Genomic DNA, 57,671 nt, shown 5'->3' on the forward strand with positions numbered 1-57,671 from the left:
ATGAAGGTAAGCTAATTAGAAGGCTTTGCAGAATAAAAATATAACCTATAAGCCTTAATTTATCTGCATTTAATTAAATGTGGAAAAGTTGAGTTGCATTTTTAGTGAGTTACATAATATATTAGTATAGTATGAAAGGATGTATTTATGGATATAGATAGAATAACCCAAGAATTAACAAAGGAAATAAGGAAAGAAAATGTCATAAAAGACGAAAGAATGTCAAAACACACCACTTTCAAAGTGGGAGGGAAGGCTGATTTATTTGTTTGCCCAAGTAATGTAAATGAACTATCCCATGCTATAAAGACATGTAAAACTTTTAATATACCTTATTATGTAGTAGGTAACGGAAGTAATATAATTGTAAAAGATAATGGTTTTAGAGGTGCTATAATACAATTATATAAAAACCTCAATAATGTAACTATTGAAGATGATACAATTACTGCTGATGCTGGTATACTATTGGCCAAATTAGCCAAAATCATAGCAAATGAAAGTCTAGAAGGCTTTGAATTTGCAGCTGGTATTCCTGGTACATTGGGTGGTGCAGTATATATGAATGCTGGAGCCTATGGTGGTGATATGTCCCAAGTAATTGTTTCAGCAGATGTTATTGATGAAAAAGGAAATATCATAACGTTATCAAAGGAAGAGTTAAAATTAGGATATAGAACTAGTATAGTTCAACAAAAAAATTATATTGTACTAAGGGCAGTATTAAAATGTAAAAAAGGTAACAAAGAAAAAATAAAAGGTTTAATAGAAGAATTAAACAACAAGCGTAAAGAAAAACAACCATTGGAATATCCAAGTGCAGGCAGCACTTTCAAAAGACCAGAGGGGTACTATGCTGGAAAGCTTATCATGGATAGTGGATTAAGAGGTCATCAAATAGGTAATGCTCAAGTATCAGAGAAACACTGTGGATTTATTATCAATAGAGGTGATGCAACAGCTAATGATATCATTAATCTTATTAATCATGTAAGAAATACAGTTAGAGATAAATACCACGTCAATTTAGAAACAGAAGTAAGAATTATTGGAGAATAGAAACTAGAAAGGATGAAGCTCATGCGGTTTGTAATTGTTACAGGAATGTCTGGAGCAGGCAAAAGTATATCTTTAAAGATGTTAGAAGATATCGGTTTCTTTTGTGTTGACAATCTTCCACCGGTACTTATTAATAAGTTTGCTCAGATTTGTTTCAGTCCTGATTCAGGAATAGATAAAGTTGCTTTGGGAATAGATACTAGAGGTGGAAATTTATTTACTGAGCTTCTTAATGAGATAAAGAAATTAGAGAACGAAGGCTATGAATTAGAAGTTCTTTTTTTAGATGCTAACGATGAAACTCTAGTCAAGAGATTCAAAGAAACAAGACGAAAACATCCTCTTGTGTCTGAAGGCAGAATACAAAATGGTATTGATAAAGAGAGAAAAATACTAGAAAAGGCTAAAAAAAGAGCTAATTTTATTATTGATACCAGCAAATTACTAACAAGAGAATTGAAATCAGAATTAGCCAAGATATTTTTAGAAGGGAAGAAATACGAGAATTTAATTATTACTGTTCTATCCTTTGGATTTAAATATGGGATTCCTTCTGATGCTGATTTGGTTTTTGATGTAAGATTTATTCCTAATCCTTTCTATATACCAGAACTAAAAGAGAAATCAGGTAATGAGAGGGAGATTAAAGATTATGTACTAAAATGGGATGTATCAAACAAATTCATTGATAAATTGGATGATATGATAAATTTCTTGATTCCTAATTACATCCAAGAGGGCAAAAATCAATTAGTTATTGCTATAGGATGTACAGGTGGTAAACATCGATCTGTTACTTTGGCTAATGAGCTATATAATAGATTATTAAAACAAGATTACAGTACCAATATTTATCACAGAGATATAGAAAAAGACTCAAAATTGAAGAGTTAATTTTTTCGTAGCTTATTATTTTAGCATTGAGGAGTGAGTTATTAAATGATTCAAGATATGGACGATATAAAAATAGTAACTATGGGTGGAGGTACTGGATTATCTACTATGTTAAGGGGACTTAAAAAATATACTGAAAATCTTACAGCCATTGTTACCGTTTCAGATAATGGAGGCAGTTCAGGAATACTTAGAAGAGAATTGGATATGCTTCCTCCAGGGGATATTAGAAACTGTATATTAGCATTAGCTGAAACTGAACCTATTATGGAAAAGGTCTTTCAATATAGATTTACAGAAGGAAGTCTTAGTGGACAAAATTTCGGTAATCTCTTTTTAGCAGCTCTTAATGGAATATTTGGAAGCTTTGAACAAGCGATAGAAAAGACAAGTGAAGTTTTAGCGGTAAAAGGCAAGGTTCTTCCAGTGACCATACAAAACGTGGAATTATGTGCTCTATTTGATGATTCTGTTATAGTTGAAGGTGAAAGCGAAATTGTTCAAAGATGTAAAAACGATAGAAAAAATATTAAAGACGTATGGTTATATCCTAAGAATCCAAAACCATATGATAAAGTTATAGAAGATATTAATGAAGCCGATATATTGGTTCTTGGACCAGGCAGCCTGTATACTAGTATAATACCTAATTTATTGGTAAGAGATATTGCACAAGTAATAAAAGAATCTAAACCAACAGTTATTTATGTGAGTAATATAATGACTCAACCAGGTGAAACAGATGATTATAATTTAACAGATCATATTAATGTTGTTGAAAAATATCTAGGAAAAGGTATAATAGATTATATTATAGTTAATAACCAAGAAATACCTAGTGAAATTCTAGAACTCTACATAGAAGATGGAGCTATACCTGTTACATATAATAAAAAATTATTAAAAGATAAGGGAATAAAAGTATTAGAAGCTCCATTATTGAGGATACTAAGTGGGACCACATTAATTAGACATAACTCAGATAAACTAGCAGAAGTTATAATATCTATATTGAAACAACTTTAACCAATCCTGCATTTTGCCATCTATAGCCTAATAAATATACAAATAATGGGTAAAATAATTAGAATGATAGGGTGTGATTATATGTCTTTTTCTTCAAAAGTAAAAGAAGAATTATCAAGGCATATTGGCAGTGCAAGACATTGCAGAATCGCTGAAATAGCAGCTATTATTAACATTTGTGGTAAGATAAAAGTAGTAAATAATAATGAAATAACAATTAAAGTACAAACAGAAAATGCTGCTGTTGCAAGAAAGTACTTTACATTGTTGAAAAAAACATTTAATATTAATGTTGAAGTATTAATAAGGAAAAACACTCAATTAAAAAAGAGTAGAATATATGTAATGTATATTACTAATGCTAGGATAGCTCTTAAAATACTGAAGGCTATAGGTATTGCAGAGTTTGGAGAAGATGGAAGACTTCATATAGTTCATCGGATCAATCCTTTGATTGTACAAAGTACATGTTGTAAAAGAGCATATATAAGAGGAGCTTTTTTAGGGAGTGGTTCATTAAGTGATCCAGAAAAGACATATCATCTAGAATTTGTTAGCGGACATAAAAATCAAAGCGAAGAATTAAGAAGATTAATTAATTCATTCGGTATGGAATCCAAAACAATAATGAGAAAAAAATACTATATCACTTATCTAAAAGAAGGTTCTCAGATTGTTGATTTATTAAATATTATGGAAGCACATGTTGCGCTAATGGACTTAGAAAATGTAAGAATCTTAAAGGAAATGAGAAATAATGTTAATAGAATTGTTAACTGTGAGACAGCAAATCTTAAGAAAACAGTATCTGCTGCTGTTAGACAAGTAGAAGATATTAAATATATAGATCATACTGTTGGTCTTAATTCTTTACCAGAGCCTTTAGAAGAAATTGCTAGAATAAGGTTAGAATATACATCAGCTACTTTAAAGGAATTAGGTACATTGCTAGATCCACCAGTAGGCAAATCTGGAGTTAATCATCGATTACGAAAAATAAGTAATATTGCTGAAAAATTAAGAGACAAAAGGGAGGATAACTATGATAGAGAAAAAAATAACAGTTAAAATCGCTTCAGGACTTGAAGCTAGACCAGTAGCTTTATTTGTACAAGTTGCAAGTCAATTTGAAAGTAATATTTATGTAGAGATGCAGGATAAAAAGGTTAATGCTAAAAGCATAATGGGTATGATGTCACTAGGTGTATTAGAAGGTGAAGATATTACCATATCAGCAGATGGAACTGACGAGGAAAAAGCTATTAATGAGCTTGAAAAGTACTTAAGCGAAGATAAATAGTGTTATTAATAAAAATGAAAAGAGGCTGTCATAAAATTGACAGTCTCTTTTTGAGTGTATAAATACTAAAATTCTCTTATTCATGTATAAGTGATAATTCCCAAAACTAACCATAATATACAAAATTAATATGTGAAATACTAATAAGGCACAGCAAAAGTTGACAGTTAAGAGTGCAAAGTAGATTATCTGCTTTGATTAGACGAAGGGATGTATTTCATATGAAAAGATTATTAATTATTATACTATGTTTATTGCTGTTAGTTTCATGTACCAGAAGTGAAAAAGAAGATAAAGATATAAGTGAAGATGTGGATATAAGGATAGGATGTACCACTTATCCATCATCCTATGCTCAAGCCGTTTTACTTAATGAAATAGTTAATAGGAAAGGATATACTTCAAAAATTATAGTGAATGATACAGATACAATCTGGGATAATCTAGGTAAAGGTAAAATAGATGTTCTGTTAAGCGGTTGGGTACCTACTATTGATACAGGAAGAAAAGCAAAATTAGAATCTCTAATCAAAGATTTAGGAACTAATTGTAGAAATTTATCTAATGGGATTTACGTTCCTAGTTATACTCTTACAGGTTTTTTGTGTGAACTAGAAGATTATAAGGAAAAATTTTCAAATACAATATATGTTTGCAGAGAAAGCAATATAATCATTGAAGAAACCAAAAACATGTTACAAAAATATGGTATGGAATATAATATAAAAGAAGTAGACTACAAAGAATTAGATACATTAATAAAAAAATCTATTGATAACAAAGAATGGATTGCAGTAGCTTTGTGGACACCTAATGGTACTATAAATAAATTTGGCTTAAGGCAACTAAGAGACACTAAGAACATATTTACCAATAATATTGATACCCATACTATTGTCAGAAGTGAATATACCAATCCAGAATTATTGAATATACTAGATAATTATTTTCTAAGAACAGGAGAATTAAATGAATTGATAAATGTATTAGATGAAAATGACCAAGAAAAAAAGATTGTTAACACATGGTTAGATAACAATCTTCAGATATTAAATAGATTAATATATAAGCCTAATTAAATAATTGCTAAATCAATCCTCCATCTAATGTTATTATTTGTCCTGTAAGATAAGAAGAATCAGATGAAGATAAATAATAACATAGGTTGGCTACTTCTTCAGGTCTACCAATTCTATTTGAAGGAATCTCTTCAATAATAGTATCTAGGTCTTCTTTTGCAAGACATGAATTCATATTAGTATCTATTAAGCCACAAGCTATAGCATTAACACGTATATGACTTGGTGCAAGCTCTTTTGCAAGTGCTTTAGTAAAAGAATTTACTCCACCTTTTGAAGCGGAATAGGCAACTTCACAAGAGGCTCCAGTTATCCCCCACATAGATGTTATATTAACTATGTTACCACTTTGATTTTTAATCATTGCAGGGACGGCTTGATGACATACATTATACAATGATTTTAGATTAGTATTTATCATGTTATCCCACAGGTCTTCACTAGTATCTGTGAATAACTTTATACTGGATATACCTGCATTGTTGATAACTATATCAACATCTCCAAATACTAGTTTGATTTCTTCGAACATGTCTTTAACAGAATTATAATTCGATACGTCAGTCATGATAGGAAGACAAGATACACCATAACCTTTTATGATTTCAGAGGTATCAATCAGCTCATTAAAACTTGACGAGCAGTTGATTACAACGTTATATCCTTCTTTAGCATATTTTATGGCAATTGCTTTTCCTATGCCTCTGGAAGATCCTGTTACAAGAACAGTTTTCTTATCCATGAATTTTCATTTCCTTTCTATAAAACTTAATTATCATTAGTGTATTAGATACCTCTTAACATAGCAATTTCTTCTTTATATAGATTTGTTTTTTTATCTATCCACGGAGTTTCTAGAATAAGTGGTTTATTATCACATATTTGGCTGTGAACTATATTATAGAGAGACTGGGCTCCTATTTGATCAAGACCACGTTTATTAGTAGTATCAGCTCCTATGTTAGCATGTCTGTCTTTTCGTGAACCCTTACCATTAAGTGAACCATTGATATGAAAAACTTTTAATCTATCAAGTCCTATGACGCTATCAAATTCTTCCATAACCCCATCAAAATTATTAATAATATCATAGCCGCTATCATGAGTGTGGCAGGTATCAAAACATATACCTATCTTATCTTTTAGTTCAACTTTGTCAATTATTCTTCTAAGTTCTTCGAATGTCTTTCCTACTTCTGAACCTTTTCCAGCCATGGTTTCTAAGCATATATAAGGTTTAGTATCATTTGTTAGGACATTGTTTAGTCCTTCTGCGATCCTGTTTATCCCGTAGTCGGTATCTTTAACTGTATAGGAACCAGGATGAACTACAATATAATTAGAACCGATTACTTCTGTTCTTTTAATCTCTTCTTTCAAAAAAGATTGGGCTAAGCCGTAGATATCATCTTTTACTGAAGCTAGATTAATGATATAGGGAGCATGGACAACGATATCTCTTATTTCATGTTCTTTCATAAATTCTTTACCTTCTTCAATTCTCATGTCTTCTAAAGATTTTCTTCGTGTATTCTGGGGTGCACCAGTATATATCATAAAGGTATTAGCATTATATGAATGAGCTGTTTTTGCAGCCCCTATGAGACCTTTTGAAATAGATACATGAGATCCAATTAGTATTGACATATATATCACCTTCTTTAATTTATTTTTTTACAAGATAATAACCAAAATTTAACAAAAAACGCTAAATAAAAATAGTAAAAAATATATAAAAAGTAATTTTTTTACTGGGTTGGTGAAACAAAATTAATATAAATTTCGTCTAATGTGGGAAAACTAAATAAAGTATTCTATGTAATATATAAGTTGAAATAAATAATTTTTATAATGTCAGTAATTATTTAGTTCTTATATAACTTTTAAAATCAAGATAAATATATTGAACTTATTGAAATGGATGTTCAATATATATAGTTGTATATATAAATAATATACATTAATAAATATTACATAGCAACATTAATTTATAATAATCTCCTCCAAGTTTATTTTAGTGTTTTTTAATCCTTAACTAATTATACAAAAAACTAAATTACTATTTTTAACAATGAATATAACACTATATGTTTAGTGTATTGTAAATTAAGCTAAATAATAAATAGGTATAACTTATAGATTAGGTTAAATTATTAGAACTAAATTAAATTAAAAAAAATGTTAACTGTTTGTAATGTTTTTATGGTATGATATTAGATGATTAATAGGAGGTAGAAAGATGAACAATAAAAAAAGAACTAGTACATTGCTAATGTTAATTATAGTAGTAGCAGTAATTTTGACAACTTCATTAGTTATTGTACTAACGGCTAATGATAATAAATTAGTCAATGGACAAGATGACGTACCTGGTGGAGAAGAAATCAATGGCTCAAATAATACTGATGAGGAAGATAATAAAGAGGAAGAAGTTAAAAAACCAGAATCAGTAAATGCTTTATTAATAGGATTTGACAAGTCAAACGGACTATCTGATGTTGTTATGGTAGCCCATTTAGATACTGATACTAACCAATTAAAATTAATATCATTACCAAGAGATTTATTCATTGATTTCAGGGAAGATGGATTTGATAAGATAAAGAAAGAAAATAATATCAGGGTTAAATATTGTAAACTAACAGAAGTCTATTCCAATGCTGGTTGGGATGATGATGCTTTGTTAGTAATAAAAGATGTTGTAGAAGAAATTACACAATTAGATATTGATTATACAGCGGCAGTTACTATTGATAGTTTTAAAGATATAGTAGACGCTGTTGGTGGAGTAGAATTTTATGTGCCAGAAAAAATGGATTACGAAGACGAAGTACAAGGATTATACATTCATCTAAAAGAAGGATTACAGGTATTAGATGGAGATAAAGCTGAACAATTAGTTAGAAACAGACACTATAAAGGCGTTCCACCAGATCTTAAAAGAATTCAAATGCAACAAGATTTTTTAATAGCAATGAGTAATAAAATCCTCAAGATAAGGGATTTTGATAAGATAAAAGAGTTGGCAACGACAGTTTATGGTCATTTGAAAACTGATTTTGGATTGGTAACAGCTAATGAATATGTTAGTTATATATTTAATCTTAACCTAAAAGAAATTCTTACACCAGAGAATAAAGTTACAATACCATCAGATGGAGAGAAAATAAATGGTATATGGTACCAGACATGGAATAAGGATGTTGTACTTGAGTCTATAGATACACTTTTGAACAAACCAACAATGCCAGCAGAAACAACACCTGATGATAAAGAAGAAGATCAAGCTAGTAGTACTGATACAAAAGATGATAATGAACATGAAAAGACTACAGAAGCTATGAAAAATAAAAGTACTAAAAATGACGATAGTAAGATAGAATTTGTTTATTAATATTTGTCTATAATATTAAAATTTAACAGATTTGTAATATTTTCTAATATCATGTTAATTATTGTCAATTATACCTACTTTTGATATACTAGTTATAGTAATATTAATCCACAAAAAGTAAATTTTGATTGGATAATTATTGTAAAATACATTAGCATGTTCTAAATAATGGTAGTATGAAAATCTTAGATGATAATAAGTTTAAACAAGGTTATCTATTAGTAATAATGCTATTTAGATACCTTGTTTTATAAAATGCAAAAATAGATTTTATTTTATGGACATGCTTGAAATTATAGGAGGGTAAAATTGGATAATAATAAGAAAGCTACATTACTAACCAAATTTCTAAAAGTGTTTTTAATTTCAGTAGTCATATTTTCTTTGATAGCTGGTGTTGCTACTGGGGGTTATGTATTACTTAATAGAGGAAAAGATAAAGCAGATAATCCTAAAAAAACGGACACCGATACAGGTGAAAAAGATGACCTTGGTTCTACCGAAGAAGTAGATAAGGAAAAACAGATATCTACATTTGCAGTATTTGGTGTAGATAAAGATGGTTGGCGTACTGATGTAACAATGGTTATGACATTTAATCACATAACAAAAGGAATTAACATAGTCTCTATTCCGAGAGACACATTAGTGGAATTACCCACTGAAATACATAATGAATTATTAGAAGGAAGAAAAGATACACCTAAGAAATTAAAAATCAACGGTATTCCAGCATATGCACCAAAAGATAAAAGAAATGAATATTCTGTTAGAATGTTAGAATATTTGTTTGACATAAAAGTTGACTATTATTTTAATCTTAACATCAAAGCATTTAAAAAGATAGTTGATATAATAGGACCTATTGAATTTGAAATACCATTTGATATGTATTATCCAGACCCAGCACAAGATTTGTACATTAATCTTAAAAAAGGAGTACACCAATTAAACGGTGCTCAAGCAGAACAGCTTATCAGATACCGAAAAGGTTATGCTAATGGAGATATAGGACGTATCAATATGCAGCATGAATTCATGAAAGCTTTTGTGAATGAAGTACTGACTGAAAAAAATAAGCTTAATATTTTAACAATTGGAAGTACTATAATTAGTAATACAACTACTAATTTTGATGATTTATTAAATTACTATGAATATATTGATGATATTAATTTAGATAATCTAGAATTATATACATTGCCAACTGATAGACAAGGTGGTTCCGAATATTATTATTACGATAAGGAAGCATCAAAGGAATTATTTGAAAAGATTACACAAGTAAATGATACTAATGATAATGAAGATAATACAAAAGAAGGTAAAGATGCAGAAACTAAGCCAGAAGAACCAAAGATTATAAGTAGTAAAGGATTAAGAATAGAAGTACTTAATAGTTCAAAACTTACCGGTTTAGCTGGTAGAACCAAAGAAAAATTAGTAGGTGATGGTTTCACTATATCCAAGATAGGTAACTACAATACTGAAGTATTACAAAAGACTAAGATCATTATCCCAAATGAGGGTATGGGAGAAGACTTGAGCGAGTACTTCAAGGATGCAGTTATTGAGTTAAATGCAGAAGCTTTATCAGAAGGGGTAGATATTAGAATTATTATTGGTACTAATGATAGAGATGATAATTAGGAATTGATATTGGACATAGAGGAGTAGATATTGACTGATATTAGCATTCCTTACTGACAAGATTAGGGGTTGATATAATGAGAAAAATATTTAAGAAGTTATTTAGTGTTTTAGTTTTAGCAGCAATTATAGTTAACAACAAGATTTCATTTGCAGGTACAACTGATAATATTTTATATCAAAATACCGAAAAAGAAACTATCTCCAGTGGTATTACATATGAAAAAAATACCAGATTAACAGAAGCAGGATGGGTTGATGTACATATTATAGAAGCAGATTTAACTAATCCATTTGTCAAGTTGGATGTAATTAGAAATACAGATGGGTTTGGATTAAAAGATTCTCTTACATCCCTATCAGAAGAAAATAATGTTATAGCTTCTGTCAATGCAGACTTTTTCAATATGAAGAATAATCCTACTGATATTATAGGATTTGAATATGAAAAAGATGGAATCATCATAGGTAAACATAATTTCAATGCAGGTGGTAATTCATATGGTTCATTATTTCTTGATTCAAATAATATGCCTTTCATTGATTTTATGAATATGAGTTTGTTGATTACTAGTGAAGATGGTGAAAAAAAATTATACTTCAGTGGATTCAATCAGATAACTATGTTGCCTGAATCTGTAGTTTATTTTGATAAATACGCAATGAAGGATACAACAGAAATAGATGAAAAAAATCCTGGACTATGCAAGATGGTTATAGAAGATAATGTTGTTACTTACTTGTCTACACCAGGAGAGACTATAACAATGCCTGAAAATGGTTTTGTGATAGTTATGAATGAAGAAACAGCTCTTTATAGTTTCAAAAGTTTTACAGTTGGTACAAAGATAGTCCTTAACAAAAATACCAATATTGATATAGAGTCAATAAATCTGGCAATTAGTGGTGGAGGAAAAGTTGTATCACAAGGTGCAATCAGTAATGAAGGATATGTAGTCGATAGAAAAAGAAGACACCCTCGAACTGCTATAGGTTATAATCAAAGCAAAGATAAATTATACATGGTTGTAGTTGATGGTAGAGGTTCAAGTATTGGAGCTACTCATGATGAATTAGGTAAAATACTTCTTGATAATGGAATATATGATGCTATTCATCTTGACGGTGGTGGTTCAAGTACTTTAGTAGGAAGACATTTAGGGTATTCTAATGTTAATGTATTCAACAGACCATCTGGTGGAGTACAAAGAAGAATTCCTAATGGAATAGGTTTAACTTCTATAGCTCCAGCCAGTGAGTTATACGAATTAAAGATAGTAGCTGATAAAACTAGAACATTCAAAGATATGCCTATTACTTTTAATGTTCTTGGTTATGATAAATACTATAATCCAATAGAAATAAATAGTGACAGCCTAATTTGGGAGACAGTAGGAATCAACGGTAAATGGGAAGATAATAAATTCTATCCTCAAAGTGAAGGTAAAGGAACAGTGAAAGCACATGTGAATGGTATTTCTGCTGAGATTACTGTTCAATCTACCAATGAACCTATTTCCTTGGAAATAAATCATGAATTCAGTTTCTTAGAACCAGGAGAATCAACTAACCTCAAGATATTAGGAATTGATAAAGATGGTTATAGAGGTGAAGTCAACTCTAAAAATGTAACATGGGAAGTGGAGAACAAAAGTATTGGTGAATTCCAAAATGGACAATTTGTTGCAAGTAACAATCTTGGACAAAGCCTAATAAAAGGTACAATAGGTGATACAACTGTCTATGGATATGTTATCGTCAACAAGGAAACAGGACTTATTGATTCATTTGAAAATGATATAAAAATACATACTACAGCTCATCCAGAAACAGTTTCAGCTACGGCAGAAGTTATAAATGAAGCTCATGAAGGTAATAATTCTATTAAATTGAATTATAGTTTTAAAGAGTCAACTAATACTCAAGCAGCTTATTTAGAATTTGATGAACCATACACTTTTGATAAGAAAATTAATAAGGTTGGACTTTGGGTAGAAGGTAATGGTATCAATCACTGGTTGAGAGGAAGAGTTATAGATGCTGATGGAAATCAAAAACTATTGACTTTTTCGTATGCTGTTGATTGGACAGGCTGGAAATATGTAACTGCCGATGTACCACAAGATGTTAAATATCCAATTCAATTAGATAGAATATACGTAGCTAATTTGCATTGTCCACAAGACGACAGCTTCCAAATGAAATTTGATGAATTAACAGCCCACTATGCTTTTGATACATCGAACCTTTCTTTACCTAAAGAGCAGATTTATGATCCATTAGGTAAGAAAACAATTGAGAATCCACAGATGAAGATGTCTATATTTGGAAGTACTGGCTCTAAGAATACACTGTTAGATGGAATAGTACAACGTGAAGTATTAGAAAAAATGGAAGAAGTATCAGATGTAAGCTTATTTGTTGGAAATACTAACATACCAAGTGATGAATTAAAGAATGATATTGTGACTTGGAATAATCAATATAAAGTTACTGACTATGAAAATGTCAGGATTATTAATTTAGCTACATCAAATAATAGTATGAGATTAACAGACCCTAACCAATGGAAGAGATTTGTTAATGATCTTAATAATACTAAACAGAAACATATATTCATTACATTAGATAAGAACCCATTGAAGTTCAGTGATGAAAGAGAAGGGGAGTTATTCTGTGATATACTTAAAAAAGTTAAAGAAGAAAAAGATAAAAATATTTTTGTTATAAATGGTAGTGGCTATGACTTTAATGTAGAGTATGTAGAAGGTATCAGGTATATGGACATTAATGGATTATGGTATAAAGTCTATGGTGATAACAAAGTAGACTTGAATGATAAATTCTATATTATCAATTTCAATATTAATCCTGATGATATATCATACAACGTTACTAATGTTTATCCAAAATAATTAAAGAATAGGTGGTTTTTACATGGGCAAAAAAGGATATCGTATTATAATATGTTGTTTACTGCTTATTGTTACAGGGTTATTATATACATCAACGAAGGCTTCTAGTGTAGATCCAGGAACTATACAGGATCCATTGGTCACTAAGAGTTATGTTGACGAAAAGATAGCAGAAATTAGTAATAATCAAGGGAATTCCTCTGGTAATAATCAAAATACTAATACTGATATTGACTATGCAAAAATTTATTCAGAAGTTAGTAAGTATATTGATGGTAAGCTTGAAGGTGTAGGTAATAATACTGCAACAGCTAAGTTTGAGATTATTGAACTTGATGCAGGACAAAAACTTATTTGTAAGGATAGCTCGGAAGTTATTTTAAGAGCTGGTTCAGCTACTATAATTGGTAATGAAACAGGTGATGGAATTTCGGATATTACCATTGGTATAGATTTGGCTATGGGTGTTGTTGTGCCTAAGAATCATCTACTTATTGTTCCAAGGGATGATGGAAGAGGATTGCAGATTGTGACTAAAGCTTATGTTATGGTTAAGGGTGAGTATAGCGTAGAGGATGAGGTTGCTAGTGAAGAAGGGGTAGAACCAAATAGCGGTGAAAGTTAGAGTTGAATTTAGATAGGTTAACGGAAGTCCCGTGCCTAGGGATAGTAAAGGTGAATGTTTCGCCGGCAAGTTTTACGTCCATGTAAAAATTGCCGGGTTCGCCGTCCATGGCTCACTACTTCACATTCACCTTTACTATCCCTTTTTGGGATGGCTCGTGATATGTATTTCGGAGTTATGAGCTAAGTATGAACTACTAGTAGCTATAGCTTTTTAAGAGACTAGAATAATCAATAGCCAATCGGTTATGTAGCTTAGAAGAAAAAGTGTTTTGTGATTATATTGATGATTATTTCGTGGCAAAATAGTATATGTATATGTGGAGTAGTGAGGCAGGACGCCGAACCCAGCTTTTTGCTCAGGACGAGCAAGTAGCTGGCGTAACATATACATATACTGTTTTGCAAAAACCAAGTCAGAACAAAACATCTTTTCTGACTGACTTAAAATCAAAGCTAATTGGAAACTTAACAAAAAGCACAATAGTTTTTACCACTATTTTATGATATAATTCTATAAAGAAAATACAAGATTATTTATTAGTAAAGTAAAGTGAGGCCCCTATATGAAGGAGAATACATCAAAAAAAGTTATTTCAAAAGATATAATATTTTATCTTCCTGCAAAAATCTTGGAAGGTGTAGTAGGATTTATTACAATTGCAGTTTATGCACGATTATTTACACCAGAAATATATGGGGATTATGGTTTTATAAATCCAACTATTAATGTTATCTTTTTAATTATATTAGGTTGGTTGATGCATTCTTTATATAGATATATTAATGCATACAAAGATGAAAATAATGTAGAAGAGTTATGTTCCACTGCATTTGTCAGTTATATAACACTAGTAGGTATTGTTTTTTTTATATTGCTGGTATTTCAATTAATTGGTAGTGACATTATAGAAACCAAGTTGTTGTTTAGTTCTTTTTTTATGTTTGTGGCATATGGTTTGAATCAAATTTTAATGAATCTTTTGGTTGCAATAAAGAAAATTAAACTGAATTTGGTATTATCCTTATGTGGAGTTGTTTTAAAACTTATACTTACCATTTTATTAGCATTTAATTTCCCAAGGTCTGTAATTATTATATTAATTGCTAATGGAACTGTAGATTTGTTAAAAGCAATAATTGTGTTTATTAAATTAAAAGGATATAGATATATTAATTTAGGTAAAGCATCAAAGGGTACTTTTGATGTAATGATAAAATACGGTTTTCCGTTGATTGGTTTGAGTCTGACTTTGTTTGTGCTAAATATCTCTGATAGATATGTTATAATATATTTCTGTGGAAGGGGTATTTCAGGTATATATACAGCAAATTACTCATTGGCATCAGCAGTTTATACAATGATGATGATGGGAATAATGAGAGCAGTTTACCCTAATTTGTTAGAGGCTTGGGGTAAAAAAGATATGGTTAGGACTAAAGATATATTATCCAGTGGAGTAAGGTATTATCTATTGATATGTATACCGGCTACTGTTGGATTGGTTATGTTATCAAAACCTATCTCTAGGATATGTTTAGCTGGAGAATATCAAGGTGGTTATGCTATTATAGGTTGGGCTTCTGTAGGAATGCTGTTTTTTGGATTATCTGAGTACTGTAATAAGGCATGGGAACTTACTGCTAATACCAAGGTGATATTGATTAATAGTTTGATTAGTGGGTTGATTAATTTAGTGCTTAATATAATATTAGTTCCTGTTTATGGATATAAAGTTGCGGCTATAACTACGATGATATCGTTTGTATTATATTTTATTTTAAGTTTTACTGGAGCAAAAAAAGTATTAATCTGGAAATTAAAACCGATAATATATATACGTATACTAGGTAGTGCATTAGCTTTTGGTGTATTATTGATAATTACGGTGTCTTTCTTGGAATTTAGTGTGCCAACATTACTTTTATCAATAGTAGTATCTATAATTATATATGGTGTTCTATTATTAGTTACTGGAGAGTTGACAGAAGAATTAAAGATGATACGTAGATTATTTAGAAGATAAAAAAATGTATAGGATGTTATGATTATGGGAGTAAAGAAAAAGATTTGTTTAGGGTTTTACTACTTAATTGGGAAAAAAATGCCTGAATCTGATAGCTTGATAAGTTTTGGAGCAAAAAGATTTAGGAGATTTTTATGTAAAAATATATTTGAATATGCGTCAAAATCATGTAATATAGAAAAAGGAGTTTTCTTTGGCAATGGACAAGATATATCTATTGGTGATAACTCGGGAATAGGTTTATATGCTAGAATTCAGGGGCCCCTTAGTATTGGTGATAATGTTATGATGGGACCAGATGTCATTATATATACTAAAAATCATGAAACCAAAAGAACTGATATACCAATGATTGAACAAGGTGTAACTGCACCTGAGAAAGTAGTTATTAGTGATGATGTTTGGATTGGAGCTAGAGTGATAATACTTCCAGGGGTAACAATTGGTGAAGGAAGTGTTGTAGGAGCTGGTTCAGTGGTGACAAAAGATGTTGAACCATATTCCGTTGTGGGTGGAGTTCCAGCTAAGAGAATTAAGTCAAGAAAAAACCTGATTAATTGAGGATATGATATAAAGTGAAAGCGTTAAAAATAATCATTTTGATTACAATAGCTATAAGTCTATTATCTGCATGCAGTAGCAGAGATACTGATGAAGATGACATTAATAAAGATATATGGGTTATACAAGATAAGGATAAGATCAGTATTGGTTATAGATATAATGAGAAAGAGGATATATGGATTCAATTTGCTAAAAGAGGTATTAATGAGTTGATGCAGATTTCTAATATATCTACATCACCTATACAAGAGAATATGACAATTGATACTTTTAATAAGCTAGTCAAAGAAGAGTTAATTGATAGCTGTACTGACTGGGTAGGTCCATATATGGTTAGAAAAGGTCAGGAGAAATCAACCTATAAGCCTCAGTTTACAGGAGGATGGCATGGAGTTGATGATAAAGACGAAACTGCTAAGATGATTGACTATAGTGTTAAAATAGATGGTGATGTTAATAATAATAATGTCCAAAAGGCTTCGAATGTTACAATAACAGTTAAAAATAATATTCAAGGATATAATACTCTTGAAAGTAAAGAAGAGATTTTACAAGAAACTGTTATTTATAATATTAATAGTAAAGATATACAGGTTGAAGTTAGTATCAAAGCGTTAGATGATATCGTTATTGAGAGGTATTATGGTTTACAGACACAGAATTCTCTATATAAAGGTATTAGATATGAGGGTTTTGATGATACTAAATTTGATTCCTATGAAACCAGTGACTCTCCACCTAAGAATGTTGATTGTATTAATAAGTTTACTCTGGACTCAGAAGATGGGATGCATATTCTTGTAGCTTACCTAAATGATGAATATGGTTTAGGGAATGGTGAATATGTAGATGAATCTTCGCCATATGCTTTTACATTGAGTTATGGAAAAAGTTATTTTAATATAGTAAACGGTAAAGAGTTAGTTATAAAAAAGGGAGAGACAGCTGGCTGGAAAGGTAGATATATTTTTAGATATAATAATGATATCAATTAGAAAAGTTTTTAATACGCATATAGAAAGGATTGAACAGAGTGAAAGAAAAGATTTGTGTACTAGGTCTTGGTTATATTGGACTACCAACTGCTGCTATGTTTGCTAGCAATGGATTTGATATAATCGGTGTGGATGTTAATGAAAAAGTTGTTAATGCTTTAAATAAAGGCGAAATAATAATAGAAGAACCATATTTGGATGTAATGGTAAGAGATGTTGTTGTTTCAGGCAAATTGAAGGCTTCAGTTAAGCCAGAGGTTTCAGATGTTTATATTATCGCAGTACCAACTCCTATTAATGAAGATAAGACTGCTGATATGTCTTATGTAATCAGTGCAACAAGATCAATTGTTCCATTGGTTAAAAAAGGCGATATAATAATTCTTGAATCTACTTCACCACCAAAAACAGTAGAAGATATTATCGTTCCAATATTAAAAGAATCTTCACTTGATGTAGAAGAAGATTTATATATTGCACATTCACCTGAACGTGTTATACCTGGTAAGATTCTTTTTGAACTTGTGGAGAATAACAGAATCGTTGGTGGAATAGATGAAGAATCAGCATTAAAGGTTAAGAAATTATATCAATCCTTTGTAAAAGGAGAAATATATACAACTAACGCTACTACTGCAGAGATGTGTAAATTGACTGAAAATACTTTTAGAGATGTTAACATAGCACTTGCCAATGAGTTAGCCATGATCTGTGAGCAGATGAATATTAATGTATGGGATGTAATAAAATTCTCCAATAAACATCCTAGAGTTAATCTGCATCAACCTGGGCCAGGAGTTGGAGGGCATTGTATAGCAGTTGACCCTTGGTTTATTGTGGAAAAATTCCCAGAGACAGCTAAAATGATAACATTAAGCAGGAATATCAATGACAGTATGCCAGAATATGTATTCAATAAAAGCAGAAAGATTCTTGGTACTCTAAAAGACAAGAAGGTCACAATACTTGGTATAACATATAAACCAGATGTTGATGATATGAGAGAGAGCCCTATAATTGAACTCATCGAACTTTTAGAAGAAGTAAGTGGTATTGCTATTTCTATACATGATCCTTATGTACAGGATTTCAAATACCTTGAAAAAGACATCTATACTGCATGTAAAGATAGTGACCTAGTTATACTTGGAGTAAATCACAAATTATTTAGTGATGCTAATATGGACAGAATATATAAAGACATGAAACAAGCTAATATATTGGATACAAGAAATTTCTTTGATGAAAAAATACTAGAGGAAATAGGATTTAATTATAATTTATTAGGAAAAGGTAAGTAAAATGAAAAGAAAAGTTTTAATGGTAGCTAATCAATTTCCACCAATGGGTGGCTCAGGAGTTCAAAGAAGCGTAAAATTTGCTAAATATTTACCAGAATTTGAATGGGAACCCATTGTATTTACAAGAGAAAGTAATAAAGGCTTAATTGATGAATCATTACTTCAGGATATACCTAAAAATTTGAAAGTGATAAGAACTAAATCTTATGACTTAAATGAACTAGGGAAACCTTTTAATTTAGTTGGGAAATTTATATCTAGGAAGATATTGATACCTGATGGTGATAAAATATGGTACGAAAAGAATAAAGACATCCTCCTAGAATATATAAAGGGAAATGATATTGATGTTCTTTATACCACATCTTATCCATATAGTGACCATTTGTTAGGCTTATATGTGAAAAAACATATACCTGATCTAAAATGGGTAGTAGATTTTAGGGATGAGTGGTGTAATAATCCATATATTCTTGATATGGGATATTCCAAAAGCCGTATGGATAAGGAACGTAGAATGGAAAGGGAAGTAGTTGGTAATTGCGATTATTTTATTACTAATACGCCTCTTATGCTGAAGAATTTTTTGAAAGACTATAATATTGAAGATAAATCTTATGTAATACCTAATGGTTATGATGAAGAGGATTTCTGTAATTTCAGTAAGGAGTATATAAAAAGAGATAAACTAATCATAACTTACTCAGGTTCAATGTATGGAAGAAGAAAGCCAGATTATTTCTTACAAGCAGTGAATGAATTGATAAATGAGCAAAAAATTGAAAAAGATGATATATTAATAAGATTTATAGGCAATATTCCTAATAAGAAAATAAATGAGATAAATGATACTTATTCCTTAGATGGGGTAGTTAAATATTTACCTTACATGGAACATAAGAAGAGTATTGAAAAGCTTATAGAGTCTGATATTCTATTATTTATTATTGGTGAAGGTAAAGGTGCAGAGAATTTCTATTCAGGCAAAGTGTTCGAATATATGAATACCAATAGACCTATATTAGCATTGGTACCACCAAAAGGTGTTGCTGCTGATGTAATTAGAGAAACCAATACAGGATATATATCAGAGACAACTAATGTAAGTAATATAAAAGACTTGATGTTTAAGTTATATACAGATTGGAAGAACAATACTATCCAGATACAACCCAATTGGGACAGAATCAAAACTTTTGAGAGAAAAGAATTGACTAAACAACTTGTTACAATATTTAATAAGGCTTATGATAACAGGTAGAATAATAGCTGTGGAAGTTATGAGATATAACAGTAGGAAGGTTGAATGTTATGAAAATATTACATCTTATTAGTGGAGGAGATAATGGAGGGGCAAAGACTCATGTCATTACTCTATTAAAAGAATTAAGTAAGCATGCTGATATAACACTTGTATGCCTTTTAGAAGAAAATTTTGCAAAAGAAGCAAGAGAGCAAGGTATTAACGTTGTTGTTCTAAAACAAAGTAAAAGATATAAGTTAGACATTGTTAATCGTCTGGTTGAAATGCTGAAAAAAGATAAATATGATATACTCCATTGCCATGGAGCAAGAGCTAATTTTTTAGCCATGTTTATCAAAAAGAAATATTCTATACCTACTGTATCTACTATACATAGCGATTATAAATCAGATTTTGATAACAACTTATATAAAAAGATAGTATATACAACTTTAAATTATTTCAGTTTAAAGAGAATGGATTATTTTATAGCTATAACTAACCAGTTTAAACAAATGTTAGTAGATAGAGGATTCAAGGATAATAAGATTTTTGTAGCCTATAATGGTACTAGGATAATTGAAAAATGTTATTCTCTATCTAAACAAGAATTTTTGGATAGATATAATATTGAATATGATGAAAATAAAGTTTATGTAGGTATTGTCACAAGACTCCATCCAGTAAAGGGAATACCTGTATTTCTGAAAGCTGCTGCAAAAGTGTTGAAAACATCTAGTAACATCCTGTTTTTGATTGCTGGTAACGGTGATGAAAAGCATACTGAGAAATATAAGGAATTTGTTATCAATAATGATCTAGGAGATAAAATTAGATTTCTTGGCTTTGTTAAAGATATTGATAATTTTTATAATGCTATAGACATTAATACATTAACTTCTCATAGTGAGAGTTTTCCCTATGCATTATTGGAAGGTTCCCTTAACAAGAAAGCTACTATTAGTTCTGCAGTAGGTGGAATTCCAGAGATGATAATACATGGAGAATCAGGATTATTATTTGAAGATAATAATTATGAACAACTTGCAGAGTATATTATAAAGCTTGCTGGAGATAAGGAATTAAGGAACAGATATAGTGAAAATCTGCATAACAGGATAAAAAATAATTTTTCTGATGTAGATATGGCACAGTCACATATTGAAATATATAATAAAATACTAAAAAATTAAATTCACATATACAGAAAGGAAGGGTAAATATGAAAATAATTGATAAGAATGGTAAATTATTTGGTAAGATTAACATTATGGATATAATTATTATTCTTTTAGTAATAGCGATAGGTTTTGCTTTTTATAGTAAATTCATTAAAAAAGATAGTGGGACTGCAGTTTTATCCACTAAACAAGATATATATATTGTTGCAGAAGCTTATTCTCAAGCACCAGAAATAGCAGAGTCTATTGTAGAAGGAGAAACTCTGGTTGCTCAAAATAAATATCAGCCTGGAAATATTGATTATGTGGAGATAACAGATGATGATTATGTTGCAACAACAAAGGATGGAAAGTTTGTGGCAGCAAAAGATACAAGCAGAAAAACAATTGAAGTTGGAATTAAATGTAAAGCTAATATAAATGGACCATACATTGATAGTGCCGGACAAGAGATAAAGGTTGGACTGACATATTGGATTAAAACTAGTAGTGGTCAAATAAAAGGCGTTGTTAAAGAAATTAGATTAGAGCAATAATTCAACTTTCCCACTACAAAAATCCATGCAGGCATGCTAAATTAAAGGATTTGTAGAATAAAAATATAGGTGGTTTTTCTATCTTTTTATTATACAAAACTCTCCAATGACTTTAAAATGACTGCATTAAATTAAAGGTGGTAAAGTTAGGAGAACAATAATATAAGGGAGAGAAATAGATGAAGATTATAAATGAAAAAGGGAAACTATTTGGATTAATTAATATTATTGACTTGATAACCATTTTTCTTATTATTGCATTAGTTCTAGGAGCATTTTACAAATTCAAGGGCAATGATATTAGTGTGCTAGGTTCCAATAAAACAAAAGAGATGGAATATGTTGTTAGATTAATACCTAACTATGAATATTTCTTTGGACAATATAATATTGGAGATAAATTAGTTCAAGATAAAAGAGTTCTGGATGCAACTATAACTGATATAAAAATTGAAGATTATTATAAAGCTGTAGAAGATGAAAATGGTGTAGTATCCATTCAGAAACATCCATTATATAAGCAGGCATTCATAACTATAAAAGCAACTGTATCTGATAAAGACCCTATTTTAAAATTGGGTGAACAAGAAATCAGGGTTGGATGTAGTAATTTTGTAAGAACTAAATTATGTGAGATGCCAGGATTTATCTATGAAGTTAAAAAATAATAACTTGACTTAGGGATATATAAGAGAGGAAAGAAAGCTATGGATGTAATTAGAACTAGTTTATTTTATAGAATTATTAAGTATGTTGATAGAATACATGAGTATAGTTTTTTCTATAAAACAAGGAAAAAGAAAAAAATTCATAGATCTACTAAATTTGAACATTCAATCTATCATTATTCATTAGTATATAAACTATTGTGTGCTATAGGTAAACCTTTCAGTGCATTGTTTGGTTGTATCAATAAAGGTTGTAGAACCAGCTTTATAATAAATGCGATAGGTAAGTTGACTTATGATATGAAGAATAAAAAAATAAGAGTATTTAATCAATTCATGATAAGTTTTATTATTGGATATATAATAACTAATATTGCTTTTAATATGTTTGCTGGCTATAAGCTAAAATACGTACTAGTATTTGCTGTATTAACAATAGCTGTTAATTTTATGGCTTATTTGATATGTAAATATAAAGAAAATAGTTTGTTTATTTGTTTGTTTAACAAGATTATAGATTAAGATTAATATGAAAATAAAAACAAGTTAGTTGGTGAACAATGTGAAAAATAAAATAAATATATTGATTATAATAATTGGTTTAGCTATTGGTATGATAGGTGCAAAATTAGGCATTAGTATTGCTCTTGGTGCTACCATGATTGTAATATTAGCAGCTGCTATCATTCTAGATTATCAAAAAACGGTTATACTACTTGGAATATATGTTTTTATTGATTTTGCAGTAAGAAACGTAGCAGGTCTGGCTGTTTTTTCAAGTATATGGGATGAACTGATGTTTCTAGGTTTTATATGTATTTTTATCTATAAATTGATTCGTTATAGAAATAAAAGTGTTTATAAATCAACCCCTTTAGATTTTCCCATTGTTTTTTTTGTTTTAATTAGTATTCTCTTAGTATTTATCAACTCCCCTAATCTGGGAATTGCAATTGATGGATTAAGAGCGGTTGTACAGTATATGCTATGGTATTTCTTAGCTGTTCAATTACTTGATTCTACAAAAAGTATACTAAAAGTATATTGGGTATTAACTTCAGTAGGTACACTACTAGGGTTACATGGTATATATCAATACCTAACAGGTGCTGAAATGTTGGGTAACTGGGTAGATAGTGCAGAAAACATAACTACTAGAGCTTATTCTATTATAGGAAGTCCTAACATATTAGGTGCAGTATTTGTGCTATTTATTCCTATGAGTATAGCACTTTTAACTTCTGACTATAATAGATGGAGAAAATTTATTGCATTTTGTATGGCAGTAGTTATGGCTGGAGGATTATTTGCAACTATATCAAGAGGAGCATGGATATCTGCTGCTTTCGGTATTGGTATATTTATACTATATAAAAATAAAAAATTGATATTGCCATTTATATTATGTGGATGCATAGCTGTACTTATGATTCCTTCTGTGTCCAATAGATTAAGTTATATGTTTACAGATGAATATAGAGCGAAAGCAGCCAAAGGTGGTAGAATATATAGATGGGAAGAAGGAATTGAAGCTTGGAGTGAAGGTAATAAAGTTATTGGTTTAGGCTTAGGAAGATATGGAGGAGCTGTTGCAACTAATAATGATTTATCTCCGTTCTATATGGATAATTACTATCTTAAGACTTTAGCTGAGATGGGTATATTAGGTCTAGTATCATTTATTTTGCTCCTAATATGTGTGGTTAAATGGTGTACCACAGCAGTCATAGAAGAACCTAATAGAAGGAAAAAAGACCTGATGATGGGATTATTTGCAGGAGCGCTGGGTATATTAGCGCAGAATGCAGTAGAAAATATATTTGAAGTTCCTATGATGGTTACCTATTTTTGGCTTTGTATAGGAATGATAATGGCACTTAAGATGGATAAAAATGTATATAGCATAAGAGATAATTAATGAAATAAAAAGTTTCTAGCGTTTATTTCAAAGGAATGGGTGTTTACATGATTAATATTGTAATCTCTGGATATATTGGTTATAGTAATTGTGGTGATGATGCAATACTATCAGCTATATGTGAAGGAATTAGAGAATTAAATATTGAGGCTAACATTACAGCTTTGTCTAAGAATCCTGTAATTACTATGAAAGATAATAATATAAAATCAATATATAGGTTTGATTGGAAAGAAGTTAATAGAACTATAAAGAGTGCAGATATTATAATAAGTGGCGGGGGCAGCCTGCTGCAAGATACAACAAGTACAAGATCACTGCTGTATTATCTAGGAATAATAAAATTAGCTAAAATATATAACAAAAAAGTTATGCTTTATGCTAATGGAATTGGACCCATTTATAAAAAAATGAATAGAATGATGACAAAATACATAGTTAATAAGGTGGATATAATAACTCTTAGAGACGAATTGTCAAAGAAAGATCTAGAGAGTATGAAAGTAACAAAGCCTAGAATACATGTTACGGCAGATCCAGTATTTTCTATGAATGTAAAGAAAAATGGCTACAGGGAGCTTTTAGCAGATAATGGGATTCCACTTGATAAACCACTTGTTGGTATTTTGTTTCGAGAATGGAAGAATATTAGATATGAAAAGATAATTGCAGAAGTATGTGATAAACTTGTAGAAGAAAAAGACGTAAATATAGTTTTTGTTCCAATGGAATACAAAGAAGATATAGGTGTCAGTAAACACATTTCTAATAATATGAAGAACAAATCTTATGTACTTGATAAAGACTTGGACTCATCATCTATCATAGGAGTTATAGGTGAAATGCATATGATATTAAGTATGAGACTTCATGCTTTATTATTTGCTGCATTAAGCAGTATACCTATGGTTGGATTTGTATATGACCCAAAAGTAAGTTGTTATCTAGAACTAATGGATATGCCTTCAGCAGGTGATGTTAAGGAACTAGATATAACATCAATTAATAATATTGTTAATGATGTTTATAATAATTATGACAAGTATGTTGAAAAGCTAAATGAAATAAAGGTTGAGATGAAAAAGAAATCAGAGCTCAACAATAAATATCTTTTGGATTTGATAAATGAATAAAATAAAAAATGAAAGGATTAATATTAATAGATGAAAGTTGATATTTTAGGAGTTAAAATAGATGATTTAACTATGAACAAAGCCGTTAAAAAGGTTACCCAATATACCATGAGCGAGAAAAAATATAAAATCTATACTCCTAATCCTGAATTTGTTATGACAGCAAATGAAGATGAAGAGTTTAGAAGTATTCTTAATGAAGGTGATCTGGTGATTCCTGATGGAATAGGTATTGTTATTGCTTCTAAAATAATGAAAAAGAGTATAACAGAACGTGTTGCGGGATATGACCTTCTTCAAAACGTTTTTAATGAGATTAAAGGTACTGATAAAACTGTATATTTTTTTGGAGCAGCAAAAGGTGTAGCATTACAGGCTGCGGAGAAAATGAAAGAAGTACATGAAGGTTTGAATATCATAGGTATCCATGATGGATATTTTGATGAAGAAGAAGAGAAAAGAATCATAGAAGAAATTAATTCTCTCAAACCAGATATATTATTAGTAGGTCTAGGTGCTCCAAAACAAGAAAAATGGATAAACCAAAACATTGATAACTTAAATGTAAAAGTTGCCATAGGTGTTGGTGGTAGTTTTGATGGTATGGCAGGAATAGTAAAAAGAGCTCCTAAAATATATCAAAAATTAGGTATAGAATGGTTTTATAGACTTATAAAACAACCAACCAGAATTAAAAGGATGATAAAATTACCTATGTTTTTAATAAAAGTTATTATATACAGGAAACATCCATAAATACATACACAAGATATGATGATAATTATATTTGATGTTCATCATATCTGAAATTTATGTAACAAAAGGAGAAAAATTATGGAATTCACAAGTAAGCGAAAACCTATTATAGATTATTTTATAATAATTGTAGGAGTAACATTATTAGCAGCGGGATTAAATATGTTTTTTATCCCTTTGGATCTTGTAACAGGTGGAGTTACTGGTTTGGCTATAATTATTAAAAAGTTAACTGAGAATATAGTTCCAGGTGGGGTTGAACCTTGGATTACTAATATTGTCATAAATATTCCTTTATTTTTAACAGCGGTACTTATTAAAGGTAAAAATTTTGGTGGTAGAAGTTTGTTTTCTACTATGTTTTTATCATTAGCTTTAATCTATACATCTTACTTACCTCCAGCTACTAATGATATGCTGCTTGGAAGTGTGTTTGGGGGAGTTATTTCTGGAGCTGGTCTGGGATTGGTTTTTTCAGCTTATTCAACTACAGGCGGAACAGATTTGGCTGCTAGTATAATACAACACTATATAAAACATATATCAGTAGCTCAATTAATGCTTATGTTAGATGCAATCATTATTATATCAGGATATTTTATCTTTGGAATTGAAAAAGCTATGTACGCTTTAGTAGCAGTATTTATTTCTGCTAAGATTATTGATGCAATTTTGGAAGGTATTCATTTTTCAAAAGCGGCATTTATCATATCTGACCATAACGATGAGATATCAAAAGAAATAATGCAGAGACTAGATAGAGGGGCAACAGGTTTACAAGGGAGTGGTAAATTTTCTAAGAAGAGCAAAGAAGTACTTCTTTGCGTTGTTTCAAAAAAGGAAATTGTCAAATTAAAAGAGATTGTAAGAGAGTATGATAAATTTGCATTCGTTATTGTAACAGATGTAAAAGAAGTTGTAGGTGAAGGCTTCATAGAGTACAAGTAATTTAGTTTGCACCCTAGAGAATTACCGTGTTTCATGACTTTTATTATTAAAATTTTTAACTAAAAAAATATATAAAAAAAAGAAATAGTTTTATCTATATTTACTTATCACAATATCTGTATAGATAAGTTTACTAATAAATAAATTATATATAATGCAAAATTATTAAATCGGAACTAATAGGTTACAATAATTGTTAAGCTTATTTTTGCAAGTGTGACATAATTTATTCTTTTTTTTAGGTAAAACATACTAGAAACTGAGTAGTCTATCATTATTAGGTATTAAGAAATTAGTCATTATATATAGATTAATAACTTATAAAATAGATATTATAGATATAAGTATTAATTAGAATCAGCAATATACAAATTAAACAAAATGAAAACGGCTAATTTGTTTAATTAACCTATGGTATTAGCCCGTGAAATATAGTATATTATCATACGTAGATACATACAGAGCCGGAAAATTACAAAAATATCCTAAGGGGGCTAATTTATTATGGCAAGCTTATCATTAAAAAATATTAAAAAAGTATATGCTCAAGGAGTTACAGCTGTACAAGATTTTAATCTTGAAATCGCTGATAAAGAATTTATTATCTTTGTAGGACCATCAGGTTGTGGTAAATCAACTACACTTCGTATGATTGCTGGACTTGAAGAAATCACAGAAGGTGAATTATACATTGGTGATAAATTAGTAAATGATGTTGAACCAAAAGACAGAGATATCGCAATGGTATTCCAAAACTATGCGTTATATCCTCATATGACTGTTTATGATAACATGGCATTTGGTCTTAAGCTTAGAAAAACTCCTAAGGCAGAAATCCAAAAAAGAGTTACAGAAGCTGCTAGAATATTAGATATAGAGCATTTATTAGATCGTAAACCAAAAGCATTATCAGGTGGACAAAGACAACGTGTTGCTATGGGTCGTGCTATTGTTCGTGAGCCAAAAGTATTCTTAATGGACGAACCTCTTTCAAACTTAGATGCTAAACTTAGAGTTCAAATGAGACTTGAAATTTCTAAATTACATCAAAGATTACAAACAACAATTATCTATGTTACTCATGACCAGGTTGAGGCGATGACATTAGGTACTCGTATCGTTGTTATGAAAGATGGTATTGTACAACAAGTTGATACACCAACTAACTTATATGAAAGACCACAAAACTTATTCGTAGCTGGATTCATCGGTTCACCACAAATGAACTTTGTTGATTGTAAAGTAGCTAAGAATGGTAATGGTGTAGATTTAATTTTTGAATCAAATAAAATTACTTTACCAGAAGGTAAAGCTAAAATATTAGTTGATGGTGGATACATTGGAAAAGAAGTTGTTATGGGTATTCGTCCACAAGATATTCATGATAGCCAAATCTTCATTGAGTCATCACCTAAGAGCATAGTTATGGCTAATGTAAACGTAACAGAGATGTTAGGTTCTGAAACATTCTTATATGTTGTTGTTGATGGTTATGATATGACAGCACGTGTAGATCCAAGATCAAAAGCTAAACCAGGCGATAAAGTTGAATTAGCTATTGACCTAAATAGAATTCATGTTTTCGATAAAGAAACAGAAAAAACTATTACTAACTAAGAGTAGTAATTGATGATAAGATTATTAACATGAGTATATGTTAAATATATTAAAGGGAATGTAAAATGTTACATTCCCTTTTAATTAGCTTTTTAGAAGAAGATACCAGTTATTTTGGTTATAATTGTTACAAGGTTATTTAGTAATTGTTACTTATCGTTACCACAATATAACTAATAACATATCGTTAAAAATGAAAAAAATATAAAAAATTGTATATTCGTTATTAAAAATTAATAAGATTTATGAACTTTTTGTAAATGATTAAGAGGAAATACACAAAATTACGTATTCCCTCTTTTATTTTTGTAGATTTTGCTATAAAATATATAATAAGGGAAATAGTAAAGCCTAAAATTGGAAATAATTCTAATAACAAATATTTTATTCACTTATATAATATGCTTTTCAATACTAAATAATAAGGGAGAGAAATAAATGATATCAAACCAAATTATTCAAAACACCATTGAAGGACTTAAAACAATAACACGTATTGATATAAGTGTTATAGATCCAGATGGGAAGATACTAGCGACAACTGAAGAAGGTAGATTAGAAGAATACAATTTTGCAGTTCCAGATTTCGTAAGGTCACAAGCAGAAAGTCAATTAGTTCTAGGGTATCACTTTTTTAAAGTATATGACGATCATAATGTAGAATATGTAGTTTCTGCAAAAGGTGAAACTGATGATGTCTATAAAATAGGTAAGATAGCATCTTTCCAAATACAGAATCTATTAGTAGCTTATAAAGAAAGATTTGACAAAGATAATTTTATCAAGAACTTACTACTTGATAACCTATTACTTGTTGATATATATAATAGGGCTAAGAAACTTCATATTGAGACAGATGTCAGAAGAGTGACTTTTTTAGTAGAGACTAAATCTGAAAAAGATAGTAATGCACTTGAAATAGTAAGAAGTATATTCCCATTAAAAACTAAAGATTTTATTACTGCTGTTGATGAAAAAAATATTATTATTGTAAAAGAATTAGATGAAAACGATACTAATGAAGATATCAATAAAATTGCAAAAATGATTGTGGATACTCTTAATACAGAAGCTATGAGTAGTGTTTATGTAGCTATGGGTACAGTAGTAAATGACATTAAAGATGTTTCGCGTTCTTATAAAGAAGCTAAAATGGCTTTAGAAGTGGGTAAAATATTCTATGTGGACAAGTATATCATAGGCTACAATAATTTAGGGATCGGAAGAATCATATATCAATTACCATTACCTCTTTGCCAAATGTTCATAAAAGAAATATTCCATGGAAAATCACCTGATGATTTTGATAAGGAAACTATTACTACAATAAATAAATTCTTCGAAAATAGTTTGAATGTATCAGAAACATCAAGACAGTTATATATCCATAGGAATACTCTTGTGTATAGATTAGATAAACTACAAAAGAATACAGGTCTTGACTTACGTATTTTTGAAGATGCCATTACGTTCAAAATAGCATTGATGGTTGTTAAGTATATGAAATTTATAAGTGAATCTGAATATTAAACATAAATGTATACGTGTAAAAGATGATAAAGCAATTGTAGTTATCTACAATTGCCTAAGTTTTTTATCCTGTAGTAAAGTTTATTTACATATGAGTCGTAGTAAAATAATAATTTGTTTTTGTAGTTAGGAGGATAATAGTTGATACGTCTTGAAAACATTACAAAGATATATTCCAATGGAGTATGTGCTTTGAATAATGTATCATTGGGAATAGAAAAAGGAGAATTCGTTTTTATAGTAGGTAATAGTGGTTCTGGAAAAACTACATTAATAAAATTATTAATGAAGGAACTAGATTCTACTGAAGGCAAAATATTTGTTGATGACAAGGATATAACAAGATTAAAAAGACGTTATGTTTCAACATTAAGAAGAAATATTGGAGTTGTATTCCAAGATTTTAGATTACTTGATAAGATGACTGTATATGATAATGTTGCTTTTGCACTTAAGGTAACAGAGGCATCAAATAAAAAAATAAGAAGAAGTGTGCCTATGGTATTATCAATGGTGGGGCTTTCCAAGAAGGCAAAAATGTACCCAACAGAGATTTCAGGTGGGGAAAAACAAAGAACAGCGTTAGCTAGAGCAATTGTTAATAATCCCCCGATTCTAGTAGCAGATGAACCTACAGGAAATCTTGACCCAAATAATTCATGGGAAATAATGAAATTACTAACAGAAATTAATATGAGGGGTACCACAGTAGTTGTTGTAACTCACGATAAAGAGATGGTTAATGCAATGAAAAAACGAGTTGTTACCCTTAATAATGGCTGTATTGTAAGAGATGTGCAAAGGGGAGACTACGGGGATGAAGCTTAGAACAGTTGATTATTGTTTTAAACAAGGGGTAATTAATCTATTCAAAAATAGATTAATGTCCATTGCTTCTATTGGTACAATAGCGGCTTGTTTGTTCATTGTAGGCATTTTTTATATAACTGCTGCCAATATTGAATATACATTAAAAGAAGCGGAAAGTAACTTAGGAATAGCAGTTTTTCTAAAAGAAAATATAACAGAAGCAGATATAAAAGCTATTGAAACAATGATAAGCCAAAGAGAAGAAGTAAAATCAGTTGAATACATATCACCAGAACAAGCATGGGAAGACTTTAAAAAGACAATGTACGAAAATAATGAAGACTTGCTGATTGGATTTGATGGAGAAAATAATCCATTAAAGAACTCTGATAACTTTCAGGTATTGATAAAAGATATCAATAAGCAAGAATCATTAGTTAAGTATATTCAAACTTTGAGTGGAGTTAGAGAAATAAGACAGGAAAAGAATATCACTGAAATAATAAAAGGATTCAATAATTTCATTAACTATATGAGTATAGTACTTATTGTTATACTGATTTTTATATCTGTTTTCCTGATTTCTAATACAGTTAGAATTGCAATATCAGTTAGAAAAAATGAAATTAACATTATGAAATATCTGGGAGCCAAAGACTTTTTTATAAAATTTCCATTTATCATAGAAGGTATGCTTATAGGGGCAATAGGTGCAATAGTACCATTAGCAGTAATATACTTTGCATATGACTATGTAATAAATATAATTAATGAAAAATTTGTTGTGATTAATCAATTTTTATCGTTTATGAACGTAGGTCAGATATATAGTATTCTGATACCATTATCATTGATTATTGGAATAGGTATAGGTATCGTAGGAAGTAGAATTACTATAAGAAAACACTTAAGAGTATAATATTTAAAAATATATTATGTAAACAATAAGGAGGCTATATGAAAAGAGTAATTAAAAATTGTTTGGTTATATTACTTTTGTTCATGATTCCAACTACAATATTTGCTTCTTCCTATAAGCAGCAGTTAGATGATTTGGAGCAACAACAAAAAAATAGCCAAAGTTCAATCAAGGAAAATGAACAAATAATCAAAGAATTAGATGCTGATATTCAAGAGTTGGTAGGACGAATTGTACAGTTAGATAAGCAGATTGACGAATTTGATATTAAAATTAAAGATTTAGAGCAACAATTGAGTGATAAAGAAAAAGAGATTGAAGTTACTAAACAAGACTTAGCAAAAGCTAAGGAAAAAGAAGAAAAATATTTTAAACAAACTAGTGAACGTATGAAAGTAATGTATGAACAAGGAGATTCTGCTTATTTAGAGGTAGTATTAGAATCAAAAAACTTAAGTGATCTACTTAATAGAGTAGAGTACATAAATGCATTATTAAAATATGATACAAACATGATAAAAGAATTAGAAGATATAAGAGATGACATAGCTGCAACAGAAACTAAACTAGAAGAGGATAAGGAAAAAATTGTAGAATTAAAAGCAGAATGTGATCTTCAAAAATCAGCATTAGAAGACGTTCAAGCTACTAAAGAAAAAGAAATGGCTGTTTTGGAAAAGGATAAAAAAATTAATCAAGCAGAAATAGATGCTAAGAAAAAAGAAATGGAAGAGATAGCAAAAGCTATTGATAATATTAAGAGTAAGTTAGTTTATGCAGGTGGTAAGATGTCTTGGCCAACAAAATCACGTCGTATAACATGTCCTTTTGGTACGAGAAAGCATCCTATTACGCATGTTATTAAAAATCACACAGGAATTGATATTGGTATACCATCTGGAACATCTGTGAAAGCAGCTAGTAATGGAACTGTAGCATTTGCTGGTTATAGTAGCATATGGGGTAATTATATTTTGGTAGATCATGGAAGTGGATACGTTACTATCTATGCACATAACTCTAAATTACTAGTTAAAAAAGGACAAAAAGTAAAAATTGGACAAACTATTGCAAAATCCGGTAACACAGGATGGTCAACAGGTCCTCACTTACATTTTGGTATTAGAAAAAATGGTGAATGGATTAATCCAATTAACATGCTTAATTGATATAAATTTTTAATTGCAAAAAACTGCTAATGCAGTTTTTTTGCTATAATGGAATAATACTAACTCAAATACAATACAATATTATTAGTATAGTAAGGAGAATGTTAAATGGCTGAAAGAAAAAAATTTATTTATGGATTAGTTGTTGGTATGGCTATTATTCTTATAATAAATGTAATATATTTAGGAACATCTAGTTTGATGCATGAAGTGGAAGATAATAAAGGTGTTCAAGTTGTAAAAGAAGGATATAATACTCCAGAAGATAAAATGAAGGATATACTTAAGCTTGTAGAAGACAGATACTATCTAGAGAATTATAAAGAAGAAGAGCTATATGATAGCGCTTATGATGGATTATATAGTGGATTGCTGGATGGTTTGGATGATCCATATACTGTATATTATACAAAAAAAGAATATGAATCATTCATGGAAAGTACATCTGGGAGTTATGAAGGTATTGGTGCTGTTGTTACCTATAATGAGGAGACAAAAGAATTAATGATAGTATCACCATTCATAGGTTCACCTGCTGAAAAAGCTGGATTGCTTCCTGGAGATATAGTAAGAAAAGTTGATGACAAAAATATAAAAGGTCTTACTATGGAAGATGTAGTTGCCAACATGATTAGAGGTAAAAAAGGTACTAAGGTAACTCTAAGTATTTATAGAGAATCTGATAACTCAAATATGGATTTAGAAATAAAAAGAGATATAATCACAATGCCTACTGTATCTCATGAGATGTTAGATGACAAAATAGGGTATATTCGTATTACTGGATTTGAAGAAGTAACTTATGATCAATTTAAAGAGGCACTTTATGACCTAGAATCACAAGAACAAAAAGGGTTGATTATTGATGTTAGAAATAATCCTGGAGGACTTTTGAATATTGTTATTGATATGGCTGACGAACTATTGCCAAAAGGATTGATTGTTTATACAGAAGATAAAAATGGTTATAGAGAACAAGCATCTTCTGATGAAGAACATAAATTCACCAAACCTTTAGTTGTATTGGCTAATGAAAATAGTGCTAGTGCATCTGAAATTTTGACAGGTGCCATAAAAGATAGTGGTATTGGTACAGTTGTAGGAACAACCACTTTTGGTAAAGGATTGGTTCAAAGAATATTCCCATTAGAAGATGGTTCAGCAGTAAAAGTTACTATTTCAAAATATTATACTCCTAGTGGCAATTATATACATGGAAAAGGAATTGAACCTGATGTAAAGATTGAATTGCCAGAAGAGCTAAAAAAAGAATTGGTGATAAAGAGAGAAGAAGATACACAATTTGCAAAAGCTATTGAAGTAATGAAAGGTAAAATTGCTAAAGCAGATATGGTGAATAGTAAGTAAAAATCAAATATATAAGAAACTGGTAAAATGGTTAATGATGTTAAAATAGGGGAGCATATATGAATCCATTGTTAGAAATAATCCATATTACACTAGTGTCTATTTCAAGAGCATTGTTCAATTTTTCATTTATATTTGTAATATGGATTCTATATCTTTTGATTAAAAAATATAAAAGTGTTAATATATATAACTTTGATAATTCAAAGACAGTTATAAGTGCCCTTGTAGAGTCCATTCTGCAAGGGATAATCATTGGTATAATTGGCAGTTTGATAATAGCTATTATCGGGCTTCCAATTAATTTAACGTATTATTTAATATTTCTACTTCCCCTAGCTCTTATATTATCCCTTATTAATATTAGATATTTGTGTTTTTCATATGCTGCTTCTGTCATGGGCGTCTTATCATTAGTGTTTAGAGGTCAAACCATATTTGGAGTTAATTTACCTGATATTAATATTAATATCAGTGGATTGTTGGCATTGGTAGGTATATTACATCTAATGGAAGCTATATTGATTTATTTTGTAGGAGCAGATGACCCTATACCCATTGTGGCAAAAAAAGATGGTAAAATTGTTGTAGGACATTTGATGCAAAAGTATTGGCCATTACCTATTGCAATGCTTGTATTATCAAGTGGAGGAGTGTCTAATTCAGAAATTGTTCAGATGCCAGAATGGTGGCCGTTGTTAAAAGATATACCTAGTAATATTGGTACTTATTTCTATGGATTAATGCCTTTTGTGGGAGCTTTAGGATATAGTAGTATAACATATTGTGAGGAACCTAAAAAAAGAAGTAGAAAAACTGCTTTAAGATTGATGGTTTATAGTGTGTTATTGATTATTTTATCTATTTATTCAGTTGGTAATATTTTTCTACAGATATTAGGTACAATTCTTATGGCTGGTATTCATGAAGGTATGATTCTGTATGAGCAATATATTGAAAGTAAAAGAGAGCCTATTTATACAGTACCTAAAAAAGGTGTAAGAGTTATGGGAGTTACTAGGGATGGTGCTGGAGACCAAATGGGTATTAGGGTTGGAGATATAATATCTAAGATTAATGGAATAAATGTTTTGAATACACGGCAGTACAGGGCGATATTAAAGAATGGTTTTACTTTCTTATGGGTGGATGTTATACACCTTGATGGAAGTATGGATACTTATGAGTTTAAGGCTTATCCTGATGGTATTACTGATTTGAAGGTAAGATTGGTTCCGGAGAATCCTAGGATTATTTATAGACATCAGAGTGTGCAGAAGATAGGGTTGTTTCATATTATTAGAAATAGGTTTGGGAGATAAAGAGCTATTTAAAGGATTGTATGATAATGATAGTAGGTAAAGAAAGATATATTTAAGTGATAACGGTAGTATGTAAGAAAGGAATAGTTGGATAATAACGGTAGTATGTAAAAAAGATATATAGTTAGATGACAACGGTAGTATGTTAGAACCATATATAATGATAATCACTTATGTTACATTTGTTGCTATTATCTGATTGGAATGTAGCAACAACCTGTAAAAGGCGTTCTTATCATTATATATGATTCTTTATATGTTGTGCCACTATGGAGAAAGTGAAAAACATAATTTTGGTGGTGGCTAAGAGGAATTATATGGTATTTATTAGTAATGATTGGGAAGATTTATTTAATCATGTTAATAAAGTATTGGTGCATTCTTAGGTCGTTTGTTAGTTCAGGGTGGAAAGATGTAACTAGTATGTTATTTTGTTTGGCGGCTACTATTTTTTCGTTGACTTTGGAAAGTATTTCAACATTATTTTGTGTGGTTTTTATATAGGGAGCTCTAATGAATATCATGGGATAGAAACCGTTTTGAACTCCTTTTATTTTTTTGTTTGTAGTGAAGCTGGATAGTTGTCTTCCGTAAGCATTTTTAACAACTTCTATATCCATTAAGGGAATATAGGTTTTATTGGAATCATGTATTTTTTTTGCTAGTATAATCATACCGGCGCAGGTTCCCCATACGGGGAGTCCATTCTTGATGACTTCGTACATTTTACCCTTAATATCAGATTCATCCAATAATTTTCCTATTGAGGTACTTTCGCCTCCGGGGATAATTAAACCGTCAATGTCATTAAAATCTTTGCTATATCTAATTTCTTTTGTTTCAATATTTAATTTTTCTAATTTATTTATATGTTCAATGTAAGCTCCTTGTAATGCTAATACGCCAATTTTCATGTTACCAGCCTCTACTTGCGAGCTTTTCTTTTTCTTCTAAGGATTCAACTGCAATTCCGCTCATTGGTTTACCTAAGTCTTCTGATAGTTTGGCTAGCTTAACTGGGTCATTATAGTAAGTTACTGCTTTGACAATGGCATCTGCTCTTTTTTCAGGATTATCTGATTTAAATATTCCAGAGCCCACGAATACGCCGTCACATCCTAATTGCATCATTAATGCGGCATCGGCAGGTGTTGCGATACCCCCTGCTGCAAAGTTGACTACTGGAAGGTGATTATTTTCATGGATGTATTTTATTAGGTCATAAGGAGCTCCCATTTCTTTTGCGGCATTCATTAGTTCTTCAGGATTCATTGAAGCTATTTTACTTATTTCGGACATCATTGTACGCATATGTTTTACTGCTTCTATAACATCTCCTGTACCTGCTTCTCCTTTGGTTCTTATCATTGAAGCTCCTTCACCAATTCGTCTTAAGGCTTCACCAAGGTTTCTTGCACCACAAACAAAAGGTACTTTGAATTTTTGTTTATCTATATGATAGAGATTATCTGCTGGTGTTAGAACCTCACTTTCATCAATATAATCTATTTCTAATGCTTCAAGGATTTGAGCCTCAACAAAATGACCTATTCTTACTTTAGCCATAACAGGTATGGATACCGCTTTTTGTATACCTTTTATCATTTTTGGGTCAGACATTCTAGCTATACCACCATCACGTCGTATATCTGCTGGTACTCTTTCTAAAGCCATAACGGCGCAGGCCCCTGCTTTTTCTGCTATAACTGCCTGTTCTGGAGTGGTTACATCCATTATAACTCCACCTTTTAGCATTTGAGCAAGATTTTTATTTAATTCATATCTTTCATTCATATTATATATCCTCCAATTAATTAAGTTTTCATAATCATTGAAATAATTATTATAGTAATAATATATTATAATACTGTATATTTTAAAAGGAACAGTTTGGTGTTTTTTCTGATGGTCAGTTTGTAATACTTCGAGCAAAATGAAAAAAAGTATTGATATAGATTAAATTGTAATGTATACTATCAGTATACTTAGTAAACCAATAGTGGAGGAAGGTAGATAAAATGAAAAAATACAGAAAAGCAATAAGAGTTTTAATGGTATTTGTAGTAGGGATTATTGTAATAATAACATTGCTTAATCTAAAGGCTAACAATCAAAAAAGACGCATTACTAATTCGGGAGATATTAAGATTATATGTAACAAGGATAAGGAAGAACAATATGTAACAATTAATATTGAAAAAGGAGTTGAATTTGCAGGTCTTTCCACAGGAATAATTAAATTTGCTGTAACGCCTCAATATGCTATATGGATTGAAGATATAGAAGGTAACTATCTAGAAACCTTGTATGTTACTGAAAAGATATCAAAAATAAAAAGGAAATCAGCTTTACCTGTTTATATGAAAATCCTATCCAATGAAGGTATAGAGGTGGATGATATATCAGGTGCAAGTATTACAAGTAGTATTAAAACTAATCCAATAAGTGTTGATGGCATTGACAGGAAAAAATTCAAGATATTTATGGAAGTAAATAATTCATATGATTACAATGATGTGTATAAGGAAAATTTAGCTATAGGTGATAAAGGGTATAATACGGATTATTGCGGGCAGCCAGCAGTTATATATTATGCTGAAGTAGATTTAGATAAGAATAATACTTATACTTTAGAACCAATAGGACATAGTGATCCCACAGGGGAAAGCGCTAATATAATTTATGAACTGGACTCTATAGAAGGAGCTTTAAATATTGTAAAGAAAGTAGATATTGAATTTTATAAAAGGGGTAAATAGTCATGTTGACAAGAGTGGAAAGAGAAAAACAAATAAGACGTGAGAGTATTATTGATTGTGCTGAAAGACTTTTTAATCTAAAAGGCTACCAGCAGACTACAATGAATGAAATAGCAATGGAATCAGAATTTACCAAAAGAACAATATATAAATATTTTACTAGTAAACAAGAAATATATTATGAAATCGCATATAGAGCATTTAAAGCATTGAAAGATTACACTGATAATATTCTTTATGAAAAAAATGTCAATGGATATGAAAAGACACTAATTTTTGCAAAACGATATGTAGAATTTCTAAGAACAAACGAGTTGTATTGTAAGATTATGTTAGAAATGAAGTCAGCACAAGTTCAATTAACTAAAGAGGAGAGTCAGTTATTTCAAGAAACAGATGCTGTAGCTAGTGAAATTATTATCGGTAAAATAATTGAAGAAGGTATAAAAGATGGGAGTATTATAAAAACTTGTACCAGTTTTGAACTTAGTTTTATGCTTTGGGGTGCTATTAGTGGAATAGTGGCTATTGCTCATAGTAAGAGGAAAATAATAGAAGAAAATACTAATAAGACATCAGATGACTTTATTTATAAATCAGTTCAAGGAATAGTAAAGACATTAAAAGCATAAAAAATAAACTAAGGATGGTGACTTTAATATGGATACTATTTATAAAAGGTATTCTGTTAGAAAGTATTTAAAAGAAGGATTAAGCAGTAGACAACAGGATTTAATGGATCATAAAATTAATGCTATTAAAGAACAAGGGCTATTTGGTAATGAGATTACCATACACCTAATCAAGCCGAATATTAAACAATTTAAACTTAGTTATGGTAGAATACAAGGAATGGCAGGATATATGTATGGTTATGTCGAGAAAACAATTAAAGGTTATATTGATTATGGTTATGTTATGGAAAAAAAACTTTTAGAGATGACTAAGAAGGATATAGGAACTTGTTGGCTTGGTGGAACTTATAATAAAAATTATTTTAATTCAATTGATGAAGTTGATAATAAAAGTATTCCAGCTGTTATTTCCTACGGCAGAAATAAGAAAAAAAAAGACAATAAGACTAGGAAACGTAAGGTATTTGAAGATATGTTTTTTGAAGATGAGCTGGACAAACCACTAATTCTCAATAAGGCTGATAAATTATATCCTGCATTTGAGGCTTTAAGATTAGCGCCATCAGCGCTTAATAAGCAACCATGGAGATTGGTGAAAAAGGATAGCGTTATTCATTTTTACCAATATATTAAAAAACAAGAATTTAACATAAGTAATATTGATATGGGAATAGGAATCGCCCATTTTGAATATGGTTTAAATATTAATAATGTTCCTTATAAATGGTTTAAAGGAATGGTTGAAGGAACTAGTCAATATATGTATCATATAAGCGTAGAGATATGTTGATGCTGATAAAAAATGATAGAGAGTCACATAATAAAAAGCTCTTAAAACCTTTAACAAAAAAAACGAAAAGTAACTTTCAAATGCAAGAGTTATTGTCATTTTCCACTTTGGAATTAGACAATGACTTTTTTATTTAACTCAATATAATATTGGATAAATTTTGTGCAAACATATGTTTGCATTTTTTTGCTAATATGATATAATAGTTAAGACTAAAATAATGATTGTATTATACATATATATATTATGTTTTTGATAATTGGTATAAGATGGTAATTATTTTTATTTAACTTATAATATTAGCTTAATAAGATTGAATTAATTATCTTTAAAGTCAAAGATAATTGATTTAATATGCAAATAATGAGATAGAGGTGATAATATGTCAAAATTTGAAATTCATTCAAAGTTTAATCCTACAGGAGATCAACCTCAAGCTATTAAGAAATTGGCTAAGGGATTTAAAGATGGTAAAAAATTCGAGACTTTACTAGGGGTGACAGGTTCAGGAAAAACATTCACTATGGCGCATATTATAAAAGAATTAAAAAAACCTACTTTGATTATGGCGCATAATAAAACATTAGCAGCCCAACTGTATAGTGAATTCAAAGAGTTTTTTCCAAATAATGCTGTTGAATACTTTGTTAGTTATTATGATTATTATCAACCGGAAGCATATGTCCCTCATACAGATACTTTTATAGAAAAAGACTCATCAATCAATGAAGAAATAGATAAACTTAGACACTCAGCTACAGCATCATTAGCAGAGAGAGACGATGTCATTATTGTAGCTAGTGTATCATGTATATATGGACTTGGTAGTCCAATAGATTACAAAAATATGGTACTTTCCTTAAGACCCGGTATGACAAAAGATAGGGATGAAATATTGAGGAAACTAGTAGATATTCAATATATGAGAAATGATATGAACTTTGTCCGAGGTACTTTTAGAGTTAGAGGAGATGTCATTGAAGTATTCCCTGCGGCTTCTTCTGATAGAGCAGTAAGAATTGAATTATTTGGAGATGAAATAGATAGGATAACAGAAATTAATGTGATTACTGGTGAAATACTAGGTTATATGGAACATATAGCCATATTTCCTGCGTCTCATTATGTAATTGAAACAGATAAAATAGAAAGAGCTATCAATTCTATAGAAAAAGAAAAAACAGAAGTAGTTAAGTCATTTAGAGAAAAAGACAAGTTATTAGAAGCTCAAAGAATTGCTCAAAGAACTAATTATGATGTGGAAATGATTAGAGAAACAGGATTCTGTTCAGGTATAGAAAACTACTCAAGGCATTTAACTGGTTTACCACCAGGGGCTCCTCCACATACTCTTTTTGATTATTTTCCTGATGACTTTTTACTTATTATAGATGAATCTCATATGACGGTTCCACAAGTAAGAGGTATGTATGCAGGTGACCAGTCAAGAAAATCAACTTTGGTAGAGTATGGATTTAGATTACCCTCAGCTAAAGATAATAGACCTCTTAATTTCCAAGAATTCGAAAGTAAGTTGAATCAAGTATTATTTGTTTCAGCAACGCCAGGACCATATGAATATGATCATAAGCAGTTAATAGCAGAACAGATAATTAGACCTACAGGTCTGTTAGACCCTAAGATAGAAGTTAAACCAGTAAAAGGTCAAATAGATGATTTAATATCCAATGTTAATAAAGAAATCGAAAATAAAAATAAAGTATTGATTACAACCTTAACAAAAAGAATGGCTGAGGACTTAACAGATTATATGAAAGAATCAGGTATACGTGTTAGGTACTTACACTCAGATATAGATACCCTTGAAAGAATTGAGATAGTACGTGATCTCAGGATGGATGTTTTTGATGTTCTTATAGGTATTAACTTGCTTAGAGAAGGATTAGATATACCAGAGATTAGTTTAGTAGCTATACTTGATGCAGATAAAGAAGGTTTTCTGCGTTCTGAAACTGCATTAATTCAGACAGTAGGACGTGCTGCAAGAAATGTTGAAGGTAAAGTTATCATGTATGCAGACATTATTACTGATAGTATGGATAGAGCTATTAGCGAAACTAATAGAAGAAGAAGTATTCAGGAAAAGTACAATAAAGAACATAATATAATACCTAAAACCATTAGTAAACCTGTAAGAGATATTATTCGTATAACTCAGGTTGCAGAATCCGAGGCAACTTATGAATTAACGAAAGATCCTGAATCTATGAGTAAAGAAGAATTAGAGGTCAAAATACTGAAATGTTCAAAAGATATGAAACAGGCTGCTATGGACTTGCAATTTGAAAGAGCTGCACAGTTAAGAGATGAATTATACGAATTAAAAAAACAATTAAATACACTGAATTAAACTTTGCTCATATTTAATTCAATTACTATATATTACAATTAAAAATTGTATCATCATAAATTATAAGAGGTGGCGTATGGGAAAAGATGTAATCACCATAAAAGGTGCAAGAGAACATAATTTAAAGAACGTAGACTTAACTATTCCAAGAGATAAATTTGTTGTATTTACTGGACTTAGTGGTTCAGGGAAATCTTCTTTAGCATTTGATACAATATATGCTGAGGGGCAAAGAAGATATGTAGAATCATTATCTGCCTATGCAAGACAGTTTTTGGGTCAAATGGAAAAACCGGATGTTGATAATATAGAAGGTCTATCACCTGCTATATCAATAGATCAAAAGACTACAAGCAGGAATCCAAGATCAACAGTAGGAACAGTTACAGAGATATATGATTACTTAAGATTGCTTTATGCTAGAGTAGGAATACCTCATTGTCCAAAATGTGGAAAAGTTATCAATAGACAAACAGTTGACCAAATGGTAGATGTAATAATGAAATTACCAGAAAGAACTAAGATAATGATAATGGCTCCAGTAGTAAGAGGCAGAAAAGGTCAACATATCAAACTTCTAGATCAGGCTAAGAAGAGTGGATATGTAAGAGCTAAGATAGATGGCAACATGTATGAATTATCAGAAGAAATACTTTTGGAAAAAAATAAAAAGCATACTATAGAAATAGTGATTGACAGATTGATAGTAAGAGAAGGAATAGAAAAAAGATTGACTGATTCTATTGAAACAGTTATGAAATTGACTGGTGGATTGCTAGTTATTGATGTAATTGATGGACAACCAATGTCATTCAGTCAAAACTTTTCATGTCCTGACTGTAATATAAGTATAGATGAAATTGAACCAAGACTATTTTCATTCAATAACCCTTTCGGTGCTTGTCCAGAATGTCATGGTTTAGGTTTCAAAATGAAATTTGACCCTGAATTAATTATTCCTAATCCCAAATTAAGTATAGTAGATGGTGCTATTGTTGCTCCAGGCTGGGCATCGGCTTCTAATGAAGAAAGTTATGTAAGAAGAATGTTTGAAGCATTAGGGAAAAAATATAAGTTTAAGATTACTACACCATATGAAAAATATTCTGAAGAAGTAAAAGATATTATTATGTATGGTACCAAAGGCGAGAAATTCATAGTCAAGTACAAATCAGATAAAGGTATGGGACAATATGAAACTGTATTTGAAGGATTGGTTCAAAGTCTCCATCGTAGATACAAAGAGACAACATCTGATTATATGAAACAAGAATATGAATCATTTATGACCAATACCCCATGTAATGTTTGTAATGGTGCAAGATTGAATCCTATAGCATTAGCAGTTACACTTGGAGGTAAAAACATATCACAGATAACAGAGATGTCAATAAGAGATATCAAAGATTTCTTTGATAATATAAAATTAACTGAAAGGCAGCTTATAATTGGGGAACAAATTCTAAAAGAAGTTAATGCTAGAATTGGATTCCTAGTAAATGTGGGGCTTGATTACCTGTCACTATCTCGTTCAGCGGGGACACTGTCAGGTGGAGAAGCTCAGAGAATTAGATTAGCTACACAAATAGGGTCTGGATTAGTAGGTGTGGTATATATTTTAGACGAACCTAGCATAGGATTGCACCAGAGGGATAATGAAAAATTACTGCATACATTGAAAAGACTAAAAAATCTAGGAAACACTTTGATTGTAGTGGAACATGACGAAGAAACCATGTTTGAAGCAGATTATATAGTAGATATTGGTCCAAGAGCAGGAGAGCATGGCGGTGAAATTGTTGCTGAAGGTACAGCAGAAGAAATAATGAAGATTGAGGATTCAATAACTGGTGCATATCTAAGTGGAAGAAAGAAAGTGGAAGTTCCACAAGTTAGAAGAGCTACTAACGGAAAATGGATTAATATAAAAGGTGCTTCACAAAATAATTTAAAGAATATCAATATAGATATTCCTCTTGGGATTTTTACTTGTGTTACAGGAGTTTCAGGCTCTGGTAAAAGCTCTTTCGTAAATGAAATATTATATAAGAGACTGGCTAGAGACTTGAACAGAGCAAAGATGAAACCTGGTAAACATAAGAATATGTTAGGATTAGAACATCTAGATAAAGTAATAGCTATAGATCAATCGCCTATTGGTAGAACGCCTAGGTCTAACCCTGCTACTTATACAGGAGTTTTTGACCATATTAGAGATATATTTGCAAGTACAGCTGAAGCTAAAATGAGAGGATATCAAAAAGGAAGATTTAGTTTCAATGTAAAAGGTGGTCGTTGTGAAGCCTGTAAAGGTGATGGTATAATCAAGATAGAGATGCATTTTTTACCAGATGTTTATGTACCATGTGAAGTTTGCCATGGTAAAAGATATAATAGGGAAACATTAGAAGTTAAATATAAAGGTAAAAATATATCAGAAGTCTTGAATATGACAGTTGAAGAAGCTCTTACCTTTTTTGAAAATATACCTAGGATCAAGAAAAAACTTCAAACACTCTATGATGTTGGATTATCATATATTAGATTAGGACAACCATCAACAACATTGTCAGGAGGAGAAGCACAAAGGGTTAAACTGGCTACTGAATTAAGTAAAAGAAGCACAGGTAAAACCATGTATATACTCGATGAACCAACAACTGGTCTCCATTTTGAAGATGTTAATAAATTGATTACAATATTGCAACGTTTAGTTGATGGAGGAAATTCGGTTCTTGTAATTGAACATAACCTGGATGTTATCAAAACTGCAGACTATATTATAGATTTAGGACCAGAAGGTGGCGACAAAGGTGGTCTGGTTATAGCAAAAGGAACACCGGAAAAAGTAGTAAAGTGTAAAAAGTCTTATACTGGTAAATTCCTAAAGAAAGTTTTAAATAAATAATTTAATACAACCGTTAATAATATATAAACTATCATAATTAATATATTATTAGCGGTTTTTATTTTACGTAAGTTAAATTATACTATTAAAATTAACCGATTGAATATAATTACTTATTTAACCAAAGAAAACTGATTATTTGAATTAAATTAATAAGATTTATTTTATTGGATCATTTATGATGTTAATTTTAAAAATAATTATTTCACAATATTTAATATAAAAAAGTTAAAAAACTAATATTCTTAATGAAAAAAACAAGATGAAACTAGTAAATAGAACTAATTTTAGATGGAAGTAATTTACTTAATATATTGCGTTTTTTTGTTGAAAAACTCTATTTTCATGGTATAATAAAAAGTGTTATAAAAAACAATAGTAGAATATAGTTTCTTTACATTTATTTCTGTTTTTGTTATAATAACAGGGATGTGTGTTTGTCAAAATTGATAAAATATTAACAAAAAATATAGACTATATTTGGAGCGGATTTATGAAATTATACTATGATTTTCATATTCATACAGCTCTTTCGCCTTGCGGAGAAGATAGCATGACACCTAATAACATTGTAAACATGTCTTTAATTAATGAATTAGATGCCATAGCTATAACTGACCATAATTCTGCAGAAAATGTCGAAGCAGTAATTAAAATAGCTAAGGGGAAAGATATTATTGTTGTTCCAGGAATTGAGATAGAAACAAAAGAAGAAATACATGTTGTAGGGTTGTTCCCTGACATTGAGAGTGTATACAATGTTCAAAGCAAATTATATAGTAAATTACCCTATATTAAGAATAAATCTACTGTTTTTGGACATCAATATGTTTTGGATGAGAATGATGACATTATAAAAGAACTGGATAAACTTCTACTAACATCTGTTGCAATGTCATTAAATGAAGTTATAAATTTGATACATGATAACAATGGAATAGCAATACCTGCTCACATTGATAGACCTAGTTATAGTATATTAGCTAATATAGGATTTATACCAGACGATTTGAATACTTCTATACTCGAGATTTCTAGATTTTCTAACTTAGATACTTATAGACAAAAATACAAAGACTATCATATTATACAATCTTCAGATGCTCATGAATTAGGGTATATTGGAATTAAAAAAAATTCATTAGAAGTTAATGAAAAAAATATAGAATCAATATTTAACGCACTCAAACAATATGAATAGATAAGAAAATAATTTGAACTAATTTTATAAAGTGAATTGTTAATAATAATTAATATTATTAAGTAAAAGTCATAGTGCTTATAAATATTCATTAATGGTTGTAATAGTAACAATTCTAGTTCAATTTATATATATACTAATGTGTTGGATTGATGTATTTTCTAATGTTATTAATTAAACACATTATTGCATATTTAAACATGAGAATTTTAATAGACTTTCCTTTTTAAGTTTATTATGCATTATACTTTAATAAATAAGGTTAAATATCCGTACCCTTTTGTTATTTTAATTGAAAAATACTTGGTTATTTGTAAAACTTGTAGAAAAAACATGATATTTATGATTTAACCCCATAAAATGGTAATAATGCAGCTTTTCGTGTTAAATATATAACTTTGGTTTATAATTAATAAATTAATATAATTTGTTAATCATTTACATTATATAATAAGGAGGTAAGCAAATGGCAGCTAATTCAGCATTAACAGATGAAAAGTTCCAAGAATTGGAGCAGTATATTGATGCAATGCCAACTACAAAAGGAGAACTCATACGTGTTTTACATAAAGCACAAGATATTTTTGGATATTTACCAGAAGAAGTTCAAAAATTTGTAGGAAAAAAATTAAAAATATCAACAGCAAAAGTATTTGGAGTAGTTACATTCTATTCTTATTTCACAATGACTCCGAAAGGTGAATTTAACATTTCAATATGTATGGGTACAGCTTGTTATGTTAGAGGTGCTGAAGATGTTTTGAATGAATTAAAAAAAGAGTTGAAAATTGAAGTTGGTGAAACAACACCAGATGGTAAATTTTCACTACAATCACTCCGTTGTGTAGGGGCTTGTGGACTTGCTCCAGTTGTTATGGTTGAAGATAAAGTCTATGGTCGTGTAACACCAGATATGGTCAAGGATATTCTTGCAGAATACAAATAATTGTATTTTAAAAAGGAGGAAAAAAAATGGCAAAGATTAAATCTTTTGATGAACTTAAAAAAATCAAAGAAAAAGTTCAATCAAATGTAGAATTAAGAGAAAAAGGCGAAAACATTGATAATTTAATACAAATAAAAGTTGCTATGGCTACATGTGGTATTGCATCTGGTGCTAGAGAAGTAATGAATTTCCTAATTGATGAATTAGCAAAAGAAGGCATTAACAACGTAGTTGTAACACAAACTGGTTGTATGGGATATTGTTATGCAGAACCAACAATTGAATTAACTATGCCAAATAGCGAACCAGTTGTATATGGTGATGTAACAATAGAAAGAGCAAAAGAGGTTATTGAAAAACATATTAAAAAAGGCGAGTTAATTGATGGAATAATCCCTGTAACTCATAAAACTATTGAATAAAAAAAGTTAGGAGGCTTAAAAGATGTCTAACTATAAAATGCATATATTGGTTTGCGGAGGTACTGGATGTATATCTGCAAAATCCGAGGAAATAGTTGATAATCTAAAGGAACAACTAAAAATCAACAACATGGACAACGAGGTTAAAGTACTAAAAACTGGTTGTTTTGGTTTCTGTGAAAAAGGTCCAGTTGTAAAAATATTGCCAGATAATACATTCTATGTTCAAGTACAACCAGAAGATGCTGAAGAGATCGTAAAAGAGCATATTGTAAAAGGTAGAAAAGTAGCAAGATTATTATTTGAAGATCCTGAAACAAAAGCAAAAGTTAGCGATTCTAAGAATATGGATTTCTATAAAAAGCAAATGCGTATTGCCCTTAGAAACTGTGGATTTATAGATCCAAGTAATATTGATGAATATATTGCACGTGATGGATATCACGCTTTAGGTAAAGTATTAACGGAAATGACTCCTAGCGATGTAATCAATGTTGTTAAAGAGTCAGGACTTAGAGGCCGTGGAGGCGGAGGATTCCCAACTGGATTAAAATGGGAATTTGCTAGCAAATATGAAGCAGATCAAAAATATGTAGTTTGTAATGCTGACGAGGGAGATCCAGGTGCATTCATGGACCGTTCTATCTTAGAAGGAGATCCACACAGTATTGTTGAGGCTATGGCTATTTGTGGTTACTCAATTGGTGCAACTAAAGGTAAAGTTTATATTCGTGCAGAATATCCACTTGCAATTAAGCGATTACAAAAAGCTATAGATGATGCTAGAGAAACAGGATTATTAGGTACTGATATAATGGGTACTGGATTTGAATTTGATATTGAACTTACATATGGGGCGGGAGCATTCGTATGTGGTGAAGAAACAGCGCTTATACATTCTATGGAAGGTCAACGTGGAGAGCCAACTACTAAACCACCATTTCCAGCTGAATCAGGATACTGGGGAAAACCAACAAATGTTAATAATGTAGAAACATTTGCTAATATTCCAGTTATCTTATTAAAAGGCGCAGATTGGTTTAATAAAATCGGTACAGAAAAATCAAAAGGAACAAAAGTATTTGCCTTAGCAGGTAAAATTAATAACGTTGGACTTATAGAAGTTCCTATGGGAACAACTCTAAGAGAAGTTATTTATGATATTGGTGGAGGAATCAAGAACGGTAAGAAATTCAAGGCTGTTCAAACAGGCGGACCATCAGGTGGATGTTTAACAGAAAAAGACTTAGATACACCTATTGATTTCGATAACTTAATTGCCAAAGGATCAATGATGGGTTCAGGTGGTATGATTGTTATGGACGAAGATAACTGTATGCCTGCAGTAGCCAAATTCTATCTTGAATTTACTGAAGAAGAATCTTGTGGTAAATGCACACCTTGTCGTGTAGGTACTAAGCGTTTATCTGAATTATTAGATTTAATAACTTCTGGAAAAGGTACAATGGAGCATTTAGATGAGCTTAAGAGATTAAGCCGTGTAATTAAAGACACAGCTCTTTGTGGATTAGGACAAACAGCACCTAACCCAGTATTATCTACATTAGATGTATTCTGGGATGAGTATGTAGCTCACGTAAAAGATAAAACATGTCCAGCAGGAAACTGTAAGAACTTATTAAAATATTACATTCAAGAAGATAAATGTATTGGTTGTACAGCGTGTTCAAGAGTCTGTCCAGTTGGTGCAATTTCAGGAACTGTTAAAAAACCACATAGTATCGACCAAGATAAATGTATCAAATGTGGTGCTTGTATGGATAAATGTAAATTCGGAGCGATTATTAAGAAATAAATAAAAGTGAATTCTTTAGAATCTAGAAAAGGAGTGTAACCTAATGTCAGAGGTAAAAATTACTATTGATGGTAAAGAAGTACAGGTACCAAAAGGTAGTACTATATTAGATGCTGCTAAAAAGTTAGGCATTGATATTCCAACATTATGTCATTTAGACTTGCATGATACAAAAATGGTTAATAAAACAGCTTCATGTCGTATATGTGTAGTAGAAGTTGAAGGTAGAAGAAATCTAGCACCATCATGTGCTACACCAGTAGTTGACGGCATGGTTGTTAGAACAAATACAATAAGAGTATTAGAAGCCAGAAAAACAGTATTGGAACTATTATTATCAGATCATCCAAAGGATTGCTTGACTTGTGCAAAATCCGGCCGTTGTGATTTACAAGACTTAGCAGAAAAATTTGGAGTAAGAGAAGTAAGAGTAACTGGAAAATCTCAATCAACATATAAACAAGATTATTCTCCTGCAATTATTAGGGATATGGATAAATGTATTATGTGTAGAAGATGTGAAACTATGTGTAATGAAGTTCAAACTGTTGGTGCGTTATCTGGAATTAACAGAGGATTTGACGCAGTTGTATCTCCAGCATTTGAATCACCATTATCAGAAACAGTATGTACACACTGTGGTCAATGTGTTGCTGTATGTCCAGTTGGTGCTTTAACTGAAAATGATCATACATGGAAAGTTGTAGAAGCATTAGCTGATCCAGATAAATTTGTTGTAGTTCAAACAGCACCAGCTGTAAGAGTTGCAATAGGAGAAGAATTCGGTAAAGAGCCTGGTTCAGTTGTTACAGGTCAAATGGTAACTGCATTAAGATCTTTAGGTTTTGATCGTGTATTCGATACAGATTTTGCTGCAGACTTAACAATTATGGAAGAAGGAACAGAGTTATTAGGAAGACTTAATAGATTCTTAGCAGGAGACAAAGATGTTCCATTACCAATTTTAACATCTTGTTGTCCAGCATGGGTTAACTTTATTGAAAGTCAATTCCCAGAATTAATTGATATTCCATCATCAGCAAAATCACCACAACAAATGTTTGGTGCTGTTGCTAAATCTTTCTTAGCTGAAAAAATGAATATACCTAGAGAAAAAATGGTTGTTGTTTCAGTTATGCCATGTTTAGCTAAGAAATATGAAGCGGCTAGAGATGAGTTCAAAGTTGATGGTAATCCAGATGTAGATATATCTATTTCAACAAGAGAGTTAGCTCATTTAATTAAGAGAGCTAATCTAAACTTATTAGAATTAGAAGAATCTGAATTTGATAATCCTTTAGGAGAATCAACTGGTGCTGCTGTTATCTTTGGTTCAACTGGCGGTGTTATTGAAGCTGCAACAAGAACAGCTTATGAAATCCATACTGGTAAAACATTAGAAAAAGTAGATTTTGAAGATATAAGAGGATTTGACGGTGTAAGAGTAGCATCTGTACAAATGGATGACTTTACTCTTAATATTGGTATCGCTCATGGACTTGGTAATGCTAGAAAATTATTAGAAGAAGTTGAAAGCGGTAATCCTAGAAACTTACATGCTATCGAAATTATGGCATGTCCTGGTGGATGTATTGGTGGTGGAGGTCAACCTTACCATCATGGTAACTCAGATATTCTTAAAAAACGTATGGCTGCTATTTATGAAGTAGACAAAAATATGCCTTTAAGAAAATCACATGAAAATCCATCAATTACTGCATTATATGAGCAATATCTTGGAGAACCAATGAGTGAATTATCTCATAAGTTACTTCATACTCATTACTCTGTAAAAGATAAAGTTTGATATTGTATAACTAGTATATAAGGGCTATCACTTTTAGATAAATGTCTAGGGTGATATGCCCTTTTTCAGGTGGGAAAAATCTTTCTCGACTCTAGGTATAATTCACCTAAGATTCTGTTGAAATTGTCTATACTTACTACCCAAATATATGATTTTTTTAGTGAAGTTATTGAAAATAATAGAGAATATAACTATAATTAAGATAAAATGTCACCTTAATAATGATGCATAAATTAATATAGTGATATATATTATCAGCTAAAACATATGAAAAAACTGGTTGAATAAGAAAGGGATGTAAACAATGAAACGATTTAGTTTACAAACATCATTTTTATTAGGATTTATAGTTTTTGTTGTAATTCCCATTATAATTATTAACATCCTAGTAAGTCATAATTACAGAGATAGAATACTTGAAAATCACTATAATAAATGGGAGCATTCCATGGAGCAAATAAAAGTAGCCGTAGAGGATGAAATAAGAAGAGTTTCTCTAGTAATATCAGTAGTCGCCAATGATACAGAACTTATGAATTTGGTTGAAGAATGGCATCATACTATTGATTTAAGCAAAAGATTTGAGTTAGCGTCAGAGATTGATAAACAATTAAACTATTTGTTTAGTTTTAATCCTAATGTAAACAGTCTAATGATTTTTTTTGATGATGGTAGTCATTATTTTTATAGGACTAGTACAAGTTATTCTTTATCTGAAATTATACATATGCAGTGGTTTAAACAGACACTTGATAGTAAAGGTAAAGTTTTACAGATTGGTTATGGTGATCACTTAACTGATAAATTTGTTGAATCAAAAACTCTTGCAATGGCCATGGCTCCTGAAGAAACTATTGATAAAAATGATATATTATTGGTATATATTGACGTTTTTTCACCAATTCTTCAAAATCTTGAATTAGGAATACAAGGAATAGGCAACTATATTTTGTATGACAATGAAGGTAAAATCATTTTAGAATCTTTAAAAGATAATATGCATAGTATTGATGAAATTAATGGTTTTGATGCTTTGAAATATAATAGTAATGATGTTTATTGTAAGAGAATTGGAGGATACTATATAATCAAACAAACATTGAATAACGGAAAGTGGAGTTTGATTTATAGAGAACCAGTAGACGAAGTTAGTAAAAATGTAACCAATTTACTCATTATTTTTTATTTTGTTTATTTTTTCGTAGCTATATCTTTTAGTATTTATATTTTTTCTTTTTATAAAAGTAGTATACTTCCAATAAGAAATTTAGTTTCCAAAATGAAATTAGTTGAAAAAGGTAATCTTAATATTGAAACTGAAGTAAAAGGACCAAAAGAAATTAAAACTTTGAATTTAACATTTAATAGTATGATGAATAGAATTAATAATTTAATTTGTGATAGAGATAGAATTGAAAAGGAAAAAATAGAGGAAGAAATCAGAGCACTTCAAGCACAGATTAATCCCCATTTTATATATAATACTCTTAATACCATTAAAATAATGGCTATAATGACTAAAGCCAATAATATTAAAAAAATACTTGATTCATTTATGAAGGTTATTGAATTAACTTTTAAAAGTAAAAAAACTTATAATAGTATAGAAGAAGAACTTGAGTATTTACATGCTTATATACATATTATGAAAGCAAGGTATGGAGCATTTTTTGAAGTGGATTTTATAATTGATAATCAAGTAAAGAAACTAAAGATTATGAAGATGCTGCTTCAACCATTTATAGAAAATTCTATTGTACATGGTTTACAAGATGGTGATGATGACAAAATAATTATTAAAGTTATCAGGGAAGAAGATTTTCTAACGGTTACTATTGAAGATAATGGTCTTGGTATGGATAAGCAAATGATAGAAGAAATGCTTACCTCAAATAATAACTCAGATCATATTGGAATATATAACACAAAACGTAGAATTGAATTAACTTATGGCAATGCCTATTCCCTCAATATTGAAAGTAAAGTCGGGAAATATACAAAAGTTACTTTATTATTACCTATAATCGAATAAAAGGAGAATTTATATGTTTAAGTTATTAATTGTTGAAGATGAACATATAGTTAGATTAGCTCTTAGTTCAATGATTAACTGGGAAGCCAATAATATAAAAATAGTCGCAGAAGTTACTAATGGTAAAGAAGCATTAGATATTCTGCAATCAACTAATATTGATATTGTCATAACAGATATTAATATGTCCGTAATGAATGGATTAAAACTTCTCAAAGCAATGAATGATATCGGTTATAGTGGTACAAGTATTGTACTAAGTGCCTATAATGACTATGACTATATACGTCAGGCTTTTAAACTTGGAGCAAGTGATTATATTTTAAAAGCTAATATGGAGCCGGATAATGTTCTTGCTTTGGTGAAAAGTGTTCTTGAAAAGAATAAAGTTACAAATAAAAGAAAAGGTAATGCTGCTGAATTAGATGAAAATCTACATGAACGAGATTATGGACTTCTTTTAAAAATTATTGCTGAAGATAGTTATCGAGTAGATGAACAGTTAATCAGAAAAATGTATGATAAATTGGGTTTTTCTGGAGAGTATGATTGTAGTGTTTTGCTTGTGGATGACTATAGTACTATTATAGAAAAATATGGATCAGATGGTATTTATGAATTTTCAAAACATGTTATGGATTCCATTAAATTTCAGTTGAAAAAACAAGGTATAGGTTATGGTGTATCTATTACTCCAGAAAAATATATGATATTAACAAATATTAAGTTGGCCAGTGAAACAGCTAAAAGAAAGAAACTTGAATTAATTATAAATAGGATTCAACAATCATTGATGATGTATTTGGATATTTCAACAACAGTTGGAGTTGCTAATCATGGAAGAACTTTTATTAACCTACATGAAATGTTCTCTAAGGCAAATCAACTTGCTGATCTTAGGTATATTTATGGAAAAGGCAAAATCTTATACCAAGAGAATGCTGACTTTATTAAACAAGTTGATGGAGAGAGTATTATAGGTAAGGAGGATTCTTTAATAGAAAGCATTGCCGAACTTAATATTCATAAAGTTGACTATGAACTTGATCTATTACTAAATAAAATATCAACTTATAAAAATAATTCGTATAAAGATTTGATTAGCTATTATTTGGAATTGATTATGACGATTATTATTAACTGTAGTAAGCTAGATAATAATACAAAAAATATCTTTGAACATTCTACTAATTTTTATGATATTATTAGTAAATTCGAGACAAAAGAAGAAGTACATCTTTGGATTAAAAATTTTGTGAAAAATATAATGGCATATATGGCAAATAATAGACACATATCCAAGAATAGTCAAATAAAGAATGCAAAAGATTATATGAGAAATAAATTTTCTATGAATATAAGTCTTTCTACTGTTGCAGAATATGTTGAGCTAAGCGAAAATTATTTGAGTAAACTTTTTGTATCCGAAACAGGAGAAACGTTTATTCAATGCTTGACGAGATATCGTATTGAGGAAGCAACCAAGTTACTTAGCAATACAAATATGAAGATTAATAAAGTAGCTATAAAAGTTGGATACGAAAATGTTGAACATTTTAGTAGAGTATTTAAGAAAAATATTGGAATAAGTCCAAAAGAATATCAAAAAAAAGAACATAAATTGTCATGAAAATAATAAATAATATCATGTTTTACTAAAAAACAAATTGTTATAATGTTTTTATTGATAACAAATAATTATCAAAATGATTAATAACAAGGAGGATATTATGAAAAAAATAGCAATTGCTATGGCTCTTTTAATGATGATTATGTCATTAGTAGGTTGTGATTCTAAGAATGATAAGAGTAAAACAGAGGAGACACAAAAAATAAGTGAAGAAAACAAAGGAAGCAAAGATGGAGAGTTAAAACCTGTCACATTAACAATGTTTTTACACGATAATGAAGCTTATGAATATTATACCCAGACAAATAGTATTAGTGAAGCTTATAAAAAAGTTGCACCTCATGTAACAGTTCAGATTGAAAAAGCAAAGGATTCTGGGCAACTGGAAGAAACTCTAAAAATCAGATATTCAGCAAATGAACTGCCAGATATTATGTTTATCAAACCTTATATGTTAGCTGATTTTAATGAAGGATTAGCTGATTTATCAGATACAAATGCAACTGCAACTAATTTATATGCAAAGAATTATGGAATTGAAGGTAAAGTAGCAGGTATTCCACAAACAGTATTGTATGAATTTATATACTACAGAAAATCTGTATTTGAAGAATTAGGACTTAATATTCCTACTACTTGGGATGAATTTATTACTACTGCAGAAACGATTAAGAACAATAGTGAATATATTCCAATTGCACTAGGTGCTAAAGATGCTTGGACGGATTATCCTTTTAATGAATTTATGCCATGTCTTGTAGCTGGACGCGGTGATTATTGGAATGTAATGGCAACACAAGATGAGCCTTTTACTGCTGGTGAACCATTCTATGATTCATATAAAAAAATTAAAAAATTATATGATGCAGATGTTTTTGGCCTTGATCCATTAGGTATTGGCTGGGATCAAGCACAAGCATTGTTCTATGCTAAAGAAGCAGCTATGGTTGCCGCTGGACAATGGTTCATTTCAAATTATGCATCAAGTGATGCTGATCCTGAAGATTTAGGTATGTTTATGTTACCAGTAAGAGATTCAAAAGATGAACCTTTAACAGCATCAATTATGGGTGATTTGTTTCTGGCTACACCAAAAGATGGTAAAAATCTAGATGAATCTAAAGCATTTATAGATTGGTATTTCTCATCTGATTATTATATTGCTTATTCATCAGCAGTAGGTGCAAATGTAACAACTAAAGATGCAGATGTTGATCTTCCATATATAGAAGAGATGACAGAAGCATTAAACCGTGAAAAATTGACTTATGTATTATACGATGGAGGAAATACTGAATTTAATAATATTGTTAATGCAATTTCCTTTGATGTAAAACGAATGGGTCAAGAAATGCTTGCAGGTGAAGATTTTGATAAGATGATGTCGGAACTTAATGAAGACTGGAAAAAAGCAAGAAATAAATAATTAAAGGTTATATAAGTGGTGGATTTATTCCACCCTTCTTTAGAAAGGAAAAGTAGAAATGAATTCAAAATTACAAAAAAGGGTACTAATTATATCTTTTTTGTTTATTCCATTAATTCTTTTAGCAATGTTTGTGCTTTATCCTACCCTTAAATTGCTACAGTTAAGTTTTACTGATTGGAATGGTATAACTAAGGAGATTAATTATATTGGCTTTGAAAACTATGTAAAAATATTCACTGATTCAGAAGATGTGTGGCTTAGTCTAAAGAATAATGGAATATATTTTTTTATGCACTTACTGGTAATACCAGTAGAAATATTTATAGCATTTCTTCTTGATAGTAAGATAAAAGCTAGTAAGTTTTTTAAAAGTATTGTGTTCTTACCATATATTATCAATGGTGTGGCAGTATCCTATATGTTTGCTATGTTATTCAGCTCTGAAGGCGGTGCAATTAACGAATTTTTAGGACTATTTAGTATTGATCCTATTAGATGGCTTAGTAATAAAAATATAGTAAACTATTCATTGGGGTCAGTATCTCTTTGGAGATTCTCTGGAATGCATGTTATTTTATTCTTAGCAGCCATTCAATCAGTACCTGGAGATATGTTAGAAGCTGCTAAAATTGATGGAGCTAATATTTTTAAACAATACACTAAAATTATTCTTCCTAACATTCATCTAATTGTTGAAATGGTATTATTCTTAAATGTACGTGGAGCATTACAGGTTTTTGATATTCCATTTATCATGACTAGTGGTGGACCCGGACATGCAAGTAGTACTTTTACTCTTTATACTATCGAAACAGCATTCAACTTTAATAGTTTTGGAAGAGCTTCGGCAATGGCAATTATACTTATGTTTTTAATAATTATTATTTCAAAGATACAGAAAAAAATTGTAGGGGGTGAATCATAATGAATGAAACTACAATTACAAATATGTCAAAAAAAAGATATGGATTAGCAAAAA

Annotated in this window: 49 protein-coding genes and 1 pseudogene (1 of these 50 only partly in view); 46 read left to right on the forward strand and 4 right to left on the reverse strand. The window is 30.1% G+C overall.

Annotation, left to right across the window (positions count from 1 at the left end; translation table 11 throughout):
- Positions 1-147: 147 nt before the first annotated feature.
- From murB to AACQ14_RS11630, 6 genes are all read left to right on the forward strand, one after another.
- Positions 148-1,059, forward strand: a complete 912-nt coding sequence (gene murB / locus AACQ14_RS11605; protein ID WP_339363757.1) for a UDP-N-acetylmuramate dehydrogenase — start codon at positions 148-150, stop codon at positions 1,057-1,059.
- Positions 1,060-1,080: 21 nt separating this feature from the next.
- Positions 1,081-1,953, forward strand: a complete 873-nt coding sequence (gene rapZ / locus AACQ14_RS11610; protein WP_339363758.1) for an RNase adapter RapZ — start codon at positions 1,081-1,083, stop codon at positions 1,951-1,953.
- A gap of 45 nt (positions 1,954-1,998) precedes the next feature.
- Positions 1,999-2,979, forward strand: a complete 981-nt coding sequence (locus AACQ14_RS11615) for a gluconeogenesis factor YvcK family protein (RefSeq protein ID WP_339363759.1) — start codon at positions 1,999-2,001, stop codon at positions 2,977-2,979.
- 81 nt (positions 2,980-3,060) lie between these two features.
- Positions 3,061-4,047 carry a DNA-binding protein WhiA gene (gene whiA, locus AACQ14_RS11620; protein ID WP_113673644.1) on the forward strand — a complete coding sequence of 329 codons (987 nt, stop codon included), beginning with the start codon at positions 3,061-3,063 and terminating at the stop codon, positions 4,045-4,047.
- Positions 4,022-4,279, forward strand: coding sequence for an HPr family phosphocarrier protein (locus AACQ14_RS11625; protein ID WP_113673645.1), 258 nt, complete (start codon positions 4,022-4,024; stop codon positions 4,277-4,279). The genes whiA and AACQ14_RS11625 overlap by 26 nt, the downstream gene beginning before the upstream one ends.
- Before the next feature lie 221 nt (positions 4,280-4,500).
- Positions 4,501-5,358: a glycine betaine ABC transporter substrate-binding protein gene (locus AACQ14_RS11630; RefSeq protein ID WP_339363761.1), complete on the forward strand. Its 858-nt coding sequence runs from the start codon at positions 4,501-4,503 to the stop codon at positions 5,356-5,358.
- 7 nt (positions 5,359-5,365) lie between these two features.
- On the opposite strand, the gene ymfI is transcribed toward AACQ14_RS11630, so the two are convergent.
- Both ymfI and AACQ14_RS11640 read right to left on the reverse strand, forming a co-directional pair.
- Entirely contained in the window at positions 5,366-6,100 is a 735-nt protein-coding gene (gene ymfI / locus AACQ14_RS11635; RefSeq protein ID WP_339363762.1) for an elongation factor P 5-aminopentanone reductase, read from the reverse strand.
- A 44-nt stretch (positions 6,101-6,144) separates the two neighbouring features.
- On the reverse strand, positions 6,145-7,005 hold the full coding sequence (locus tag AACQ14_RS11640; RefSeq protein ID WP_339363763.1) for a deoxyribonuclease IV: 861 nt from the start codon (positions 7,003-7,005) through the stop codon (positions 6,145-6,147).
- 592 nt (positions 7,006-7,597) lie between these two features.
- Here AACQ14_RS11640 and AACQ14_RS11645 point away from each other — a divergent pair.
- The 25 genes and pseudogenes from AACQ14_RS11645 to AACQ14_RS11765 all read left to right on the forward strand — a co-directional run bounded on the left by AACQ14_RS11645 (position 7,598) and on the right by AACQ14_RS11765 (position 35,946).
- On the forward strand, positions 7,598-8,752 hold the full coding sequence (locus AACQ14_RS11645) for an LCP family protein (RefSeq protein ID WP_339363764.1): 1,155 nt from the start codon (positions 7,598-7,600) through the stop codon (positions 8,750-8,752).
- A 309-nt stretch (positions 8,753-9,061) separates the two neighbouring features.
- On the forward strand, positions 9,062-10,402 hold the full coding sequence (locus AACQ14_RS11650; RefSeq protein WP_339363765.1) for an LCP family protein: 1,341 nt from the start codon (positions 9,062-9,064) through the stop codon (positions 10,400-10,402).
- 77 nt (positions 10,403-10,479) lie between these two features.
- Complete coding sequence (locus AACQ14_RS11655) at positions 10,480-13,317, forward strand: phosphodiester glycosidase family protein (RefSeq protein WP_339363766.1); 2,838 nt, start codon at positions 10,480-10,482, stop codon at positions 13,315-13,317.
- A gap of 22 nt (positions 13,318-13,339) precedes the next feature.
- Positions 13,340-13,942: a hypothetical protein gene (locus tag AACQ14_RS11660; protein ID WP_339363767.1), complete on the forward strand. Its 603-nt coding sequence runs from the start codon at positions 13,340-13,342 to the stop codon at positions 13,940-13,942.
- 317 nt (positions 13,943-14,259) lie between these two features.
- Positions 14,260-14,448, forward strand: coding sequence for a hypothetical protein (locus AACQ14_RS11665; protein WP_339363768.1), 189 nt, complete (start codon positions 14,260-14,262; stop codon positions 14,446-14,448).
- Between the two features lie 59 nt (positions 14,449-14,507).
- Complete coding sequence (locus AACQ14_RS11670) at positions 14,508-15,968, forward strand: lipopolysaccharide biosynthesis protein (RefSeq protein ID WP_339363769.1); 1,461 nt, start codon at positions 14,508-14,510, stop codon at positions 15,966-15,968.
- A gap of 384 nt (positions 15,969-16,352) precedes the next feature.
- Positions 16,353-16,529 (forward strand): annotated as a pseudogene (locus AACQ14_RS24915) (DapH/DapD/GlmU-related protein); the annotation flags it as partial.
- Between the two features lie 14 nt (positions 16,530-16,543).
- The gene (locus tag AACQ14_RS11680) at positions 16,544-17,527 is read left to right on the forward strand and encodes a hypothetical protein (protein WP_339363771.1); all 984 of its coding nucleotides are present in this window, start codon (positions 16,544-16,546) and stop codon (positions 17,525-17,527) included.
- Between the two features lie 38 nt (positions 17,528-17,565).
- The gene (locus AACQ14_RS11685) at positions 17,566-18,828 is read left to right on the forward strand and encodes a nucleotide sugar dehydrogenase (RefSeq protein WP_339363772.1); all 1,263 of its coding nucleotides are present in this window, start codon (positions 17,566-17,568) and stop codon (positions 18,826-18,828) included.
- A gap of 1 nt (position 18,829) precedes the next feature.
- Entirely contained in the window at positions 18,830-20,089 is a 1,260-nt protein-coding gene (locus AACQ14_RS11690) for a glycosyltransferase (RefSeq protein WP_339363773.1), read from the forward strand.
- A gap of 50 nt (positions 20,090-20,139) precedes the next feature.
- Positions 20,140-21,264: a glycosyltransferase family 4 protein gene (locus AACQ14_RS11695; RefSeq protein ID WP_339363774.1), complete on the forward strand. Its 1,125-nt coding sequence runs from the start codon at positions 20,140-20,142 to the stop codon at positions 21,262-21,264.
- 29 nt (positions 21,265-21,293) lie between these two features.
- A complete protein-coding gene (locus tag AACQ14_RS11700; RefSeq protein WP_339363775.1) occupies positions 21,294-21,788 on the forward strand; it encodes a DUF4330 domain-containing protein in 495 nt (164 codons plus the stop codon).
- 179 nt (positions 21,789-21,967) lie between these two features.
- The gene (locus tag AACQ14_RS11705; RefSeq protein ID WP_339363776.1) at positions 21,968-22,456 is read left to right on the forward strand and encodes a DUF4330 domain-containing protein; all 489 of its coding nucleotides are present in this window, start codon (positions 21,968-21,970) and stop codon (positions 22,454-22,456) included.
- A 39-nt stretch (positions 22,457-22,495) separates the two neighbouring features.
- Positions 22,496-22,978: a hypothetical protein gene (locus AACQ14_RS11710; RefSeq protein WP_339363777.1), complete on the forward strand. Its 483-nt coding sequence runs from the start codon at positions 22,496-22,498 to the stop codon at positions 22,976-22,978.
- 40 nt (positions 22,979-23,018) lie between these two features.
- Positions 23,019-24,374 (forward strand): O-antigen ligase family protein, encoded by a 1,356-nt coding sequence (locus AACQ14_RS11715; protein ID WP_339363778.1) that lies wholly within the window; start codon positions 23,019-23,021, stop codon positions 24,372-24,374.
- Between the two features lie 47 nt (positions 24,375-24,421).
- On the forward strand, positions 24,422-25,507 hold the full coding sequence (csaB, locus tag AACQ14_RS11720) for a polysaccharide pyruvyl transferase CsaB (protein ID WP_339363779.1): 1,086 nt from the start codon (positions 24,422-24,424) through the stop codon (positions 25,505-25,507).
- A gap of 30 nt (positions 25,508-25,537) precedes the next feature.
- Positions 25,538-26,263 (forward strand): WecB/TagA/CpsF family glycosyltransferase, encoded by a 726-nt coding sequence (locus tag AACQ14_RS11725; protein WP_339363780.1) that lies wholly within the window; start codon positions 25,538-25,540, stop codon positions 26,261-26,263.
- A 78-nt stretch (positions 26,264-26,341) separates the two neighbouring features.
- Positions 26,342-27,211 (forward strand): YitT family protein, encoded by an 870-nt coding sequence (locus AACQ14_RS11730; protein ID WP_339363781.1) that lies wholly within the window; start codon positions 26,342-26,344, stop codon positions 27,209-27,211.
- A 504-nt stretch (positions 27,212-27,715) separates the two neighbouring features.
- Positions 27,716-28,828 carry an ABC transporter ATP-binding protein gene (locus tag AACQ14_RS11735; protein ID WP_339363782.1) on the forward strand — a complete coding sequence of 371 codons (1,113 nt, stop codon included), beginning with the start codon at positions 27,716-27,718 and terminating at the stop codon, positions 28,826-28,828.
- Between the two features lie 438 nt (positions 28,829-29,266).
- The gene (locus tag AACQ14_RS11740) at positions 29,267-30,358 is read left to right on the forward strand and encodes a PucR family transcriptional regulator (protein ID WP_339363783.1); all 1,092 of its coding nucleotides are present in this window, start codon (positions 29,267-29,269) and stop codon (positions 30,356-30,358) included.
- A gap of 141 nt (positions 30,359-30,499) precedes the next feature.
- Entirely contained in the window at positions 30,500-31,186 is a 687-nt protein-coding gene (gene ftsE, locus AACQ14_RS11745) for a cell division ATP-binding protein FtsE (RefSeq protein ID WP_113673668.1), read from the forward strand.
- Complete coding sequence (gene ftsX, locus AACQ14_RS11750) at positions 31,176-32,087, forward strand: permease-like cell division protein FtsX (protein WP_339363784.1); 912 nt, start codon at positions 31,176-31,178, stop codon at positions 32,085-32,087. Before ftsE ends, ftsX begins: the two co-directional genes overlap by 11 nt.
- Before the next feature lie 38 nt (positions 32,088-32,125).
- Positions 32,126-33,256, forward strand: a complete 1,131-nt coding sequence (locus AACQ14_RS11755; protein ID WP_339363785.1) for a murein hydrolase activator EnvC family protein — start codon at positions 32,126-32,128, stop codon at positions 33,254-33,256.
- Between the two features lie 108 nt (positions 33,257-33,364).
- Positions 33,365-34,624: a S41 family peptidase gene (locus AACQ14_RS11760; RefSeq protein WP_339363786.1), complete on the forward strand. Its 1,260-nt coding sequence runs from the start codon at positions 33,365-33,367 to the stop codon at positions 34,622-34,624.
- Positions 34,625-34,683: 59 nt separating this feature from the next.
- Positions 34,684-35,946: a PDZ domain-containing protein gene (locus tag AACQ14_RS11765; protein WP_339363787.1), complete on the forward strand. Its 1,263-nt coding sequence runs from the start codon at positions 34,684-34,686 to the stop codon at positions 35,944-35,946.
- A gap of 347 nt (positions 35,947-36,293) precedes the next feature.
- Here AACQ14_RS11765 and pdxT read toward each other — a convergent pair whose 3' ends face one another.
- A complete protein-coding gene (gene pdxT, locus AACQ14_RS11770) occupies positions 36,294-36,860 on the reverse strand; it encodes a pyridoxal 5'-phosphate synthase glutaminase subunit PdxT (RefSeq protein ID WP_339363788.1) in 567 nt (188 codons plus the stop codon).
- Between the two features lies 1 nt (position 36,861).
- Positions 36,862-37,740: a pyridoxal 5'-phosphate synthase lyase subunit PdxS gene (pdxS, locus tag AACQ14_RS11775; RefSeq protein WP_339363789.1), complete on the reverse strand. Its 879-nt coding sequence runs from the start codon at positions 37,738-37,740 to the stop codon at positions 36,862-36,864.
- A gap of 224 nt (positions 37,741-37,964) precedes the next feature.
- On the opposite strand from pdxS, the gene AACQ14_RS11780 reads away from it, so the two are divergent.
- The 15 genes from AACQ14_RS11780 to AACQ14_RS11850 all read left to right on the forward strand — a co-directional run.
- Positions 37,965-38,705, forward strand: coding sequence for a hypothetical protein (locus AACQ14_RS11780; protein ID WP_339363790.1), 741 nt, complete (start codon positions 37,965-37,967; stop codon positions 38,703-38,705).
- Between the two features lie 2 nt (positions 38,706-38,707).
- On the forward strand, positions 38,708-39,337 hold the full coding sequence (locus tag AACQ14_RS11785) for a TetR/AcrR family transcriptional regulator (protein ID WP_339363791.1): 630 nt from the start codon (positions 38,708-38,710) through the stop codon (positions 39,335-39,337).
- 28 nt (positions 39,338-39,365) lie between these two features.
- Positions 39,366-40,130 (forward strand): nitroreductase family protein, encoded by a 765-nt coding sequence (locus AACQ14_RS11790; protein ID WP_339363792.1) that lies wholly within the window; start codon positions 39,366-39,368, stop codon positions 40,128-40,130.
- Between the two features lie 382 nt (positions 40,131-40,512).
- Positions 40,513-42,501, forward strand: coding sequence for an excinuclease ABC subunit UvrB (uvrB, locus tag AACQ14_RS11795; RefSeq protein WP_339363793.1), 1,989 nt, complete (start codon positions 40,513-40,515; stop codon positions 42,499-42,501).
- A 76-nt stretch (positions 42,502-42,577) separates the two neighbouring features.
- Positions 42,578-45,409, forward strand: a complete 2,832-nt coding sequence (gene uvrA, locus AACQ14_RS11800; protein WP_339363794.1) for an excinuclease ABC subunit UvrA — start codon at positions 42,578-42,580, stop codon at positions 45,407-45,409.
- 493 nt (positions 45,410-45,902) lie between these two features.
- Positions 45,903-46,610, forward strand: coding sequence for a PHP domain-containing protein (locus AACQ14_RS11805; protein WP_339363795.1), 708 nt, complete (start codon positions 45,903-45,905; stop codon positions 46,608-46,610).
- A gap of 466 nt (positions 46,611-47,076) precedes the next feature.
- Positions 47,077-47,556 (forward strand): NADH-quinone oxidoreductase subunit NuoE, encoded by a 480-nt coding sequence (gene nuoE, locus AACQ14_RS11810; RefSeq protein WP_339363796.1) that lies wholly within the window; start codon positions 47,077-47,079, stop codon positions 47,554-47,556.
- A gap of 26 nt (positions 47,557-47,582) precedes the next feature.
- Positions 47,583-47,978 carry a (2Fe-2S) ferredoxin domain-containing protein gene (locus AACQ14_RS11815; protein ID WP_339363797.1) on the forward strand — a complete coding sequence of 132 codons (396 nt, stop codon included), beginning with the start codon at positions 47,583-47,585 and terminating at the stop codon, positions 47,976-47,978.
- 22 nt (positions 47,979-48,000) lie between these two features.
- Positions 48,001-49,794, forward strand: coding sequence for an NADH-ubiquinone oxidoreductase-F iron-sulfur binding region domain-containing protein (locus AACQ14_RS11820; RefSeq protein ID WP_339363798.1), 1,794 nt, complete (start codon positions 48,001-48,003; stop codon positions 49,792-49,794).
- 43 nt (positions 49,795-49,837) lie between these two features.
- Positions 49,838-51,601 carry an NADH-dependent [FeFe] hydrogenase, group A6 gene (locus tag AACQ14_RS11825; RefSeq protein WP_339363799.1) on the forward strand — a complete coding sequence of 588 codons (1,764 nt, stop codon included), beginning with the start codon at positions 49,838-49,840 and terminating at the stop codon, positions 51,599-51,601.
- A gap of 304 nt (positions 51,602-51,905) precedes the next feature.
- Complete coding sequence (locus AACQ14_RS11830) at positions 51,906-53,633, forward strand: cache domain-containing sensor histidine kinase (protein WP_339363800.1); 1,728 nt, start codon at positions 51,906-51,908, stop codon at positions 53,631-53,633.
- 13 nt (positions 53,634-53,646) lie between these two features.
- The gene (locus AACQ14_RS11835) at positions 53,647-55,263 is read left to right on the forward strand and encodes a response regulator transcription factor (RefSeq protein ID WP_339363801.1); all 1,617 of its coding nucleotides are present in this window, start codon (positions 53,647-53,649) and stop codon (positions 55,261-55,263) included.
- A 100-nt stretch (positions 55,264-55,363) separates the two neighbouring features.
- Complete coding sequence (locus AACQ14_RS11840) at positions 55,364-56,689, forward strand: ABC transporter substrate-binding protein (RefSeq protein ID WP_339363802.1); 1,326 nt, start codon at positions 55,364-55,366, stop codon at positions 56,687-56,689.
- Positions 56,690-56,747: 58 nt separating this feature from the next.
- The gene (locus AACQ14_RS11845) at positions 56,748-57,617 is read left to right on the forward strand and encodes a carbohydrate ABC transporter permease (protein WP_339363803.1); all 870 of its coding nucleotides are present in this window, start codon (positions 56,748-56,750) and stop codon (positions 57,615-57,617) included.
- Positions 57,617-57,671: the 5' end (the start) of a carbohydrate ABC transporter permease gene (locus tag AACQ14_RS11850; protein WP_339363804.1), read on the forward strand. It continues 818 nt past the right edge of the window; only the first 55 of its 873 coding nucleotides appear in the window; the start codon lies at positions 57,617-57,619; its stop codon lies beyond the right edge, outside the window. Before AACQ14_RS11845 ends, AACQ14_RS11850 begins: the two co-directional genes overlap by 1 nt.

It is taken from the genome of Vallitalea maricola (assembly GCF_036985595.1).
GTDB classification, from domain to species: Bacteria; Bacillota; Clostridia; order Lachnospirales; family Vallitaleaceae; genus Vallitalea; species Vallitalea maricola.

Excerpts from the sequence above, each read along its gene's own strand:
- AACQ14_RS11740 (WP_339363783.1), top strand. The coding sequence starts at position 29,267 with ATGATATCAAACCAAATTATTCAAAACACCATTGAAGGACTTAAAACA.
- AACQ14_RS11670 (WP_339363769.1), top strand. The coding sequence starts at position 14,508 with ATGAAGGAGAATACATCAAAAAAAGTTATTTCAAAAGATATAATATTT.
- AACQ14_RS11845 (WP_339363803.1), top strand. The coding sequence starts at position 56,748 with ATGAATTCAAAATTACAAAAAAGGGTACTAATTATATCTTTTTTGTTT.
- AACQ14_RS11630 (WP_339363761.1), top strand. The coding sequence starts at position 4,501 with ATGAAAAGATTATTAATTATTATACTATGTTTATTGCTGTTAGTTTCA.
- AACQ14_RS11615 (WP_339363759.1), top strand. The coding sequence starts at position 1,999 with ATGATTCAAGATATGGACGATATAAAAATAGTAACTATGGGTGGAGGT.
- csaB (WP_339363779.1), top strand. The coding sequence starts at position 24,422 with ATGATTAATATTGTAATCTCTGGATATATTGGTTATAGTAATTGTGGT.
- AACQ14_RS11825 (WP_339363799.1), top strand. The coding sequence starts at position 49,838 with ATGTCAGAGGTAAAAATTACTATTGATGGTAAAGAAGTACAGGTACCA.
- AACQ14_RS11660 (WP_339363767.1), top strand. The coding sequence starts at position 13,340 with ATGGGCAAAAAAGGATATCGTATTATAATATGTTGTTTACTGCTTATT.
- AACQ14_RS11755 (WP_339363785.1), top strand. The coding sequence starts at position 32,126 with ATGAAAAGAGTAATTAAAAATTGTTTGGTTATATTACTTTTGTTCATG.
- uvrB (WP_339363793.1), top strand. The coding sequence starts at position 40,513 with ATGTCAAAATTTGAAATTCATTCAAAGTTTAATCCTACAGGAGATCAA.
- AACQ14_RS11655 (WP_339363766.1), top strand. The coding sequence starts at position 10,480 with ATGAGAAAAATATTTAAGAAGTTATTTAGTGTTTTAGTTTTAGCAGCA.
- AACQ14_RS11790 (WP_339363792.1), top strand. The coding sequence starts at position 39,366 with ATGGATACTATTTATAAAAGGTATTCTGTTAGAAAGTATTTAAAAGAA.
- AACQ14_RS11705 (WP_339363776.1), top strand. The coding sequence starts at position 21,968 with ATGAAGATTATAAATGAAAAAGGGAAACTATTTGGATTAATTAATATT.
- pdxT (WP_339363788.1), bottom strand. The coding sequence starts at position 36,860 with ATGAAAATTGGCGTATTAGCATTACAAGGAGCTTACATTGAACATATA.
- ftsX (WP_339363784.1), top strand. The coding sequence starts at position 31,176 with ATGAAGCTTAGAACAGTTGATTATTGTTTTAAACAAGGGGTAATTAAT.
- AACQ14_RS11785 (WP_339363791.1), top strand. The coding sequence starts at position 38,708 with ATGTTGACAAGAGTGGAAAGAGAAAAACAAATAAGACGTGAGAGTATT.
- AACQ14_RS11710 (WP_339363777.1), top strand. The coding sequence starts at position 22,496 with ATGGATGTAATTAGAACTAGTTTATTTTATAGAATTATTAAGTATGTT.
- AACQ14_RS11765 (WP_339363787.1), top strand. The coding sequence starts at position 34,684 with ATGAATCCATTGTTAGAAATAATCCATATTACACTAGTGTCTATTTCA.
- AACQ14_RS11805 (WP_339363795.1), top strand. The coding sequence starts at position 45,903 with ATGAAATTATACTATGATTTTCATATTCATACAGCTCTTTCGCCTTGC.
- rapZ (WP_339363758.1), top strand. The coding sequence starts at position 1,081 with ATGCGGTTTGTAATTGTTACAGGAATGTCTGGAGCAGGCAAAAGTATA.
- AACQ14_RS11665 (WP_339363768.1), top strand. The coding sequence starts at position 14,260 with ATGTGGAGTAGTGAGGCAGGACGCCGAACCCAGCTTTTTGCTCAGGAC.
- AACQ14_RS11640 (WP_339363763.1), bottom strand. The coding sequence starts at position 7,005 with ATGTCAATACTAATTGGATCTCATGTATCTATTTCAAAAGGTCTCATA.
- AACQ14_RS11815 (WP_339363797.1), top strand. The coding sequence starts at position 47,583 with ATGGCAAAGATTAAATCTTTTGATGAACTTAAAAAAATCAAAGAAAAA.
- pdxS (WP_339363789.1), bottom strand. The coding sequence starts at position 37,740 with ATGAATGAAAGATATGAATTAAATAAAAATCTTGCTCAAATGCTAAAA.
- AACQ14_RS11645 (WP_339363764.1), top strand. The coding sequence starts at position 7,598 with ATGAACAATAAAAAAAGAACTAGTACATTGCTAATGTTAATTATAGTA.
- ymfI (WP_339363762.1), bottom strand. The coding sequence starts at position 6,100 with ATGGATAAGAAAACTGTTCTTGTAACAGGATCTTCCAGAGGCATAGGA.
- AACQ14_RS11840 (WP_339363802.1), top strand. The coding sequence starts at position 55,364 with ATGAAAAAAATAGCAATTGCTATGGCTCTTTTAATGATGATTATGTCA.
- AACQ14_RS11830 (WP_339363800.1), top strand. The coding sequence starts at position 51,906 with ATGAAACGATTTAGTTTACAAACATCATTTTTATTAGGATTTATAGTT.
- murB (WP_339363757.1), top strand. The coding sequence starts at position 148 with ATGGATATAGATAGAATAACCCAAGAATTAACAAAGGAAATAAGGAAA.
- nuoE (WP_339363796.1), top strand. The coding sequence starts at position 47,077 with ATGGCAGCTAATTCAGCATTAACAGATGAAAAGTTCCAAGAATTGGAG.
- AACQ14_RS11730 (WP_339363781.1), top strand. The coding sequence starts at position 26,342 with ATGGAATTCACAAGTAAGCGAAAACCTATTATAGATTATTTTATAATA.
- AACQ14_RS11835 (WP_339363801.1), top strand. The coding sequence starts at position 53,647 with ATGTTTAAGTTATTAATTGTTGAAGATGAACATATAGTTAGATTAGCT.
- AACQ14_RS11760 (WP_339363786.1), top strand. The coding sequence starts at position 33,365 with ATGGCTGAAAGAAAAAAATTTATTTATGGATTAGTTGTTGGTATGGCT.
- AACQ14_RS11690 (WP_339363773.1), top strand. The coding sequence starts at position 18,830 with ATGAAAAGAAAAGTTTTAATGGTAGCTAATCAATTTCCACCAATGGGT.
- AACQ14_RS11735 (WP_339363782.1), top strand. The coding sequence starts at position 27,716 with ATGGCAAGCTTATCATTAAAAAATATTAAAAAAGTATATGCTCAAGGA.
- whiA (WP_113673644.1), top strand. The coding sequence starts at position 3,061 with ATGTCTTTTTCTTCAAAAGTAAAAGAAGAATTATCAAGGCATATTGGC.
- AACQ14_RS11695 (WP_339363774.1), top strand. The coding sequence starts at position 20,140 with ATGAAAATATTACATCTTATTAGTGGAGGAGATAATGGAGGGGCAAAG.
- AACQ14_RS11820 (WP_339363798.1), top strand. The coding sequence starts at position 48,001 with ATGTCTAACTATAAAATGCATATATTGGTTTGCGGAGGTACTGGATGT.
- uvrA (WP_339363794.1), top strand. The coding sequence starts at position 42,578 with ATGGGAAAAGATGTAATCACCATAAAAGGTGCAAGAGAACATAATTTA.
- AACQ14_RS11780 (WP_339363790.1), top strand. The coding sequence starts at position 37,965 with ATGAAAAAATACAGAAAAGCAATAAGAGTTTTAATGGTATTTGTAGTA.
- AACQ14_RS11625 (WP_113673645.1), top strand. The coding sequence starts at position 4,022 with ATGATAGAGAAAAAAATAACAGTTAAAATCGCTTCAGGACTTGAAGCT.
- AACQ14_RS11725 (WP_339363780.1), top strand. The coding sequence starts at position 25,538 with ATGAAAGTTGATATTTTAGGAGTTAAAATAGATGATTTAACTATGAAC.
- AACQ14_RS11700 (WP_339363775.1), top strand. The coding sequence starts at position 21,294 with ATGAAAATAATTGATAAGAATGGTAAATTATTTGGTAAGATTAACATT.